Origin of the sequence: Terrimonas alba (assembly GCF_042434975.1) — a bacterium.
Classification (GTDB): Bacteria; Bacteroidota; Bacteroidia; order Chitinophagales; family Chitinophagaceae; genus Terrimonas_B; species Terrimonas_B alba.
This window is the reverse complement of the sequence record NZ_JBHMQM010000005.1, coordinates 230,686-288,356: the sequence shown is the minus strand read 5'-3', so window position 1 is coordinate 288,356 and position 57,671 is coordinate 230,686. Positions and strand designations below refer to the sequence as shown.

Here is a 57,671-nt window from a genome sequence, read left to right as displayed (position 1 = left end):
ACGGCCTCTGAAAAAATGCGTTAAGAAAATTTGCCGGGCTATATTCTTAGTTTGTAAGTTGTACCGATAATGGGCTTTGTACTGCAGCCGGAGCTTATTTCATTTTAGCCTGACAGGTAAATTTTTAGCATTTTTTCCGGAGCCTTGACTTTTTTTGATTTTTGTGTCAAGACAAAAAGTAAAAAGAGTATTCGGGATTAGGGAGACTTTGCGGTCTAAGCTTATTACCTATAAAAGAATTTAAAAATCTCACCTCCAACGCTTTGGCCGAAACCAGACATTTATCGGCCGAAACCAGACATTTATCGTCTGGCCCAACCCTTCTCCGGGGGAGGGGCTCGAACCTTCAACCAAATAAGTAAAGTACTGGACAAATTTTATTAGACAACCCTGGTAAAAAAATAAAAGAGAAGAAGCTCCATTCCGTTTCATTTCTTTTCTTTGCGCATGAGCTCCTTTCAAAATAAAATCATCATCATTACAGCCCCATCAGGCGCCGGTAAAACGTCAATCACAAGACATTTGCTGAAAGTATTTCCTCAATTAGCCTTTTCGATTTCGGCCGCCACCCGGGAATCCCGTAGTTATGAAACCAACGGTGTGGATTATTATTTTATCCCCCTGCAGGAGTTCAAACAAAAAATACAGCACAATGAATTTGTAGAATGGGAGATGGTATATGAAGGAAAATACTATGGTACCCTTAAAAGTGAGCTGGAGCGACTCTGGAATAACAATCGTTGCCCTTTATTGGACATTGATGTAAAAGGAGCTATTCATGTGCAACAACAATACCCTGACACTTCACTCACCATTTTTATAGAACCTCCCTCTGTAGATGAACTCAAAAGACGATTGGAAGGAAGGGGAACCGAAACTGCTGAGTCATTACAGGCAAGGGTAAATAAGGCTTCTTATGAGATCTCATTTAAAGAGCATTTTAATAAATCCATCGTAAATGATGATCTGGAAAGAGCCTGCACCAAAGCAGAGGAGATTGTGAAAGAGTTTCTGGGTCTATAAGCAAGATTTGCCACCTACTGGTCACCAAAGGCATCCGTTTATTATCTTTACCCTATGGTGGAATGGAAAACGATAACCTGGTTTGTAATGACCCTGCTGCTGATGGGATTTTTTGCAGGTATTGAAATGGCTTATTATAGCGCCAACCGGTTAACTATTGAGCTGAAGCGTAAGCAAGGTGGCACTTCTGCCCACTTATTAAGTAAGTTTATCGATGAGCCGGCCAACTTTATTGGGGCAACTTTAATCGGCTTCAATATTTTTCTTGTTTTTTTCAGTTTACAGATCAGTACAGTGATGCAGCCCGTATGGAGATATTTTGTAGTAGGGGCAGATATCGTTCATATTTTAATTGAAATTGCTATTGCAACATTCCTTGTTTTGATTTTTGCCGAATTTATACCCCGTGCCATTTTCAGGGCCCGCAGCAACATCTTGCTGGCCAACCTATCGTTGATTACCGATTTTTTCTTTCAAATGTTTTCACCCATTGCAAAGGGCTTTATCAATCTATCAGAATGGATGCTGAAATATGTCTTTAATGTACGGGTTGATAAACATAAGGAGCCTCTGTCACATAGTGAGCTAAAAAATCTTTTTGAACAAAATATTGATGAAGACCGGCAGGACCGAAACGCCCAATTATTGGAAAACGCACAGGAGTTTCCAAAAGTAAAGATTCGCCAATGCCTGGTGCCAAGAAAAGAGATTGTGGGAGTAACGCTCTCTACCCCGATCGAAGAAGTCAAGAAAAAATTTGTGGAAACAAAATTGAGTAAACTGGTAGTATATGAAGATGATATAGATCATTTGTCTGGCTACATACACCAGCTTGACCTTTTTAAATTACCCGACAATATTAATTCGATTCTTTTACCCATTCCGGCTGTTCCAGAGAGTATGAGTGCGGCCGATCTTATTGGAAAATTTAGCCGGGAAAGAAAAAGTATTGCCTGGGTGGTGGATGAGTTTGGCGGAACAGCGGGTATCATTACTATGGAAGATGTGCTGGAGGAACTGTTTGGTGAAATCCAGGATGAATACGACCGGGAAAAATTCGTAGAGAAACAGATAGCGGAAAATGAGTTTATTTTTTCCGGGAGGCTGGAGCTGGACTACCTGGAGGAAAAATACAATTTTGAATTCCCTGAAAATGAATCGGAAACATTATCGGGTTATATTATAAATTTTCACGAAACTATTCCCCAACAAAAAGAACGCATTATCATTGATGATTACGAATTTGATGTCATCAGTGTAAGCGATACCCGGATTGAAATGGTGAAGATGAAGAAACTGAAATGAAGTACGAGGTAAGAGGTCGGAGGTACGATAGTACCCTGTTGTTGCTATTTTACTCCTTCTTTGCCCATTCCCTATTGCTTATTGCCAATTGCAAACTATAAACTGTCGGCCGCCAACTGCATACTGCTCCCTATCTTTGCCCCACTTTTTTAAAATACACTATGGCCTTACTGGATTTTTTTAACCGCAGAAAGAAGAATGCCACGGATGAAATGTCATTTATTGACCATTTGGAGGAACTGCGCTGGCATTTGATTCGTGCAGTGGTGGCTATCCTGGTTTGTGCCATTGTTGTTTTTATTTATTCTGAATTTATTGTCGACACCATTCTTTTCGGACCAACAAAACCCGATTTTATATCTGCGAGATGGCTGTGTCGGTTAGGGAATAGTATTGGAATTGGCGATGCACTTTGTTTTCAACCTGTGAAAACATCATTTTTGGAAACAACCATGACTGGCCAATTTATCGCTTCGTTTACGGTAGCATTTATCGGTGGTTTCATTATTGCATTTCCGTATGTTTTTTGGGAATTTTGGCGTTTTGTAAGACCTGCTCTATCTGACAAGGAAAGAAAAAACACCAGGGGTGTTATTTTCTGGGTATCGCTTTTATTTTTTTCGGGTGTTGCCTTCGGGTATTTTATCCTCACTCCTTTTATGGTTAATTTTTATTTTAACTATAAGTTGAGTTCGCAGATTACAATTATGCCGAGCTTTTCCGACTACCTGGAAAACCTGATCTATACCACTGTTGGAATTGGTGTATTATTCCAGATGCCTTTGCTGATAATGGTATTAGCGAAGGTTGGTTTTGTTACCGGCAAGTTTTTGAGAAAATATCGCCGCCATGCATTTGTGATTATCATTATCGCAGCAGCTATTATCACACCATCGACCGATCCATTCAGTCTTACCATAGTTACAGTACCCCTTTATTTATTATTTGAAGCAAGCATTATCCTTGCTTCCCGTGTCAACAAAAAACAGGATCAACAGCTGGAAGAGTGGAGCTAGGCAGGGTAAAAGATTAGCAGCCAGGATCCAGAGCCCGTCAACTGTTAAGTTTTATAAAATGAATGCAGTAGCTTTGTGTTTATTGAAGTCTCGTACTTCTTATTTCTGACTTCTAATTTTTTTGTTATGACATCTCCATTTGACCTTCGCAAACCAATTGCAATTGGCAGTGACCATGCCGGGTATGATTACAAAGAAGACCTGATTTCATTCCTTGAAGGCAAAGGACTTTCGTATAAAGACTTTGGCACTTATTCAAAAGACTCCGCTGATTATCCCGATTTTGCGCACCCGGTAGCCTCAGCCGTCGAAAACGGCGAAGCGGCATTTGGCATTCTATTATGTGGTACGGCCAATGGGGTTGCCATTACCGCCAACAAACATCAAAATATCAGGGCCGCACTATGCTGGGGCGATGAAATTGCAAGCCTCGTAAGACAACATAATAATGCCAACATTATTTGCATACCGGCCCGTTTTGTACGGGAAGGGGATGCTGAAAAAATGGTCAGTACATTTATCACTACAGCTTTTGAAGGAGGCCGCCACGCAAGCCGGGTGGAGAAAATAGCCTGTGCAGTAACTAGTTAACCACTCATCATATCGTTGCTAACCTCAAACTTTTTATACATAAGTTTGAGGTTATTTTTTTATTTAAACAATCATCAATGAGAAGATTTCTGCTGCCGGCGCTATTGTTCAGCTGCTTTATTGCAACAGCGCAAAAAAAGAATACACCTGCATATTTTGCTGCCACCATTTCGGCCGAGGATATGAAAAAACACCTGTACATTATAGCTGGTCCTGAAATGGAAGGCCGGGACACCCCATCACCTGGTCTTGAAAAAGCAGCTAATTACATTGAATCGCATTTTAAGTCTCTTGGGTTGTTGCCAGGTAATAAAGACAGCTACCGGCAATTATATCCCCTTTATAAAGACTCAGTAACCAGTACCACCTTAAAAGTAAACGATGAGGCTTTTGAGCTAAACAAGGATTTTCAACCGAATACTATGATCAACCATACTGCTGAAATGCCTTTTTCAGAAGTGGCATTTGCAGGATATGGAATCGTAGATGGCGATATTGACAGTTATAAGGACCTGGATGTAAAAGGAAAACTGGTGATGATATTGGATGGTTCTCCCGCAGGTTACAAACCTTCTGTGTCTGGTTTTATGTCACCGGCCAATGTTTTTACGAAAATTGGAAAAGCACAATCAATGGGAGCATCTGCCGTATTGATAGTATATGGTAACTATCCCCGTAAAACCTTCAACGGTTTATCCTCATATAGTCTACATGGCTATAAGGAAGGCTTTTTACCATTGACATTCACCATATCTGAAAGCATTGCAGAAAAGATCCTGGGAAGTGAAGGTAAAGGCATTCTTGAGAAAATGAAGACCACTCCGCTGGCTTCAAAAATAGTCAAAGCCAATGTAGATCTTGGGTATTTTAAAACCACGTCCACGGTGTATGCATCGAATGTTTTGGGACTGATAGAAGGGACCGATAAAAAAGATGAGTATGTTTTGATCACATCGCACTATGACCACGTAGGTAAAAGAAGTGACGGTACTATTTATTATGGCGCTGACGACGACGGGAGCGGAACAACCGGTATTCTTGAGTTGGCTGAAGCTTTTGCAAAAGCCAAAGCTGCCGGTAAAGGCCCGAAGAGAAGTGTTTTATTTATGACAGTAAGTGGTGAAGAAAAAGGATTATGGGGCAGTGAGTATTATGCTAACCATCCTGTTTATCCGCTAGAAAAAACAACTGTTGACCTGAATATTGATATGATCGGTCGTATTGGCGAAGAATATTTAAAAGATAAGGACTCGGTAAACTATGTGTATATCATTGGTGATGATAAATTAAGCACTGACCTAACCCCGATCACCGAGGCGGTGAACAGCAAATATTCCAAAATGAAACTCGATAGAAAATACAATGATCCGAATGATAAAAATCGGTTTTACTATCGCAGCGATCATTACAATTTCGCTGAAAAAGGGGTACCGGTTATCTTCTATTTTAACGGGGTTCATGCTGACTATCACCGGCCTACAGATACACCTGACAAGATCAATTACAGGCTGATGGCAAAGAGAGGACAGCTGGTATTTTATACAGCCTGGGAAATGGCTAACAGAAACGAAATGTTGAAGAGGGATCTTAAGCTCGAAAAGCCTAAAGGGTTCTGATTTTCATCGAAATTTGATAAAAAAGGTGGTCAAAAAAGCCACCTTTTTTTATACCGATTAAACCCGCTACCCAACAGCCGGTCTATTTATTGTACCACCACTGAACCCCTTAAAAAACATAAACATGAAACCGGGCATGATAAATTTTCTCAGATAGGAGAATGATCATTTGCGAGGTTCCATGTGGCAAAAAAACAATAAAAATTAACACATGAAAACAAGCCCCCTTTTTAAACCTTTATTAATCGCTTGTACTTTGATACTGGCTATTTTGATGACTCAATCAGCTTCTGGCCAGCGTCGTGACAGAATTGAAGACCGCCTTGATAAGCGGGAAGATGTACGGGATCGAAGAGAAAACAGGAGAGACAGGAAAGAAGACAGGCGTGATCGTCGTGAAGACGTTCGTGATCAAAGAGAAGATGTTCGTGATGCCCGCCATGATGGTGGTGTAAGAGATAAAGTAGAAGATATTCGTGACAGGCGTGAAGACGTAAGAGATAGCCGTGAGGATGTAAGAGACAGAAGAGAGGATGTTCGTGATAGAAAAGAAAACAGGAGAGATCGTCGTGAGGACCGCAGAGATAGAAGACACTGATCCCGGTTTTGATCCATACCTTCCATACGATAAAACCCCGATCTCTATTTCGGGGTTTTATTATGCCTTTTTGAAATTGAACAACCATTTGCCTTCGCCTTTAATTTGGATAAATGATTTCGTTTATATAGTTTGTCAGTTAAACCATTACTGATGAAACGATTTTCTTTGTTTGCCCTCACAGTTCTTTTTTCTACGTCCCTGATAAATGCTCAGAAAGTTAAATTGCCTTCGGGAATAGAAGGCCATTGGCTTAATCCGAAAAATAACGAATGGCAGATCAGCTTTGCCCCTAAGTTTGCGGCTTATGAAAGTAATTTCTGGAACTATAAATCTGTTGTTGTTACCAACGGGTTCTATGTAATTCACCTGGAAAATAAAAAACTAAAAAAGAAACTGCTGGTACAGTTGATTGACAGCACAACCCTGAAGATAGGTACGGGCCTGCAACACATGGCAATTCTTAGCCGGCAATACAATGAAAATCCTCAGTACAATCACTACGAAACAAAAGGTTTTACTGCACCTCTCCTGCAGAGAGATTCCTTTTTTCTGAAAGGATGGCTGACTGGCTATGATGCAAAAAAATCAGGATATAAGTTTGTCACTGTCATTATCAATCATCTTCTGGAAGATGAACAAAAAAAATGGATTACGGAAGTTGATAGCCTTGGCCGCTTCTCTATTCGCTTTCCATTACTTAACCCGCAAGATGTTATGCTAACCTTCGGTGATCAGTTGGTAGGGTTCTATGCAATACCCGGTAAAGATGTTATGATGGGGATTGAAACCGACAAATTCAATCTCCCCGGAAACTCGAAAAAGGAAAGACTTGATTTTTTCAAACGCCGTAGCCCTTTGTTGTTTATGGGAAAAATAGCTTTAGTGAATGTAGAGTTTAATGGGTATAAAAATCAATTGCAACAAACACTTAACTTCTTCATGAACAGGGACAGCATAGAGCATTTGAAACCGGATGCGTATAAACAGTTTCGCCTTGGCAAAATGAATGAGCAACTTGAGCAATTGAAAAATCATATTATACAGCATAGTAACAGCAAAATGTTTACGCAAATTATGGAGAATGTAATCCGTTACAATGCAGCGGATGATTTGCTTCGTTACCGCTGGCTGCATGACAGAAAAGAGCAAGTAAAGCTGTCTGATAGTTATTTAAGTTTTATGAACCAGATACCATTGAATGAGCCGCTGGCTAGTCTTAGTTCTGAATTAGACTCATACTTACACGAAGTATTAAACCTGTATATGGAGTATCATAATCCTTATACTGAACAAGGGCTGTATGATTTTCCACCCGGACAATTGTTTGAAAAAATGAAAGCAGATGGAGTATTATTCACTACTGATGAAAGTGAAAAAATCCGGTTGTTAGTTAAAGCAGAGGAAGAAGAAGATTCAATAAAGCTTGACGAGTTGTTAAAAGACACTGTTTTCTCAACAAGCTTTGACAAAAAATACAAGGATAAAATGAACAGTGCCACTCAAGACCTTATAAATGAAAGAGTCCAAAAGATTAAGCTGAAAAATTTGGATAATATGCTTAAGGATTTTGGAACATGTCTGTCCACCGATATTCTTCTTTATCGTATGACAGAAAAAACATTTAGTGAGTCAACATTACCCGAAAAATATTTAATGCAATATTACCGTGAGCATATCAGTAATATGCTTATTAAAGAAGAATTGGATAACCGGTACGCTACTTTAGAGAAAAAACTAAAGGGCTCACTTCCAGTAGAAAGCCGTTTGCTGAATGGTGCCAGCGCATTAGGCAAAGATGTATGGGAAAAATTAATTGCGCCATATAAAGGCAAAGCAGTGTATGTAGATTTTTGGGCGCCATGGTGCGGCCCCTGTATGAGTGAAATGGCAAATACACCTGCCATAAAAAAAGCCACGGAAGGAAAGGATGTAGTGTTTTTGTATCTCGGGGTAAGTTGCACTGAAGAGAGCTGGAAAAACACCATCAAGACAAAAGAAATAAAAGGTGAGCATTATTTATTGAGCCAAGATGAATATACTTTATTAGGCGATCGTTTCCAGATCAGCGGTATTCCCCGTTATTTATTAGTTGATAAAAAAGGAAATGTAGTTAATGAAAATGCACCACGACCGGGTGAGCAGAATGTTTTACTAGATGCCATTAATAAGATACTGGCCAAGACCAATTGATATAAAAGATAAAACCAGTAAGTCTTTTCAACTTACCGGTTTTTATTGGCTCAGTAGAATGACTGAAATACAAGAGAGCCCTTCGACAAGCTCAGGGTAAACTGCAAAAGAAGCTCAATAGTTATTCTATAGCCTGCAACAAAACAATCTAATAACTGAAGACTCTTCGGAACGCCCCTTTGGGGAATGGGGGTTTCACCAACCCAACACCCACGCAAAGATCAACGGCGCAACAATCGTCGCATCACTTTCTACAATAAACTTGGGTGTTTTGATATCGAGCTTACCCCAGGTAATTTTTTCGTTTGGTACCGCTCCGGAATAGGAGCCAAAGGAAGTGGTAGAATCACTGATCTGGCAGAAATAACTCCAGAATGGAACATCATGCCACTCCAAATCCTGGTACATCATTGGCACCACGCAAATAGGAAAGTCACCGGCAATACCACCGCCTATCTGGAAAAAGCCAACTCCTTTCCCGGAAGAATTATTTTTGTACCAATCCGCCAGGTATACCATGTATTCGATTCCATTTTTTACGGTACCGGCTTTCAGCTCGCCTTTGATCACATAGCTGGCGAAAATATTACCCGTAGTACTGTCTTCCCATCCGGGAACCACGATCGGAATATTTTTTTCCGCCGCCGCTACTATCCAGCTATCCTTAGGATCTATTTCGTAATACTGTTTTAGCTCACCACTTAAAATGGTCTTATACAAAAATTCATGGGGAAAATAACGTTCGCCTGTTGCTTCAGCCTCCTTCCATTGTTTCACTAAATGCTTTTGTAATCGGCGAAAAGCTTCTTCTTCCGGAATACAGGTATCCGTAACACGGTTGTAATGATTTTCCAGTAATTCCCACTCCTGCTCAGGTGTCAGATCCCTGTAGTTCGGAATGCGTTTGTATTTAGAATGGGCAACAAGGTTCATCACATCCTCCTCGAGGTTAGCACCGGTACAACTGATGATGTCCACTTTCCCCTGGCGAATCATTTCTGCCAGCGAAATACCCAGTTCACCGGTGCTCATGGCGCCGGCCAGAGTGATCATCATCTTGCCGCCTTCATTCAAATGTGTTTCATAACCTTTAGCGGCATCTACCAATGCAGCTGCATTGAAATGGCGATAATGGTGCTGGACAAATTGCGAAATAGGACCTTTATTCATTTTATATTTTTTTATTAAACCGCCTTCAGACCCGCCGCGGCGGGGACAATGCGAATAGCTTCGCCTTTAGATTTTGGCAGAAACAGAGCCGCAAAAATACAGTTTTGAATAAACAAAAATGCCCCGTGATTACAGGGCATTTTAAATTGTTGTTACGTTTTATTTTTTTATTCTTGTTTTTTCGATCAGGCTGCCAAGAGCATCGAATTTAACATTGTACAATTTATGTTTGTACTCGATTTCCATAGAATAGCGAATACCTTCTTCATTGTAGATCTCGGACACCTGCAGTACTACAGGATCATTGAATATCCGGTTTGCAGACCGTATAACAGACAATGGCAATTCTTTAAAGAAAATACCGCGGATACTACCTACAAACTTTGCATTGGCATCAAAAAAAGCAATGGCTCTGTGATCACCCCAGGTAAAAGCCACTTGTAAATAGCCATCCTGTTCGTTTGTCCATTTTACATTGGTGGCGCCTGTAAACATTTTGTTGAAGGCCAAAACGGCTTTAGGTTCCTCAACTTTAGTTGGGTTGGCAAATGAAGCCATGCTAATTACTATCAAAGACAATGATAGTATTAAAAGATTCTTTTTCATAAAAATTAAAGGTTTAAGCCTGCCTGTCGGCAGACAAGGTTAATGATATACGATTATAGAAATTACGTTGTTGAATTTTCAGGGAAGCACGGAATAGAACAATCAACACGGTTATGCTTAAAAGAAATCCCCGCTTCCCGAAGAAAGCCGGGGATTGTTTTACCACACACCAAAACTAACTGCCTATGAGAAAGAGATGCAAGAGATCAGATCTTTGTTGCTTTTTTGAACACATCCCATTTGCCATTGCCATTTGATTTCAATACAACTTTAGAGTCGGCTTTGTCAAGTGTAATGTAATAGCTGGTTCCTTCATTGTTGGATATTTCAAAGAGGTCAGATATCCAGTAACTGTTGTAATTCTTTTTAAGACTGGTTTGTAGGTTAATGGGAAGTTCGAGTGAGCTGATATTTCTGCTCGTAGCTATTAACTCGCCATCCAGTTGATAAAAAGCTGATACAACCTGATCGTTAAAAACGAAAGAAGCTTTGTAATAGTTGCTGGTCGTTGTCCACTGCACATCTTTTGCGCCTGCGAATTCTTTGTTAAATGAACTTAACACAGTTGAGTTTACATTTTCGTCGCTGGCAAAAGCAGTAAAGCTGCTTATCGTTACGGCCAGCATGATGATGATCTTTTTCATGATTTCTGATTATTTTAATGATTAAGGTTTACTTTAAAATTGTCATTTGGTTAGTATGACGGTGTAAAAGTAGATTAGGTTACACCCCTTGACAAGCGAATTAGGATTAATGGAAATGGCTGTTAAACAGTGTTAACACAGGTTTCATTTTATTAACCGCACATCCTTATTTTTCTACCCTTCGTAAGCCGGTGTTCCGCAATTGATACAGTTTTTTATTTTCTTAAACCAAAAATTATTTAGATATTTGTCTAAATACCTAATGAACGAATTGTACAATGAACACAATTTTTAAAGCCCTCAATGATCCTACCCGCAGGGAAATTTTGCAATTATTGCAGGAGAGAGATATGACAGCCGGGGAAATTGTGGAGCGTTTCAAGATATCCGGTCCCAGCATTTCACATCATCTCGATTTGCTAAAGCAGGCAAAGCTGGTAATTGCAGAAAAGGATGGCCAATATATTTATTATTCATTAAATACCACAGTAGTGGATGAAATCATGAAATGGCTCATGCAGTTCAAAACAAAAAAGCGATAATACGAACTAAAATAATCTACCAATGACTAAATACTTTAAACTTCTTATCTGGCCGGTCGCTATAGCCCCTATAATTTATCTCGCTGTTATCTGGCAACAATTGCCGGAGCAGGTTCCCCTGCATTTTGATCTGAAGGGTAATCCTGACAGGTATGGTAACAAAACAGAATTGCTAATCATGATCCTGGTATTGGCAGCTATGTCTGCAGGCATTTTCTTTTTGTTATCTAATATTTATAAAATAGACCCCAAAAAATATGCAGCTGACAATAAAGACAGGCTGAAAAGCATTGGATTTTGTGTAGGAGTTTTCTTATCCGCATTGTCATGCTTTATTCTTTATAGCTCCGTGAAAGGAAGTTTTGAACTCGGTATCCATTACATATTTGCCGCAGTGGGAATACTTTTTTCTTTTCTGGGTAACTACATGCACACTATAAAGCCAAACTATTTTGCCGGTCTGCGTGTGCCATGGACCCTGAACAATGAAGAAAATTGGCGGAAGACTCATTTGCTGGCAGGCAAACTTTGGTTCGCAGGTGGTTTAGTATTGGCAGCACTGTGTCTTATTCTACCAGACACAATAGCTATGATCTTATTTTTTGTTGCCGTCATGATCCTCGTTATTGTACCGGTTATTTATTCGTATCGCTTATACAAAAAGCAAAATGAACTATCCGGAAATAATTGAGCAAGTAATGTTTTGTGTCACCAATCAGGCTGGATAAAATAAAAAAGCAGACCAAACGTTAGCTTACCTGGTAAAGCCAGTTGACGTATCTTGTTAGCTGAACCTGTTTTATGAATTACCTGGCGCATGCTTATCTCTCCTTTAATGATCCTGAAGTGCTGGTAGGTAATATGATCAGTGACTTTGTGAAAGGGAAAAAAAAGTTCGACTACCCCTTTCGCATCCAGGCGGGCATCATGCTGCATCGCCTCATTGACAGCTTTACGGATGATCACCCCGCTACGAAAGAGGCCAAGGAATTCTTCCGTCCTGATTATCGCTTGTATAGCGGCGCATTTATCGATGTAGTTTATGATCATTTTCTTGCTACCGACGAAACGGAGTTTACCGAGACGTCTCTTTTCAATTTTTCGCAAACAGTTTACGGCATTTTAGAAAATTACCGGGACTGGCTGCCGGAACGTTTTGCCAGCATGTTTCCCTATATGAGAACCCAGAACTGGCTTTTTAATTACCGTTCCCACCGGGGCATCGAGCAAAGTTTCGGCGGCCTGGTGCGTCGTTCTTTGCACCTCCAGGAAAGTGAAACAGCTGCTTATTTGTTTGAAAAACACTATCAACCCTTGCAGGCGTGTTTTCGTCGTTTCTGGAAAGATGCTAAACCTTTCATTCACCGGCAGTATGAATCACTAAATGACTGACTAAAATCGACGAAAGGCGGTTGCCAATATTGGAATCACTTATTTTTGCAAATACATTTTTTGTCACTGGGGACTATATTTTTGAGCCGCAAACACACGATTTGCGGAGATATATCGTCTCAACTTGTAGATAAACGAATGAGCATATTACACCCGGCCAGGTGGCAGGTGATCAAAAAACATAAAAATTACATGAAAAAGAACTTACTTTTTTACATCGGATTATTTTTTACGATGATTGCCTTTGGTCAATCCGAGCTTCCTGCCATAGATAAATCACCACTGGATATTTGTTATTACCCGGTGAAGTATCCAAGTTTAAAAACACAGGATAAAATAACCGAGTCGCCTACGGCAAGGGTTATTTACAGTCGTCCTAAAATAGAGGGCCGTTCCATATTTGGTGGTCTTGTTGAATATGGAAAGCTGTGGCGGCTTGGGGCCAACGAAGCTACCGAGATCGAGTTTTATAAACCTGTTGTTATTAACAATAAAAAAATTCCAAAAGGTCGTTATACACTTTATGCCATTGTCGAAGAAAAAACCTGGACGTTTATTATCAACAAAGAGACGGATGTTTGGGGTTCTTTCAAATATAACCAGGCAAAAGATGTAGTACGGGTTACCGCCCCTGTGCAAGCATTGGCCGGGCCGGTTGAATCACTGGCTATGACCTTTGAAAAAAATAATTCCACTATGAACCTGGTTGTTGCGTGGGAGAATGTAAAATGTTCATTGCCCATGTCTTTATAAGTTAAGCTATATGAAAGTGATCAAACAAAGTGCGCCTGTATTCCTTCTTTTAAGTTTTATTATTGCTTGCAACCAGGAAGAAAAAAACGAGCCGGTAGAAAAAACAATAAAACCCAGGGATTCTGTAATTAACACTGTTCCTGAAAACAACACGGTTAATACTTATGCCAGTGTCGATATTTCTCCCATGGACATGAGTTATTTTCCGGTGGATTATCCAAAAATTAAAATGGCTAATGGTGGCAAAATTCCCCCGCCGGTAGCAAGAGTCATTTATAGCCGGCCACATTTGCAAAGGCGGGCATTATTCAATGGTATTTTAAAATATGATGAACTCTGGCGGCTTGGGGCCAATGAGGCCACAGAAATTGATTTTTACCGAAACGTTACCATCCAGGGAAAAAAAATAAAAGCCGGGCGGTATATTTTGTATGGTATTCCTCACGTAGATAAATGGACGATCGTATTAAATAGCAATATTGATACCTGGGGCCTTAAACAGGATACCACCAGGGATGTAGCCCGTTTTGAAATTCCGGTAAGCACAAATGGATCTTCGCTTGAATACTTCACGATGGTTTTTGAAAAAGCAGATAAAGGTGCTAACCTGGTCATCGCCTGGGCCGATGTTCTCGCTAAGCTTCCTATCGAATTCTGATTGAATGCAAGGTGATGTTTGCCTCGTATTACCCGGTATCTAACCGCCGCTCACAATTATTTTCGATATTTACAATATGTGTGGCATTGCCGGAATTATTAATCACCAACCAGGCGAAGAAAATCGCTCCTCGCTGAAGCAACGGCTTTGCTCCATGACACAATCCCTTGAACACAGGGGGCCGGATGGAGAACGAATATGGACCAACAGCAATGGCTCCGCCGGCCTGGGGCACCGACGTCTAGCCATCATTGATCTTAGCGAACAAGCATCACAACCGATGCACTATGATCCAGCTGACCGTTATACGATTGTTCACAACGGCGAAATCTATAATTATCCTGAATTACGAAAGGAACTGGAGCAATATGGATTTACATTTCGTACACAGTCGGATACCGAGGTGATATTGGCAGCCTATGCCCATTGGGAAGATGAATGTGTTGAACATTTTGACGGCATGTTTTCTTTTGCGATTTGGGACGAAGAAGAGAAAGAACTTTTTGCTGCCCGTGACCGGTTTGGTGAAAAACCTTTTTTCTATCATTTTGCGAACAACGAATTCTGCTTTTCATCTGAAATGAAGGCGTTGTGGGCCGCGGGTGTGCAACGATCAGTAAACCTGAAAATGTTGTTCAACTTCATCACCATCGGTTACGTAGACAACCCGGAGCGACCCGAAGAGACTTTTTATGAAAAAATTTTTAAACTTCCTCCTGCCTCACGGCTCTATTATAGCCAGGTATCCGGCGAACTAAGTATTGAAAAATATTGGGATATTGATACTGAAGTTGAAAACAGCTCTATTACAGATACGCAGGCGATAGAACAATTCACTTACCTCTTTATAAAGTCTATAAAAAAACGTTTAAGAAGTGACGTAGCCGTTGGCTGCTCTTTGAGCGGGGGCCTTGACAGCTCTTCAATAGTTGCCGCAATTTCTCAACTCAACACGCAAGCCGGTCCGCTCAATTCGTTTACAGCAATATTTCCGGGGTTCGAAAAAGACGAACAAGTATTCGCCAGCCAGGTGGCCAGCCAATTTCAATTGCAACAGCATCAACTGGAAATTACGGCTGACGACCTCATTCTGAATTGGGATAGTTTTATGCATCACCAGGAGGAACCCGTATCATCCGCCAGTGCCTTTATTCAATACAAGGTTTTTGAGCTGGCAAAAAAACAAAATATAAAAGTGCTTCTCGATGGCCAGGGTGCTGATGAGGTGCTGGCAGGCTATCATAAGTATTACAAATGGTATTGGCAGGAACTTTTTCAGAGGCGGAGACTGATTAGAAGTAAAGAAATTCCTGCTGCCAGGAAAATCGGTGTTGCCGAAGAATTTGGTTTTAAAAATATAATGGCTTCTCTGCTGCCTGACCTTGCGGCTGTCATATTGGAAAAACAATATCTTTTTAACGCTCTTAATCATGAACACCTGCATGAAGATTTTATTCAACTTCAAAGTAAGGAAGCTTATTATACAACGCCTGACCTTGGAACACTGAACGGCATCTTATATTTCAACACCTGCATCCATGGGCTGCAGGAGCTGTTACGCTATGCCGACAGAAATTCCATGGCACATGGCCGGGAAATACGGCTACCCTTCTTAAGCCATGAATTGGTAACTTTTATTTTCAGTCTGCCACCGAATTTTAAAATCCGGGATGGATGGACAAAATGGTTATTGCGCCAGGCGATGCAACAAAAACTACCACATGATATTGTTTGGCGAAAAGATAAGGTTGGATTTGAACCGCCTCAAAAGAAATGGATGCAACACAAAAAAATACAGGATATGATATTCGACAGCAGAAAAATACTGGTCAAAGAAAAAATACTGTCAGCAACTGCCCTGGCCAGGCCAGTACGGCCATCTGCTGCCTATGAAGTTAATACAGACGACTGGCGTTATTTAACAGCAGGCTGGCTTATGCAATGAAAAATGCCCTGCTAAAAGCAGGACATTTACACTTTAGGGTTCTGCTAAAACACCAAAAATTATTTGTCGGCTCTCTTGAATTTTTCGCTTTCCTGCAGGTTGCCGTACACATCAGTCTTAACGATATACCAGTGCTTTTCATCTTTAAGATTGATAGTAAAGCTTACTTCATCTTCCGAAGATGATTCGGTAACACCTGTTATTTCCTTGCCAGCATATTTCTTTTTCAGTTTGGCAACAATATTTGGCAACAATTCATTTTCTGAATAATAGCGGATAGTTCTTATCAGCTTTCCATCTTCAGAATACTGGGCTCTTATCTGGATAAGATTTACTTTAAAATTTGCCTGTGCATAATCGTCATACTCGTGCCAGCTTACATCTTGTGCCGAGGCAAACGTTTCGTTGAAGGCTTTTAATATTTTGTCATTTACTTTAGAAGGAACCGGGGCGGCTATTGCGACAAATCCTGTCAGCAAGAAGGCCAGGACGAGTACTTGTTTCATAATTTATTCGGTTTTGAATGATTAATTGATTACTGACATAAAACTAAAAGCCAGCAGAAGCAAAGGCAAGCGATTATCCATTACTGGTATTCAACCCTGTTGCACGTGAAGTATGTATAAAATCACAAAATGTACCCAAGCCATTTAATGAGGATTTGAAAAACTAATTTGCCGGCATGAAACATGATTTCTTATTTTCAAAAAACAACCCTAAGCAATTGTTAAAGGGATAGAGTGGAGGATGAATGGCAAACCGGCTATCGGCAAAACTCTTTATTTATTATTTCCCATCTTTGTAGCTATCCTAAATACTTTTTTAATCAATCATTGATATGAAGCTAGCGACTAAGTTTATTCATGCGGGCGCAGTACCTGATCCTTCTACCGGAGCAATCATGACGCCTATTTATCAAACCTCCACTTATGTACAGGAAGCGCCGGGCAAGAATAAGGGCTTTGAATATGCCCGCAGCCAAAACCCCACCCGGAAGGCATTAGAGGAAGCACTGGCGGCCATTGAGAATGGTAAGTTTGGCTTAGCTTTTAGCAGCGGTGTTGCTGCCACAGATGCCGTCATTAAATTATTGGAACCAGGCGACGAAGTAATTGCAGCCAGCGATATGTATGGAGGCACTTACCGGCTTTTTACAAAAGTGTTCGAAAAATTCGGGATCAAATTTCTTTATACCGATACAACCAATACGGGGAACATAAAAAAACTGGTAACATCAAAAACGAAACTGATCTGGTTGGAAACACCAACCAATCCATTGATGAATATAACCGACATCAAAGCAGCAGCCGATATTGCAAAAGATGCGAAGGCCCTGCTTTGTGTTGACAATACATTTGCATCACCTTATTTACAGAATCCTTTGGATCTTGGCGCCGATATAGTGATGCATTCATCCACGAAATACCTGGGCGGCCATAGCGATGTAATTCAGGGAGCACTGGTCATGAATGATGTCGAGCTAAGGGAAAAATTATATTTTATTCAAAAGAGCTGCGGTGCTGTTCCCGGCCCTATGGATTGCTTCCTGGTATTGAGAGGTATTAAGACATTGCATGTAAGAATGCAACAGCATTGCTTAAATGGGGAAAAAATTGCCCATTGGCTGCGCAATAATCCGGCAGTCGCAAAAGTATATTGGCCCGGCTTTCAAGACCAGCCTGGCTATGCAATTGCCAATAAACAAATGCGTGGATTTGGCGGAATGATCAGCTTTACATTAAAAGATGATAGCGTAGAAAATGCCATGAGAGTTTTGTCATCAACGCACCTGTTTTCTTTGGCGGAAAGCCTTGGGGGTGTAGAATCACTCATCAATCACCCTGCATCCATGACACATGCTTCCATTCCAAGAGAAGAACGATTAAAAAACGGACTGACCGATTCATTGATCAGGTTAAGTGTGGGTATCGAAGATGCTGACGATCTGATAGCCGACCTTGACCGGGCAATCGGGTAGGACATTTCACATCCGGGTTTGGCATTGTATCTGCAAAGTATTAATAGAAATAAATTGCTTTTGCTCATTCTTAAATTTATTTACTATGCTTTACATTATTGCTGTAATCCTGATAATTGGTTGGCTCCTGGGCTATTTCGTTTTTTCCGCAGGCGGACTTATTCATATTCTTCTGGTTATTGCGATTATCGCAATAATACTTCGCCTGATCAGGGGCGACCGGGTGCTTTGACAAACATAAAGTGGTTTAACTTTATGCATGGATATTAAAAACCTGAAAGATTTTTTCGATAAGAAGGTTGATGAATACAATCAACCTTTTTTTATTAAGGATGATCCCGTTTCTATCCCTCACCTGTTTACCAAAAATGCAGACATTGAAATAGCGGGATTTTTTGCAGCGATTTTCGCCTGGGGCAACAGAACTACCATTATTCAAAAATCCCTGGAATTGCTAAAGAGAATGGACATGCAGCCATACGAATTTTGTCTGAATCATGATTTGGGAGGATTAAAAAGATTATCTGGATTTAAGCACCGAACGTTTAATGATACTGATCTTCTCTACTTCGTTGACTTCTTTAAATATCATTATAGTAAACAGGATAGCCTTGAATCAGCTTTTACTATGCATGGTGACACCATTGAAAAAATGCTAACTGGCTTCCATCATTATTTCTTCTCGCTCGAACATATTCCCAATAGAACGAGGAAACATATTGCCAGTCCTGAAAAAGGTTCAACGTGTAAACGGCTGAATATGTTTTTACGCTGGATGGTTCGCAAAGACAATAAAGGTGTTGACTTTGGCATTTGGAAAGACATTTCACCTTCGCAGTTGATCTGCCCGATCGACCTGCATGTTGCAAGAGTGGCGAAACGCTTTAACCTACTGCAAAGAAAACAAGTTGACTGGCAGGCAGCTGTTGAATTAACCGGTTATCTGCGTAAATTGGATAAAGATGATCCCGTGAAGTATGATTTTGCACTTTTCGGTTTAGGGGTAATTGATAAATTTTAACCCGATGTTCGCTGCAGACAAAAATATTATTGCGGCCATCAATTCAACATTTGGCGTGGCATTGCCTGAGAGTATCTCTTTAAATAACTTGAGAGAAGAACTGGCCGCATATATTAATACGCTTGTTCAAAGTGATTTTAATAAATTGGTTCAACTACTTTACAGGATCGATGTCAATGAAGCAAAATTGAAATCTATGCTAAAGCAAAATTCCGGCGCCGATGCAGGGCTGATCATTGCCAACCTTATCATCGAAAGACAAATACAAAAACTACAGTCCAGGAAATCTTTTACGAAAAAGGACGATGAAATTAACGAAGACGAGAAATGGTAACTTAATAAAAAGGAGGACTTGCCTCCTTTTACTAATTTTTTCTTTTTTCAAACATGAGGTCCTTCACTTTTTCTTTATCCTCTTTTTCTTTTTTAAGATCGAACATGGTCCCAAATACGTGGTCCCAAATAGTGGAACTCACGCCAAAACCATTATGCTCGTTTTTATAGTGATGCAGGTGATGATTGCGCCAAAGCCCTTTCATCCATTTGAACGGCGGGTTCCATGCATGAATAGCATAATGCATGGTACCATACATGAGATAGCCTAAAATAAAGCCGGGAAAAAACATGAATGTGTTTTCACGAATCAACAAATACATTAGACCAAAAATAGCTGAAGCGATGATAATGCTTGGAACCGGCGGCATAAACAAGCGTTGCTTATCTCTTGGATAATGATGGTGATTGCCATGCAAAGTGTAAGAAATCTTTTGCGCTACCGGATTTTCACTCACCCAATGGAAAATAAACCGGTGTGCGATGTATTCGAAAAAAGACCAGAAAAACATACCACCCAAAAAAGTAAGGATGACTCTTGACAGGGAATAATCCAATTTTGTATTGCTATAATAAAGCATATAAGCGATAACGGGCAAATACATTCCCCAAATTACCAGCGGATGCGTTTTGGTCAGCATTTCCAGGTAATCATTTTTAAAGAGGCGTGCCTGACCTTTATTATTAATTTTCTCGAAGTGCATGCCGCAAAGATAGGAAAAACCAAATGTGGCGTACGGCTTTACAACGCTGCCATACATGATTTTAATCAAGCTTTAAGAGTTGATCAACCGTCTGGAACTGATATCCTTTTGCTTTAAGATATTTTATTAACCCAGGCAATCGCTTATAAAATTTATCGGTACGCCCTGGTTCAGTGCCAACATGCATCAGCAGGATAAAACCGTTTAGGCCTGCCGGTTTTGTTTGTTCATAGTTGATGATGGAAGTATAAATCTCTTCACTGCTCCGGTAATTCTTCATACCAGGCGTCGTATAATCGGCGTGACTTAACGTGCCTGAGGTAAAGTTGATCAGTTGCAATCCCATTCGCTTTGTCCAGGCCGCTATTGAATCATTATACCATTCATAAGGCGGAAGAAAAAACTTGGCCATTCCTTTTGTAACTCCTGCTTTGTTCATCTCCGCATAGTTCTGCAACAAGTCTTTTGTAAACTGTTCGTTGGAAACAAGTAAACTATCCCGTTTATTCCAGTCACAATACAATAAATGCTTATCGGAATGAGCACCCAAATAATGTCCTTCATTTTTTAACTGCTGAACCAACTTCTTAAATAAATTGTTACGATAAAAATCTCCTGTAAAGAAAAAAGATGCCCTAACCTTTTCTTTTTTTAATGACTGAATAATTTCATCGGCTCCATCGGCAAACTCATGACCGGTAAAAACAACAGCCAGTTTCCTTTTCGTTGTATCGCCACGAATGATTGCGCCATGAGACCTACGCCAATCCCTTCCGAAGTGGGTTTTGCCAGGCTCTTTATTACTTAATGATTCTTGGAAAGTCTCCCCGTTGGGGGGAGATTTAGAAGGGGCCGTCTCTGCCTCCTTCGCAGCCAGCAAATAAATCAATGAAGCGGTACCATCCATGGTAGGCTCATTGGTACTGTAATCCCCATAATCATCATGATAAACCACGAGGTCGCTTTGAAACTCAGCATATTCATCTGGATCGTTTAGCGTAATTCCGATCAGGTTCTTATAAATATTTCCATACACGGGTCCATCAACAAGGCCCCCATCAATGGGATAATTTTTTAAATGTGTAAATGCAGAGTGCGGATCAACAGGCGTATCACCCCATGATGGCAGGCCGTACACCATGCTTGTGCCCCAGGGGTTGCAACCAAAGAGCCAGTCAAAGTTTGCTTGCTCCAGTTCTGAAAAAGTTTTATCACCAGTCAACTCTCTGTACCAATAACATTGAATAGCGAAAGAGGTGGTCAGATTATTGCTGCACCAGATAAAAGGAACACCGCGATAGAAAGCGTTTGTTTTTGCTTTGTTCCAAACTCGTTTAATGCCTTCTTTGTAATAGCCGACAATAGTATCTCTTTCTTTGCCTTTTAGTTGTTTCGCCAATTCATAATGTCCAATATTAATAAACGGATACCATTGGTAATGCTTTGCAGTGTCCATTCCCAGCCAGGGAGTAAGGGGTTCTTGAATGGCATAATTAAAACTATTATCCAAATAAGATTCAATTCTGTCAATACGGTTCAGCAGCGTTCGATTATAAGCAGCAAAAGCTAACTCGATATCATCTGTCCAATTATCTTCAGCATAGATATAAGGCGATTTGACAGATGCTGTTTGAGTGTTACCTAATTTTTTTTTGCCAAAATGTAAGGCAGTAACTGCTTTATTGGAAAGCCTTTTTGAATACTGTTTGTCAATTCTTTCAAACATTTGGCTGCCTAATGAAAACGAGGCGGAAAATTTTCCTCCGGCAGAAGAAGTCCCTTTGGTACTATTCATAAACTTCCCTCTCTGCTGTGGCTCACCGCTTACAAAATAAACCGGTCGTTGATTGCCTCTGCCATATTGCGTATCTTCTTTGGGAATACGCATACCGATATGATCCCGGTCATCAGCTATCTGGTTAAACATCCAGTCATCTCTCGGGTGCATTTTTAATAACCAATCCAATCCCCATTTGGCTTCATCCAATACATCAGCCAGTCCATTTCTACCATCCAGGCCATTGGCCAGTTTTTCATCAGTGAATACTTGCGGAAAATCCCGGTACGACATCAATAAATGATACGTAGCATTTGCAGACGTGGTGGAATATTGCAAGTAATCAGATGCATCATGCCAGCCACCGACAACATCAATCCGTGTGCTGTCTTTGATGCCAGCCTTTTCGCCATACAAAACATAGCCATCCTGTGTATGACAACTATCTTTCAGAAAAGGATTAAACCCTGATCGTTGCTGGCGCATATAACGCAAACAAAAATCGGCGGCGCCTTTGTAAACATTGTCACCAATTTCAAATTCAGGAGATTTAGCACCACCTGCCTGCAGATAATATCGTCCGGGCTTTTTGAAAAAAGAAAAGTTTAGACGGTAAGTTTGTTTAAATGGTCCATATTCGCCAAATGCTTTTCCAACCTTACCGGAAGTAGCAATTTTTTTTGTGATCGCATCAACCAATTGCCAATTGCTAACACTTCGGCTATCGCTCAGTGTCGATTGTTCTTTACTTCCCCATACAGCCACCTTTATTCCATTTGGAGTATAGCCTAATTGATTAATTCTGATCCAGGCTTTTGGAACTTCCTTTTCCTTTTTCCCGGTTGTAGTAAATGATAACAGTAAAACAATAAACAGCAATCGATACATAACGATACTTTCAATTGAAAATGGAAAAGTTACACAACTTTGATCATTCCGTACCATGCGTTTATTTGCGTGTAGCATTTAATAATAACTAAAAACTTTTCCTTTCTTTGCTGGCAAATTGAATGCTGTTATGAAGCTAGTTACCTACCTTAAAGACAATCACGAGCAACTGGGCGTTTTGATCAATGGGTTTGTGTATGACATGGAAGTGTTGCATCCCGATCTTCCCAACAGTATGAATATGTTTTTAACGTATTGGGAAGACTCTTACCCCGTGGCCCAGGCTGGTGCATTGATGCTGCAGGAAGGAACAAGAACAAGCAATAAACGACAATCCATAAACGAAGTTCAACTGTTAGCCCCTGTACCTTTTCCCACTTCCTGTCGCGATGGGTATGCGTTTCGCCAGCATGTGGCGGCCGCCCGTCGCAATCGTAAGGCAGAAATGATCCCGGAGTTTGATCAATACCCGATTTTTTATTTCACCAATCATCACAGCATACAGGGGCCCGGCGAGGTCAGGTGCATGCCGGATCATTTTGAAAAATTGGATTTTGAGCTGGAAGCAGCCATTGTTATCTGTAAACATGGGCGAAACATAAGGGCCCACGAGGCCGATGAATATATTGGTGGTTTGATGATCATGAATGATTTGAGTGCCCGGCGACTACAAATGGAAGAAATGTTACTTAATCTTGGTCCTGCAAAAGGAAAAGATTTTTCAACAGCAATCGGACCATGGCTAGTTACGTTGGACGAATTGCATGAGTTTGAAATCTCTTCAAAAGAAAATCATGTTGGAAAAAGCTGGAACCTTGAAATGAAATGTTGGGTAAATGGTCAAAAAATAAGCGAAGGCAATTTGGGCGATATGGATTGGACCTTTGCAGAAATTATTGAAAGAGCTTCTTATGGCGTAGACCTGTATCCCGGCGATGTAATTGGTAGCGGCACGGTAGGAACCGGTTGTTTCCTGGAATTAAATGGCACAGGCAAATTGAATGATCCTAATTATATTGAGCAATGGCTGCAACCAAATGATATTGTTGAAATGGAAATTGATGCATTAGGAAAATTGAGCAATACGATTGTTGCGGAAGACACAGACTGGAGCATACTGAAGCAAAAAAAAGCGTAGAATGGTTTTTGATTTAAAAGATTTAAAACCTGCTGAAAAGCAATATTACCTGCAGCATGTGATTGCTCCCAGGCCTATTTGTTTTGCTTCCACCATCGATAAAGCAGGGAATGTAAACCTCAGCCCCTTCAGCTTCTTCAATCTATTTTCTACTAATCCGCCTGTTGTAATCTTTTCACCTTCCAGGCGAGTGAGAGATAATACTACCAAGCATACATTACAAAATATACTGGAAGTACCGGAAGTGGTGATCAATATCGTTACTTACGATATGGTGCAACAAACATCTTTAGCCAGTTGTGAATTTCCAAAAGGAGTAAATGAATTTGTAAAGGCTTGCTTTACCCCCGTACCTGCCACAATGGTAAAGCCGCCGATGGTAAAGGAAAGTAAGATAAATCTTGAATGCAGAGTGCTTGAAGTAAAACCACTAGGCACCGAAGGCGGCGCCGGCAACCTGGTGATCTGCGAAGTAATGAGAATGCATATTGATGATTCGCTACTCGATGCCGATAAAAAAATAGATCAGCGAAAGATCAATCATGTGGCAAGGCTGGGCGGCGACTGGTATTGCGTAGTGAATGAAAACAATCTGTTTCAGGTAGAGAAGCCGAATACACAAGTAGGTATTGGAATTGATGCATTGCCTGAAAGCATACGGAACAGCAAAATACTTTCAGGCAATGACCTGGGACAGCTAGCCAATGTGCAGGAGCTACCGGTTATCAATCCTTCCTTTGATGATGATCATTTAAAGCAGATCATTCAATACTATAATCTCAATCCCGATGAGATGGAAAGAGAACTTCACCTGCATGCAAAAAAGCTATTAAGCAAAGGAAAAGTGCAGGATGCATGGCAGGTACTACTGGCTAGTGCCCAGTGATCCGGTTAGGATAGAAGAGGTGTGAGCTATAAAACGGTTTATATTGTTAGTTACAATTGGCATCATTCAGGAATGACAAATGATTTTAAATAAAAAAACAGCAGTTGGTTTTTTGCAACCATACCTGCTGTTTCAATTCAATTGAACTTATGATTAATTTCCTCCAAACACTTTCTTCAAAATATCACTTGTCCTGGCCAATGGGTTAGCCCTGATATTCGCTTCTTCTTTGGCTACCTGGTCAAACAAAGCATCGACCGCCTTGCCTACCACAAAAGAGGTAAGATCCGGATCTACTTTTTTAAATGTCGTAGGAAATTTATTGTAGGTCGTTACTATATCATCGTAATATTTGGTGGCTTCTACCTTGTCCAATGAAGTTTGGACAGAGGGGGTAAATGCTGCAATCAATTTTTGAGAAGTCTTTTGCTTGAAATATTGCGTTGCGGCATCTTTATTTCCTTTTACAATATTCAAAGCATCCGTCAGTGTCATTTCTTTAATCGCATCCACAAAAATGGGTTTTGCAAAAGCCACTGCATCTTCAGCACCCCTATTAATGGCAAGAATGGCTTTATCTACCTGCGCACCCATACCAGCACTTCTCAACGTAGTCTCTATTTTTTTCGCATCGGGTGGCAGCAGCATTTTATAGATTTCGCTGCCAAAAAAGCCATCGGTCTTATTCAGGTTCAACACGGCATTGGTTACCCCCTGGGTCAGGGCTTCCTTTATACCCTGGCCCGCCTCTGCCTCAGAAACGCCTGAACCTGTCACTTTTGAGAGAATTTTTGGGACCTTAAACTGGGAGTGAGCAGTAGCTGGTAAAAGGCCTGCCGACAATGCAATTGCAACAATAAAGGTTTTCATTATAAGTTATTAGGTTTAAAAAGAAGATCAAATTACCCGTTGGACATTGGATTTCCAACGATCTTACTCTTCTTTGACGATACTTTAAGGCTTTTAGTACGCAGCCAGGGAAATTTCTTTCTAAATCATGCGGATTATTACCCATTCAATCAGAAAAGTCAATCTTTGCTCTTCAACCCCCAACCAGTACCTTTGCCGCAATTTTGAAAACAGCGTAATGAGTACACAACAATTGTCCGAACAGGAACAACTCCGCCGCGAAAAACTGGCTGAACTGATCATGATGGGAATTGAGCCTTACCCGGCGCCTTTATATCCCGTAAACTCCAATTCAGTTTATATAAAACAAAACTATTCGGAAGAAAGAAAAGAGGAATTTGCAGATGTATGCGTCGCCGGCCGCATCATGAGTGTGAGAGATATGGGGAAAGCCAATTTTGCCGTGATACAGGATGCGTATGGAAAAATTCAATTGTATATCCGCCGCGATGATATTTGCCCCGGAGAAGACAAAAGCCTGTATGATATTGTTTGGAAAAAATTGCTGGATATCAGCGATATCATCGGTGTCAGAGGATACGCATTTATTACCAAAACAGGCGAAACATCTATCCACGTGAAGGAACTTACGCTGCTGAGCAAATCGTTACGGCCACTGCCCATTGTAAAGGAAGCGGAAGGACAGACCTTTGATGCCGTTACGGACCCCGAGTTTCGCTATCGCCAGCGCTATGCCGACCTGATCATTAATCCATCGATCAAAGAAACCTTTATCAAAAGAACAAAACTGATTAACTCTATCCGGGAGTTCTTAAATGCTAAAGGCGCCCTGGAAGTGGACACACCGGTATTGCAAAACATCCCGGGTGGTGCTGCTGCAAGACCTTTCATTACTCATCATAATGCCCTGGATGTTCCTTTCTATTTGCGTGTGGCCAATGAGTTGTACCTGAAAAGACTGATCGTGGGTGGTTTTGACTGGGTATACGAGTTCAGCCGCAACTTCCGCAATGAAGGCATGGATCGCACCCACAACCCGGAATTTACGATTCTTGAATTTTATACGGCATACAAAGATTATTTGTGGATGATGGAAACAACAGAGCAACTGCTTGAAAAAGCGGCACTGGATGTTTGCCATTCAACCGATGTACAGGTGGGCGACAAAACCATTTCTTTTAAAGCGCCTTTTAAACGAATCAGCATTTACGATGCGATAAAGGAACATACCGGTTTTGATGTAAGCCGCATGAATGAAGAGCAATTGCGTTCAGTTTGTAATCAATTGCAAATTCATGTTGATAATACGATGGGAAAAGGCAAACTCATTGACGAAATCTTTGGTGAAAAATGTGAGCATCATTATATACAACCCACGTTTATCATTGATTATCCCGTTGAAATGAGCCCCCTGACCAAAAAGCACCGGGACAAACAAGGCCTGGTGGAGCGTTTTGAACTTATGATCAACGGTAAAGAGATAGCGAATGCTTACACCGAATTGAATGATCCTATCGATCAGCGGGAGCGATTTGAAGAACAGGTGAGGTTGATGGAAAGAGGAGATGATGAAGCTATGTTTATTGATTACGATTTCTTAAGGGCGTTAGAATACGGTATGCCTCCAACATCCGGAATTGGTTTTGGGATAGACAGGTTGTGTATGTTACTGACCAATCAACCCTCCATCCAGGATGTGCTTTTCTTTCCGCAGATGCGACCCGAAAAAATACAGGAGCAGGTTACTGAATAGTCCTAAAAAATCCATCTGCCGCGGCAGATGGGTTTTTTACTTATGTGGATGATCAGGAATTCGGAGTTTCTTCTACCACTTCAAGCTTATTATCTGCTGAAAACTTATCCCGGTAAGCCTGGAATTTTTCGCTTAGATCGTTCACGGATTCAATTCCCCTGTCAATACTTTCGTGAACATCGGGTAAAGACTGATCAAGCAGTTGAACACCCAGGTTTATATTTTCCGCTTCGATCTGCGACACTTTTTTAAGCACGGAGGTCTGGCTATTCTTCAGATCATCCAGTTCCCGCAATATTTTGTCCATCATTTCGAGCTTTTGCCTTTTTTCCATAATTGAAAGTTTTAGTATGGAAAACAAAGACTATGCAAAAAAAGTCGGCCGGGAATAATAAATTTTTAATTCACTGATTATCCGTCGTTAGAATTACAACGATATTTCCCGGACTGCTCAATCAACAAATAAATCTCTGTATAATTTTGCCCCTTCTACAACTGAATACTTACTTAGATCAGTAATGCCTTCGTTTGCAAATACTTCCTCGTCAATAAAGCAATTGCCAGTACACTGAGCAGAAGGTTTGCGGAAAATATAATAAGCTGCATCGGCTAATATTTCCGGGGTACGGCTCATTTTGGCCAATGCTTCGCCACCCAACAAGTTTCTTACCGCTGCTGTGTCGATAGTTGTTTTTGGCCAGAGTGCATTGGAAGCGATATTGTAGTCTTTCAACTCGGCAGCCCAACCCATCGCCATCATACTCATATTATATTTAGTAATCGTATATGCGATATGGCCCTTCAGCCATTTTGGATCCAGGTTAACCGGCGGTGATAAAGTAAGGATATGGGCATTGGAAGATTTTTTTAAATGTGGAATGCAAGCTTTTGTTACAAAAAAAGTTCCCCGAACATTGATGTCATGCATTAAGTCAAAGCGTTTGGGGTCAGTTTGTTCGGTGGCTGTCAGTGATATAGCCGAAGCATTATTTACCAAAATATCAATGCCTCCAAACCTTTCAACCCCCCTGTCCACCACGTTTTGTATTTGATCTTCAAAGCGTATATCACATTGTATGGCCAGGGCCTGTCCGCCGATCTTCTCCATTTCTTCGGCCGCAGAAAAAATGGTACCGCCCAATTTTGCATTTTCTTCCACAGATTTTGCCGCAATGATAATATTGGCTCCTTCCTTTGCAAGACGAAGTGCTATAGCTTTGCCAATACCGCGGCTGGCTCCGGTAATTAATACAGTTTTGTTTTTCAAAGACATAGCAATTGATTTTGAAACTGGAAGATACAAAAACAGGTGATGCTCGCAGGTGTTTTCATCGTAGATATCCCTTGTTAGCAGTAAATTCAATAGTTAAAGAATCTGTAAAAATTGCTCTGGCACTAAATGAAAACGTAGATTAGTTTTGGGACTGTAGTTGATCGATACCAATTACAGTCCGTTTTAAGCGTCCCGTTTTTGATCCAAATATCCAACAACTGAAAAAGCCTTTAAGGCTCGTCCTAATGAAATTCAATCCCGCTCTCTTTAGGAGCGGGATTTGATATTTTAATACCTTTACTAGTCTCAGATGAAACTTCTTTTACCAGGTTTATTCAGGAAAACCGCTGTCGGCAATTTTTACCACGCCTAAAGGCGATTTAAACTTCACCATTTTCAGGTCCTGCGTTGCCTCCATTCCTTTGCCACCTGTAATGTCATTGCCGGGCGACCGGTAAGTCGCCACACTGTCTGTATAAAAAATTGCTTTATTTTGATCCCACCAAAGATCATGGCATCGCAACGTATCCCCTTTTACAGTTATGACTACCACGCTATCACGCAGGTAAACTTTGTTATGGTTCTCAAAGTATTTTCCATACTTAGCATCGAGCCTTGTTTCAATTTTTGTACTGTCATCATAAAAATCAACATGGAGCTTTTTGGGAAACTCGACATATTGCGTATCTGCCATAACCCGCAACATTAATGGAGCTACCAGCCTGGCCTTCATCACACCTCCCTGGCTCATATAGCTTTCCACGTTGATAGCTTCTTCCTGCATCACTTTATTCCTGGTCCATTTATCAATTTCCTCCTGGCTATTTTCACAACTAACAAAACAGCAGCTCAATAATAGGGCTGCTGCAGTAAAATACTTCAATATGGAGGGGACCCCGTTAGTCATATTTTCTTTTTGTAAACCAAAGATCGCTTAGCGAAAAGCCGGCCGATAACCTGAAGAGATTTTCTTTTAACACATTGTCATTGCCCCCACGTTTGATAAACTCAAACGCCAGGTTGATCAGGGTATACTGTTCATTCTGCCGGTTATAATTACGTAGCGGCAATCCCATGCCAAATGACGCTCCAAATACAGGTATTTTATTATCGTTAAAACGGATATACTCAGGACCAAAAAAAGCACCGGCCCTATAGGCTACGTTGCTGAAATAATTTGCTTTAGGGATGGGTCTCAACTGTGTTCCTATTCTTAATTCCCATTTATCCCGCACCGATGGATCGGCCTGTCCATAAGTCCGGTAATCGGTCCATTTAGTATTTGCATAATCAATCCCGATTAACCAACCGGCTTTTTTGGCAGATACAAATCTCTCCAAAACAAAACCAGCGGTATAAGAGCTTGGGTAAACAATAGGCCCTTTTAAATTCTTTTGATCCAATACACTGTCGATCCTGATATTACCGGTTGATTCGTCAAAAAAATAAGTTTCGCGGATAATATCTTTTGAAGCGTCGAGGTCCTGTTTCCAGTTACCATTTAAACCAAAGGTCAGGTAGAGATCTGGCTTCAACTTGGTTTCATACTGAAGACCTGCATTGAAATACAGGCTGCCGTAGGTTGTCTTGGTTTGAAAGTTTCCACTGGTATATTGTATCGAATCATTGAAGATTGACCGGCGAACACTATAATCTTGCTTTCCAAAAAGATAGCCACCATTGATGCCCAAACTAAGAGCTTGTGTCTTGCTAAAATTGATTTTGAAACCTGTTCCGGCTGACGCAAGATAGGAACCGCCATCGCCCTGGTTGACAGTGACCGCCGTATCAATATAGCTGCCTGAACCGGGATCTGTTAGCCGTTCAATCTTGTTGATATTATAACTGATCCTTGTTATGGGTCGCAAGCCAAAGCTAATTCCCCAATTGGGCCGGATCGGCAGGCCAACCTGTACATGGGAAAACAAGGCATTACTGGCAGAGAACTTTTCGGTAACATTTGGCTCCCGTAAGGTTCGGTTTTCAAAATTTAGCCCAATATCGAGAATTGCCCGCCCCTTGGCTATTTTTTTAGCAGTTTGTTCCTTTAAGGTTTGAAACGAACCATAAGAAGCCGGGTTATTAAAATTGATAGAGAGAACGTCAGCGTAGCCCGACGAAATGCTGCCCATTCCGCGGCTGTTTATATTAGTTGAAGGAACAATATCACCTAGCCCATAACGGCTGTAAGGTGAGTTATCCTGGGAAAAAACGTGAACAGAACTCAACGAAAAGCAGGCAATTAGCAGGAGGTTTATCTTAATCCGGGAAACTTTTAACACATTGATTTTCTTAGAGGTTATTAACTTCGCTGATGGCATAAAGACCCTTAAATATTAAATCGGGGTCTGCAAATATCTTGTTTTTAAGGTGCGAAGCCAAATGCACTATATCTCCCCCGGTTAACACCACGTTAAAGTTGTCGAATTTTTTAGCGTATTCGTCGATAAAACCATCGATTTCGTAGGCAATTCCGAGCACAGCTCCGCTTAACATGTTGCTTTTGGTATCATAGCCTATCAACGGCACGTTACTATCTGCCTCTACCAAAGGAAGTTTGGCAGTAAAATAATTCATTGCTTTTAAACGCATTTCCATTCCCGGCGATATACCGCCACCAATCAATTCGTGATACTTATTGATAAAATTATAGGTGATGCAGGTACCCAGGCCGATAACAAGATTATTGCGGCGGGGATAAAAATGGACAGCGGCTGCAGTCAGGGCCAACCTGTCCGCTCCGATTGTTTCAGGCTTACCGACAGGAGTCGTGAAAGCAAGCTTGGTTAAATGATTAACCCGATGAAATTTTGAATGTTTTGCCAACAGTTCTTCCATAGCCGGATTATGATCGATCACCGACGACAGGATCGATTTGCGGGGACTAAAATCATTAATCAGGGCTTGAATTGTTTGATCCGAATCGTCTTTTAGTACGATTATTTTTTCTAATCCGGCGTTTTTGAAAACAGCGCATTTGCGCCGGGTATTTCCAAAATCAAAACAGAGAGTGACTGACACGAAAATAAAAAGTTTGAATAAAAATATGATTTTTAATGGCATAAACAGATAACTCGCCTATACGCCTGATTTAAATTTATACGTATATTTATAAAAATCGTTTACGATGACAGTAAAATTAAATCTTACCATTAATGAAAAGGTAGCCGCAAAAAGCAAAAAATATGCGGCTAAGAAAGGAGTTTCGGTCAGCAAGCTGGTGGAAGAATACCTGGATAAATTGACTAAAAAGGAAGAAGAGAAAAAGGAAAAAAATTTTGTAAAGAGAAACGCGGGTACATTGCGTATAAAAATAAAATCTGTTGAAAAAGCGAGAAGTGAATATTTAAAAAACAAATATGAACTATAAGGTTTTCCTGGATGTAAATATTCTTATAGACTTTTTTGACGGAAGCAGGCAACATCATGAATCTGCAAAACATTTAATGGAGCTGATCGAAGGTGAGACGATAACTGGTTATTTTTCCGAGTCGGTCGTCAACACAACGGTGTACCTGATACAAAAGGGATATACGCCGAAAGAATTACGAAAAACAATAAAAGAGCTTCTTGAAATAATGACACTGGCTCCTTGTTCTAACAAAACAATCCAGGCGGCTTGTCAATTACCAACAAATGACCTGGAAGATGCGGTGCTTTACCAGATTGCCCTTGAAAATCAACTTGATTATTTTATAACCCATGATAAGGCTGCCTATAAAAAATTGAGCAGTTCGGCGCTGCCAGTCGTAACCGCAGGAGAATTCTTCAAAATACTGGCAGAACAATGAAGCCTTATTTGTCAAGGTTAAATCCCGGTAAGTCTTTGAAGTGGCCGTTGAGTTTTATTTTCTCTTTGAGTTTTTCCATTCCGGCTACCGTTGGAATTACTTTGGCTAGATATCTTTTTAAATATTCCTGGCGCTGACGCTCATCCAATAAACCAAGCATTTCATACTCCTGTTCTATAGATAAGCCCACATGATGAGCAATATCAAAACAGCGGATCTGATCGTCTGGCTTTTTAAAATCTTTTTTCACTTTCAACAATGCATGCAGGTCACGAATACTCGCCATCACTTTACGCATCAGTTCGGGTTTGCCATGCTCATGTGTAGCCGGATAATTTACAATAGCTCCGCTATATAATTTATCAGGAATTTCTTTTATTAATTCCAGAATACGAAATACCTGCACTCCCTGCGTTTTGATATCCATTTCGCCATTATCGTAGACCTTGGTCAGTTCCGTGATTTGAACCAATGTACCGTTTTCCTGCACTTTGTTATTAATTACTGAAGGAATGCCAAACGGCTTTTTTTGTTCATGACATTCCCTGATCAGTTGTTTATATCTCGGCTCAAAAATGTGCAGGTTCAAATCTTCCCCCGGGTATACCACGATGCCTAATGGAAATATCGGAATGAAATTGGTCATTTCTTAACTATAAAATGAAATGATGAAGTTCCGCAATAACACTGATTAGAGTGTTACTTATTTTTTAACAGCTTCATCGATAACAAAAAATATTTAACTGTAAATCCATGCCAACATTCAATCTTCTTTCTATGAAGGGGAATGGAGTAGTATAAGCTTCCTTGATATGATATCGAAATCCCGCCTTATATATAATTTCGAGAATCAGATGAAGATTCTGCTCCCTATTCTCCATGCTGTGATATTCTATGAATAAATTTTTTACAAATCTCAGCTCGTCAGCACAGTCGGCAATTACTTTATGCTCGGCTCCTTCTATATCAATCTTTAAAAAATCTATTTCTTCAACCAGGTAGTTTTTAAGACGGGTTGTTTTTACATCTATGTAGTTGAATTGCCCCGATCTTTCCTGTAACCTTCCTCCTGCTCCGCCTTCAGCCAGGAAGGACAGTGTCTCGTTATCCCCATCCCATACAGCCCGGTTAAGAACCGTTACATCTTTTAGGCTGTAGGACCGGATGTTCTTTTCAAGAAATGAAAAAATATAAGGGTCCGCTTCAAAGCCAATAATTTTTGCATCGGGATAAAGTGATTTAAAATATAAAATACTCATGCCCATATTGGAACCGCAGTCTATAATAAAAGGATTCGCCCTGGGTGAGTTAAACTTATACACTTCCTCCCGGAACAACTCTTTTCTTCCAAGCCTAAACGAAGCATGATCATGAACATGCAGGGTGCCTCCTCTGAAAGTAGTTGTATAAGGTCTGAACCTCTTTCTTTTAAATAATTTCATCCGTAGATATTTATTTCCAGGGTTGGCGCATCTTTTTATAAAGGCGGGTAAAGGTATAAAGTTGGTATCATATTCAATAAAGATTCATTTCTTTATATCTAATTTCAACCAATTGACAAATGACTTATAAAAGTCTTACTGAAAAGCCGGCTTCAGCTACCTTTCTATTTTCCATCTGCACTCTTGTCACGAACAAAGAGGAATACAATATCATGAAACAAAGCTTTGAAGACTGTGGCTTCACTGACCGGTGTGAATACATGATTGCTGATAATTCCAACGGCAATAAATTCGATGCCTACCAGGCTATAAGGCGTTTTATTGCAGAAGCACAGGGAAAATACCTGGTCATCGTTCACCAGGATGTAAGGTGTATTGACAAAATAGATCAATTGGAAAACTGCCTGGACCAATTGTCCGCACAGGATGAAAAATGGGCGGTGGCCGGCAATGCCGGTGGTATTGGCTATCATCAGTTTGCTCATTATATCAACAATGCAGGAAGAATAATAAAAACAACAAAACTCCCGGCGCGGGTAAGTTCCCTCGATGAAAACTTCCTGGTCATAAAAAAAGAGGCGTCGCTAACAGTTTCTGCTGACATAAAAACTTTTCATCTCTATGGCACGGATATCTGCATCATTGCTGACTTCCTGGGCCATACATCTTATGTCATCCCATTTATGGTAAAACATTTAAGTCTCGGCAACCTGAAAGATCTTAAAAAACACGTAGGGGAGTTCGTCACTTCATATGGTAAAAAAATAAGGAGCCGTTATATGGAAACTACCTGCACCAAATTTTATTTGAGTAACTCCAGTTTTAAAAATAAAGTATATAACTCATCGGTTATTTTCTTCCTGGTAAAATTTTGGCAAAAGATCAAATTGGGCTTTAAGAGATTATCAGCACCCAATCCACTTAAAAGAACGATAACAAACGAATAATCTTTTCAGAATCGTATTATTTCCCTTCCCGCTATTGATTGCAATATGCTACCTACAACTTCGTCCACTGACAGGAGTTTTTTATTAAAAGCTTTTTGATCTAATTCCTTTCTGCAAGCCTGGACACTGCTATAATTTTTAAAAAAAAGTGTCATAGATTTTATATAAGTCCATTTGAAAGTAATAAGATGTACAAGGGCTTCTAAAAACAATTGTACAAACCACACTACTCTTTTCCCCTTTTTTAAATGGATAGCATGCAGGTACATTTTGTTGCGGTTATAAATTATTTTAATATGCTTCTTTTTATTTGAGCTGTTTATAGTAGCCGATGTCCTATGTCTGCAAACAGCATTGTAGTCAAAGTAGCATTTAAATCCAAGCCTCCAGGCCCGTAGGGATAATTCAAAGTCCTCTACATAAAAAGGAGAAAACAGTTCATTGAATCCCCCAATGTCTAAAAAGATTTTTCTATTAAGGAAAGCATTGGCGCCTGATAAATACATTGAGTAGAGTCCGCTGGTCATGGCTGCTTCATCCTTCAGCAAATAGTTGCCAGATGTTTTGATCTTAACACCGTGGAAGAAAGGAAATTTTGCAGCATCCTGGATTTTTTCATCACCCCATCCGATGATGCGCCCCATAACACCAAATACATCAGAACGTGTGGTATACTTAAAAAGATGCCTGAAATAATCAGGCTCCAGTTTGACATCACTATTCAATAACAGGACCCAATCATATTTTGCGGAGTAAATACCTTTGTTAGCGGTGACAGAAAAACCACTATTGACCTCATTACTCAATATTTTGACGGCAGGAAAATTATTCCGCACTAACGCAACCGACTCGTCTGTCGAACAATCGTCGGCCAAAATGATTTCCGACGCAATACCGCTTTGATGCAACGCCGCTAATACGGTAGGTAGCACCTGTGGCAAAAGAGATAAGCCATTATAGTTTGGAATTACAACTGATATACCCGTTATTGCCGGCATGGCCGCAAATATACTACCTGCAATCAGCCATTTTAAATTAATCATTAAGCCGGTTGCTGCTTAACTTTGAACGAAGCAGTCATCATCATCATGTGGCAAGAATACCTAACCGAAATCAAGAATGGCAATCCCAAAACACTGGCCCGTTGTATTTCATTAATCGAAAACGAATACCCGGGTTATGAAGAATTGCTTCAGTCGTTACCGCCTTCTGCTACCAAAATCATTGGTATTACCGGTCCGCCCGGTGCAGGGAAGAGCACCCTGGTAGATGTACTTATTGCTTTGCTTGTCGGGAAAGGAAAAACTGTCGGGGTTCTGTGCGTTGATCCCTCGTCACCTTTCAATTTGGGAGCCCTGCTGGGCGACAGAATCAGGATGAGTGAATGGTATACTCATCCCAACGTATTTATTCGTTCATTAGCAACAAGGGGTTCAATGGGCGGTCTGCACCCTAAAATCATTGAGCTTACCGACTTGATGAAATCTTTTCCGTTTGATCATATTATTGTTGAAACAGTGGGAGTTGGTCAAAGCGAAATAGAAATCGCAGGACTTGCTGATTCCACGATTGTTGTTGTCGTGCCTGAAGCCGGTGATGAAGTGCAAACGATGAAGGCGGGTCTCATGGAAATTGCTGATGTTTTTGTCGTTAATAAAGCTGACCGGCCCGATGCAGATCTTTTCGTAAAAAATTTGCGGCAAATGTTGGCCCCCGCTTTTCGAACACACTATCATGAAGTGCCGGTTGTTAAAACAATAGCCTCGCAAAAAAAGGGCGTTGATGAGTTATTAGATATCATTTTTCATCAATTAAAAAAATCACACCTTACCGATCGAAAATTCTGGCTTCTTGCAGAAAAAGCCTTTTTCCTCATCGAACAAAAGCGAATGAAAGGAATTGATAAGTTAAAGCTGAAAAAAGAAATTGAAGCCCTTTTCCCAAAAGGTAATTTTAACCTATACCGTTTTATCGCGGATAAATAAAAAACGAAAGCGGCATTACTGCCGCTCCTGAACTTAACTGCTATGAGAATCCACCCTGATACTATGATTTATTGCTTATTCGCATAAAAAGACCCCTCTTCTCCACCATTGTTTTCCCAGCTTCCTGATAATTTTTTACTGCCTTTGTCAATAAGGGCTACTACTTCTACCACAGTACCATTTTGGTAATTATAGGTGGCGGAGAAATTATCGCCAGCCAATTGCCAGGTACCAGACGCGGTGATAGTACCATTGCTATTTACCCGTTCTATGGTACCACCCGATTTAATGTTTAAGGCATACTGACCAGAGGGTGTAGCATTTCCGGTTCCAATTTTTCCTTCCCATTTTCCTTCGATTGTAAATGGTGGAGGTGTGTTGTCTTTTTTGCAGGCAACAAAAGAAGTTGTTAGTAATAAAGCCACTGCAAGGCTTTTGATGATTTTCATTTTTTCTAAGGTTTAAAAAGGTTAATGTTGTTGATCGTACCAAAAAATAGTTTCGTAGAAAATCCGGACTTAAGAAATACTAAGTGTACCGTTGATAATAGTAAGTAGCTGACCGATATAAAAGAATAGTAAAAGTGATTCTACTTTGCCAGTCAAAAACTAGTCGGCTTTCTGCATTTGCCATGTTCCTCCATTTGTCGCACTATTACCATATCCCCAGTCGCCGAGAAGCTTTCCTGTTTCTTTGTAAAAAGCAGCGATGATGGAGTATTCACTTCCGCTGGTCCATTTGTAATGAGCAGTAAGGATATTATTTTCCATTTCCCATGTACCCTGGCCAAGCTTTTGCCCCGAAGCATTTAGTTCTTCAATAACGCCACCGGCTTTAATGTTCAGGCTGTAGTAGAAGCTATTGCCGGAAGCCTGGTTAACATAAGTGCCTTCCCAGCGGCCTTCAATTGTTTCTGATTGCTTACTTGTCTTGTCCTTGTCTTTACTGCAGGAGATAAGCCCAGTCAATGCAATAGCACTGACAAGAATAATTCTTGAAATTTTCATGTTGGAATGTTTAATGGTTAATGATTAATGAAAGCGTAAAGCTATTGTCAAAGTGGGATCGGAAACTAGTGGATCTGTGTAGTTGGTGACTTTATTGAGCCGTTTGCAAGACCTCACCTCCAACCCCCTCTCCATCCTTCGACAAGCTCAGGAGAGATGGGGCTTAGAACCCTTAACCAGAAAGAGTTTTAAAGGATTCTGGAAAATTTAACCTGACAACAATGATTTTTATACATAAAAAAAGCGGCCCGCTACCGAACCGCCAACTCAACACCGTCCCTATTAGTATTTTGCAAAGCAACGCAGTTGTTGCTATTGAATTGTTATAAAAAAATTGTATTGTAAAATTAAAAAAGCTTTCCCCAAAATAAAACATGCGTTGAGTAGAATGCCAAATTACTTATGTGGTTGACAACAAAAACAAACAGGGGACACTAAAACTTTGAAAACTGGTCCATAAATTCCTGTCTTTTACTCCTGGAAATACTAATGTTGGCGCCATCGTCCATAATGAGATAACCTCCTTCACCCCGAACATATTTCCTGATATGATTCAGGTTGATAAGATATGAGTTATGAATGCGGAAAAAGTCAGGACCGCTCAACGCTTCATCAATATCTTTCAACACTTTTGACACCAGAATTTTCTTACCTCCCACCAATACCACGCTGGTATAGTTGCTTTCTGCCTGGCAATAGAGAATTTCGTTAGTGGGAACAAAGATCATTCCGTCGCCTGTTGTCAGTGCAATACGCTGTACAGAGGGCTTGGCGGTTTGCCTGATATTTTGAAAAAGCAATTCGATCTGTTCCTTGGAAGGCGACGACTTCCTTTCTTCAATGCGGCGTATTGTTTCTTTCAGGTCATCAGGATCAACCGGCTTCAAAAGATAATTCAGAGCACTATATTTAAACGCCTTAATCGCAAACTGATCGTAAGCAGTACAAAAAACAACATCGAAAAACAATTTATCAAATTGCTCCAGCATGTCGAATCCATTCATATGTGGCATTTCAATATCCAGAAAAACGAGGTCAGGCCTGTACTTGTTGATCGCCTCTATTCCTTTGCTGGCCGCATTACACATGGCATCGATCTGTACCTGGGGGCAATAGGTTTTAAGCAACCATTCCATCATTTCGAGGCTATTACTTTCATCGTCAATTAATATGCACCGTATCATAACTATTGTTTTAGAGTTTATTTTTAATCCGTGCTGTATCATCGACCTGCTGTCATTACACTGGAATTTTTAAAATGACCTTTGTTCCTGTCGCCCCGCTTTTCCCGTTTTCCAAATCGATTATTTCTACACTTGCATTTAACTGTGCATGTTTGTTAAGAAGGTTCAACCGGTTTTCCGTTAATTGCATTCCCAGTGATTTCCTGGAAGTAGCTGTTTTACTCCTTAATTCCTTTGCTTTTTCCCTGCCTACGCCATTATCTTCAATGGTACATTGCAGCATGGACTCGCCGGCCATGCCTACCCTGATGCTGAGGTGACCATTGTTTTCCTTGTGCAACAGCCCATGCCATATTGCATTCTCCACGTAGGGTTGAATAATTAGCGGCGGTAATTCGATCGTATCTGTTCCAAGATTAGGTTCCACCTTTATTTCATAAGTAAACTTTTTATCAAACCGTAGTGCTTCCATTTCTATGTACAGCTTCAATGCTTCCAGCTCATTGGCGAGTACCACATTTTTACAGTTAGAGTTGTCAAGAATCAGCCGGATTAGCTTGGCAAACTTGGTAAGATATAAAGAAGCAGTCGTCTGATCACTCTTGACAATATACCTGTTTATAGAATTCAGGCAGTTGAAAATAAAATGAGGATTCATTTGTGCTCTTAATGCCTGCATTTCTACTTCTGTCATTTTTTGTTGAGTGCTCATTAATTTTCGTTGTGCCTCTTTTTTTTCTTCTTCAGCCCTGGCTCTGACAATCTTATTGGCACACAAGGACGCAATAGTAGTAAGAATCGACAAATGCTTTTTAGTGAAAAACCTTTTTTTTGAGTGCTCGCAATCGATCACGCCTAAAACCTTTCCATTATAAATGATAGGGACACTGATTTCAGAAAACCGTTGCACATCATCCACGATATACCGGCTGTCCCTGGATGTATCGTTCACGATCTCTGCTCTTCCACTTTGCGCCACACTACCAACAATTCCCTCTCCCGGTTTTAATTCAATTGGACTGGTGATTTCAAACTGGAGCGGACTTTTGGGTCCATGGGCAGCCGTTTGTACAAGAATGTTCCTTTCTTCATCCAGTAAATAAATGACACAGTCTTCGAAGTGAAGCCGACCAATACAGTTTCTCGCTACATCCCAAAGAATATTTTCTTCTGTTTGTTGTTCAGAAAGGCTGGAAGCAAAGTAATTGATCGCCTGCTCAGTTTCTATTTCTTCCCGTTGCTCGTCAATTTTTTTATTACGGTTGAAAATGACCCAATAAATAGTGCCGATCAACAAAGAAATAAAAGCACCAATAAACCACCAGCGCTGCCATATGGGTGGAATAATGGCCAGGTTTATTTTATTGGCAGCGCTAACCCAGGTTTTGCCATCAAGGCTAGCTTTGACGTTGAAAATATAATTGCCTGCCGGTAATGATGAATAACGTGCCTGCCGGGTATCAATACCGGTTTGCCACTCCTTATCATAGCCTTCCAGCTTATATTGGTATTGGATATTGCGGGAGCCTTTCAGGTTAATGGCGGAAAAACGGAAAATAATATTGTTGTTTTCATATTTGAGTGAGAGGTCGCTATGATTGTAAAGGTTAATGACGGAATCCTGCATTTCGGCCTGGTAAATGGTCAGTTTTAGATCGGCCGGTCTTGTAATCATCTGATCAGGGAAAAAGTAATTGACACCGGCTCTTCCTCCCCAGAATAATTCACCTGCTTTGGTTTTCAAAACACTGCCCATTCTAAATCCCTCCGTTGAAAGCCCGGAATTCTCATCAAAATATTTCATCGTTCCCTTTTCAGGATCAAAGCGGATAATACATTTGGTATTAGCAATCCAGATTTTACCCTGGTTGTCCTGGGTAATCCCCTCACAGTAATCATATTTTAAACCATTCGTTTTGTTGTAGGTAGTTATTTTATCACTGTCGATGATGCTGAAGCCCTTGAGTGTGCCCACATACAATCTTTCCTTATCATCCTGGAAAAGAGTAAAACACTGATTGGATGCGAGGCCCTGCTTTTCAGTAATGCTATCCAGCCGGTTCTCCTTTTGATTATAATGATATATTCCTTTAAAGGTGGCAATCCACATATTTCCTCTTTTATCTTCGAGGAATGAGTTTATTCTAAGCCCATACATCTTTTTTAAAAGAGGATGATCCGTATAGGCTTTTATTTTTAAACTGGATGGGTCTATGGTGTAAAATCCGGCGTTAGTGCCTGCCCAAATGTTGCCATCTGACGCTGCGTAAAGACTGAAGATATAGTCACTTTTGACAGCATTTCCTAAGGAGGTATCTCTTGCAATCTTTTTAAACTGTCCGGACGTTTCATCTAATACGGCGATACCATCGCCTAAAGCGCTTACCCAAACACGTCCAAACTTATCGATACATAAAGACCGGATTTCTACATTCTGTGAGCCGGTCCAGATGGGAGCAGCATAGTAGTAAAAAAATTGAGTTAAATTTTGTTTTCGATCCCAGCGGATAAGTCTTTCCAGTGCGCCTATCCACAAAACATCCTCTTTACCTTCTTTGATCTCAGATATATAACTATCATAAAAATTTCCCTGCTGGTCGTTAAATATGCGGACATAGCTTGCCTGCTTGTTAAAAATATTCGCCACACTAACTCCGGCTGTATTGGTGCCCACAACAATGTCACCGTTATTTGCACCCAAAACCCGCCAGATGAGGTTGGCGCCAACTGAATTGGATTGAATAGGGTTGTGTTTATAATGGGAAAAATTTCCGTTTCTATCAATGATCACCAATCCTGCATAATCGGTTGAAACAAGAAGATTACCATTTACCGCTGGTCTAACCTCCGTAATAGTCGAGTTGACCTTTTTCTTGTTGAGCTCACTTGTAAGCTGGTATTCTTTTACAATCTTATTTTTTTGAATATCTACAATTTGAACTTTGCCATGCTGTAATCCTACCGCCAACTCATGATCACTATAACGGCATAAACTAAAGACGGCTTTAAAGGGCTGCTGGTACGTAATTTTTTTATTGGCATAATCTACCAGAAGTATCAGGCTGTCTGTCGCATAAATGATCCGGTTATCATCGAATGGCTCTGCATCATGAAACCGTTCATACCTGAGTTGTGGCGGTATCCAATCAATCTTTTCCCATTTGTTGGTTGATGAACTAAAAAAGAACTGGCCGAGGCTGGTATAAAGAACCGGCCCCAACGCCTTTGTATCCATAATGGTTCGGCAACCAAATTTTGTAGCGGTATCGTTCAAAACTACCCGATGAAATTTCCTGTTTTCATCCAGGTAAGTAATACCGTCATAAGTGCCCAGCCACACCCTGTTTCGGCTATCGCAGGTTAGATGAATGATATTATTAGAAGCCAACTGGGGGTAACTTTCTTTTTTGAAAGTACTGACGGTGTAGCCATCGTACACATTTAAGCCATCGATCGTACCAATCCACAAAAAGCCCTTTTTGTCAATAACAACTGATCGGACATTGTTTTCGGACAGCCCATCCGAAGTATTTATGTTGTTGAATGAAAGCGACTGGGCTCCTGTTTTGCCGGGCATTAGTAAACAAAAGCAAATGAGGAGGCGGAATTTTCTATGGTGAAAAAGATTCAAAAAACGGGGCTTTTATGCCTTCCATAAAATTAACCTATTTGGTAACCGCCTGCAAAAACATTGAGCCAGCGGCAGAATCCTTGAGTCGATGACCGGGAATATATAGATCATGCATCACGGTTACTCTTCCACCAGCGGTAACCGATATAACCAATAATAAGAAAAGGAGTAAATGCAAGGTAGAGTATAGCTCCGTTCAGGCCTTTGGCTGGACCTTCGCCCAATTGCTGAGCCGTCTTCGTACAGATGGAACATTGCGCAGTAGACGGTGCTGCCGTAAAAAAAAGCAAACAACAAATAAGAAAAACGACCAACAACCTCCTTTTCATGACAGCTTTATTTTAACCACAAAATTACTGCGCAGACCAGTATCTCAGGGATTCTGGAAAATATTATTATGAGTAAAATCAAAATATTTAAGAGAACTATATAAAGAAAAAAATAATTTGTATTTTTCTTTATATGAAATCCGGTATAAATCCACTACACCAGTCTGCTGCAAAACTAAAGCTATCCGGATTTTCACTCCTTTTCTTGTTATTTTCATCAAATTCAAAATTGTATTCCCAAAACGCTTCCATTAGTGGCGTGGTAAACAGCTATTACAGTGTTACTGAAATCATACCTTCCAAAGCTTGTGTTCGTGTTACCAATCCTTCGGGTTTAAACTATAATGATAAAGTGATGTTGATCCAGATGAAAGGCGCATCAATTAATACCAACGCCAATTCAAGTTCATTTGGTGACACCACAAGTCTTAACAATGCTGGTAATTATGAAATCGGAAAAGTTTGTACCGTAATTGGCGATTCTGTTTTTCTCATTTACATGTTATTAAACCAATATACCGTATCGGGCAAAGTACAGTTGGTTAAAATACCTCAATATGTTTCTGCAACTGTAGTGGATACATTGAAAGCGGCACCCTGGGATAATGCAACTGGCACCGGAGGGGTTTTAGCCGTGAGTGTAGCGGAAGATCTTGTATTAAATCAACCAATATCGGCAGACTCTGCCGGATTCAAAGGAGGTGGATTTTTGTTAAGTAGTGGCGTTTGTTCTGATTTTGCCCCTGCTAATGATTATGCTTATAACGCCAACAATTCAGATCCGCAGGAAGGTGCATTTAAGGGCGAAGGGGCAGCAATAGTTGGAGCTTCCGTTAGTGGTGGCCGGGGCGCTCCGGCAAATGGCGGTGGCGGTGGTAATAATCACAATAATAGCGGCGGCGGTGGCGCCAATCTTTCGGCTGGTGGACTTGGGGGTGGTAATTCCAGTTCTGCCGGATGCGAAATATCAATACCAGGGAGAGGTGGAAAAGAATTAAACAGTCACAGCGGTAAAAAGATATTTCCAGGGGGCGGGGGCGGCGCAGGTCATACTAATAACGGCTTCAGTGATTCGCGGGGTGGAGGCCATGGTGGAGGCGTTATTTTTATTGAAGCAACCAATCTTGTGGGAAACAGTAAAAAAATCAGTGCCAACGGCCAAACAGGCGGACCTTCAAAAGGCGATGGGGCCGGTGGTGGTGGTGCGGCAGGCACCCTGATCATGGACGTTACCAACTATGTTGGTTCCGTGACTATTGAAGCAAATGGAGGTAATGGCGGTGCTTCTGATGACGGGGTAATCAGCGGACGATGCTATGGTGGAGGCGGCGGCGGAAGTGGCGGAGCTATTTATTTTTCAGGAGCAAGTCCGGCATCCGGAATTACCACAACAGCTGGAAGTGGCGGGCTTGAAACGAGGCGCTCAGCTACTTGTGTTACAGCTGTTCCAGGAGCGGCGGGGACTGTGGGACAAGTTTTCACGAACTATACTTACTCAAGTTCAACTGTACTTATCAGTAATTATTGTACATTATTACTGCCCGTTGAAATAGTTTTTTTCAAAACCCGCTATATAATAAATAATCAAGTCCAATTAACCTGGCAGGTAGCTCAACCCGAAATTGTCAGTCGCTTTACTATTGAAAGATCAACGGATGGCTACAATTGGATATCCATTAATCAGCAGCAGGGAATAGAAACGGTATCCTCTTATAAGGCGATTGATCCTTCTCCTGAAGCTGGAATAAATTATTACCGGCTAAAAATAACAGAACACAGCGCAACGATAACCTATTCTATCATTCAAAAAATTTATACGGATTTTTCAGGAAGCAGAAGCAAGGTTAATGTTTATCCCAATCCCGCCCGGGACAAGGTTTATATAACAGGCGATGTTTCAACTGTTAAACATATTTCGCTGCTTGATAGGTCGGGAAAATTGATTTGGCAAAAAAATATTACTCCATCTCCATACAGCCTTGAGTTTGACTTGCCAGTTTTGCCAACAGGTATTTATGTGTTGAAGATTGGTGACGTGCTAAAAAAATTATCTATTTTCCAGGGTGACTAGCAGCAAAAGAGCCGGTTCCTTTTCGAACCGGCTCTCGTATTTTCATTTAATCATTTTATACTGCTTCAGCACTCATCTTTTTACTTTGTTTCAATCTTTCGTTTTCATCCAGTATCACTTTACGCATACGAATGAAATTAGGTGTCACTTCTATGCACTCATCCTGTTGAATATATTCCATACATTCCTCCAGCGTCATCAACGTTTTTGGAGCAATACGGGTAGCATCATCACTGCCGCTTGCACGGTGGTTGGTCAATTTTTTTCCTTCCGTTGCATTTACCACCAGGTCTCCGGGCTTTATGTTTTCTGCAATGATTTGCCCGGCATATACTTCCTCACCCGGATCTACAAAAAAGGTACCCCTGTCCTGTAATTTATCGATCGAATAACCAGTTGTTTTCTCTGTATTTTTTGAAAGCAATACCCCGTTATTTCTTCCGGGAATCGGTCCCTTCCAGGGTTTATATTCACTAAAGCGATGGGCCATTACCGCTTCACCGGTCGTGGCAGTCAGCATTTGCGTACGAAGACCGATCAAACCCCTTGAAGGAATGTCAAACTCCAGGTGTTGCATTTCACCCTTGGTTTCCATCACCAGCATTTCACCTTTTTTGCGGCTTACCAGGTCAATTACTTTGCTGGCAAATTCCTGCGGCACATCCACCACCAGCGTTTCATAGGGCTCACATTTTTTGCCGTCAATTTCTTTTACGATTACCTGAGGTTGACCTACAGTCAACTCATAACCCTCACGGCGCATGGTTTCGATTAATACTCCTAAGTGAAGAATACCCCGGCCATATACAACCAGGCTATCTCCCTCTTCGCTATCCATTACTTTCAGGGCAAGGTTTTTTTCGGTTTCTTTCATCAACCTGTCACGCAAGTGGCGGCTGGTTACAAATTTTCCATCCTTACCAAAAAAAGGAGAATTGTTTACAGAAAACAACATGTTCATTGTCGGCTCATCTACACTAATAACCGGTAATGCTTCAGGATTCTCTGCATCGGCAATGGTGTCACCAATATTAAAATCTTCAATTCCAACCACTGCGCAAAGATCACCCGCCAATACTTCAGTCACTTTCTTTTTGCCCATTCCTTCAAACACATACAGTTCTCTCACTCTCATTTTTTTGACTGATCCATCTGCCTGGAGCAAAGCAATCGGCTGATTCTCCTTTATCGAACCGCGACTCACTTTTCCTACCGCAATACGACCGAGGAAAGAGGAGTAGTCCAATGAAGTGATCTGCATTTGCAAAGGCCCTTCATTCACTTTCGGGGCTGGCACATGCTTTAATATACCATCCAATAGGGGATTAATGTTATCAATTTGCGTCAGTGAATCATTGAACCAGCCATTTTTTCCCGAACCATAATAAGTAGGAAAATCAAGCTGTTCTTCCGAGGCATCGAGGTTAAAGAATAACTCGAACACAGCATCATGCACTTCATCGGGACGACAGTTTGGCTTGTCTACTTTATTGATAACCACAATTGGTTTCAGGTTAAGTTGCAATGCCTTCTGTAAAACAAACCTTGTTTGCGGCATAGGACCTTCAAAAGCATCTACTAACAGGATAACACCATCGGCCATTTTCAACACCCTTTCTACTTCTCCACCGAAGTCGGCGTGACCCGGCGTATCGATCACGTTAATTTTTACGTCTTTATAGGTAACTGAAGCGTTTTTACTAAAAATGGTGATACCACGTTCACGTTCCAGATCATTGCTATCCATGATCAACTCACCGGTCTCCTGGTTGTCACGAAAAACCTTGGTCGCATGTAATATCTTATCAACCAATGTAGTTTTACCGTGGTCAACGTGTGCAATGATGGCGATGTTTCTTATTTCCATGTTTGAAGTTTTGAGCCCTGCTGTAAAACGCTCATGCGAAACCCGCATAAATGATCACAAAAGCCCTTTTTTTTGAGGCTGCAAAGCTACATCAATAAAACGGGGGGAGCAAACGAAACGAATAATTAATCAGGGCTTAACCTGTTAAAAACGGGGTTTTAATGTAGTTTTATAAAAATAGCTCCGATGAAATTTGTTAAATGGCTAGGGATCATTCTATTACTATTGATCATCGCCTATTTTCTTGGCCCAAGGCCGCCGCTTCCAAAATATGATAATCATCTTCCGGGGATTCCTGCTGACCCTTTGGCAATCGAAAAACATATTGCTTTCAGGGAATCAAAACTTAAATTAAAACCCGATAACGAGGCCAGGATAGTTTGGTTTAATGATTCAGCAAAAACCAAATCAGATTATGCCGTCGTCTATCTCCACGGATTTTCAGCCAGCCAGGAAGAAGGTGATCCGGTGCATCAGCAATTTGCCAAAACATTTGGTTGCAACCTTTATTTATCCCGGCTTGCTGAACACGGGATTGATACGCCGGAAGCAATGGTCAGCCTGACGGCTGAAAAGCTTTGGAACTCTGCCAAGGAGGCTTATGCAATTGGAAAGCAAATCGGGAAAAAGGTGATTGTCATTGGCACATCTACAGGAGGAACCCTGGCGCTGAAACTTGCTACCGAATTTCCCGAAATAGCTGGCCTTATCCTTCTTTCGCCCAATATTGCCATCAATGACCCTAATGCCTGGGTGTTAAATAATCATTGGGGATTACAGGTTGCAAGATTGATCAAAGGCAAATACAATACAAGCAGTGATACAACAGCCATGTATAAAAAATATTGGTACAACAGGTACCGGATGGAATCAACCGTTGAACTGGAAGAATTGCTGGAAACTACTATGAAAGCCTCCATTTTTGAAAAAGTGAAACAACCCACCCTCCTGCTTTATTACTATAAAGATGAAGAACACCAGGACAAAGTGGTAAAAGTGTCCGCTATGAAAAGAATGTTTCGGCAACTAGGCACTCCCGATAGTTTAAAACGGGAAGTTGCGACCATCAATACTGGCGATCATGTAATAGGATCCTACATAAAATCGAAGGACGTACAAACCGTCATCAATGAGTGTGAAAAATTTGGAAAAGAAATATTGCACCTGCCGCCCGTCAACCCCTGATCAAACCCTGACATAGATTTTCTTTTTGTCCATTATATACCCAATCAGCCAGCACAGTAGCATAAAACTAACGGCAAAAAGAAAAGAACCGAAATACATGCCGGTATGACTGAAAATGTTTTCAAAGATCCATTGATACAAGGGCTGGTAATTTTTGCCAACACCAAAAAACCATAAGAGTATTGCCAGCAACTCCGAAACGAGGTAAATAAACAAAGGGTTTCTTCCAAATACTTCAAAGAAATAAGCCCATTTTCTTTTTTGCATAAAATCTGTGATATAGATCAGGGCGGCGAGAATAACACAGTCAATCCCTACGGTAAGCAATACAAAACTGCCCGTCCACAGTTTTTTATTGATTGGGAAAAATGGATTCCACAACAGGGCCAATGCTATCGCCACAACTCCGGCCAGCAATAACTTGGTTAAACCTTCATATTCCTTTCCCTTCAACTGTAGCCATCGGCCGGCAAACCAGCCAAATGTTACGTTTGCAATAGCAGGGAGAGTACTTAAAATTCCTTCGGGATCGAAAGCCACACCCCCGCCATGGTAGAGATGATCAGAACCCAACAACCATAGATCGAGTTTTGTTCCGGCGTTGGTCAACTTATCATAGGGATCACCAGCTTCACCAAACAATAACAAAATGAACCAATAAACTAATAAGAAAGCAATTGATAATCCAAATACCTGTCTTGGTTTTAGGTAATAAACCATCAAAGAAGCAAAGCAATAACCGAGTGCAATACGCTGCAGCACACCCATCACTCTTGTATGATTAAAAGGATTACCAACCAGTTGGTGCTGCTCGTTGTAATGAACAAAGGGAAACCAATACATCAGGAAGCCCAGCAGGAAAATGATCAATGTTCTTTTAAATATTTTTACCAGCACCTGTTTTTGTGAAAGCTTTTCCCATTTTATCATTGCGAACGCCATGGCATTACCCACCGCAAACATAAAAGAAGGAAACACAAGATCTGTCGGCGTAAACCCATGCCACTGAGCATGCTGGAGGGGAGCATAGGTAGTATCACCATTTCCAGCCGTATTAACGATAATCATAAAACAAACCGTCATGCCACGGAATATGTCAAGAGCCAGGAAACGTTGGGAAGGCTGATTCATAAGCAGAAGTTACTTCCCAATATAATTAATAATTTGATGCAGGACCTGTATTAAAATTCTCCTCATTTTTTGGTACGATGATGGTTAGCTAAATAACTTTGTTGGCACTTGTCAGTAAACCTTTACACTATGGATTCATCCCGCTGGTCCAGGCGAAACATATTAAAGCGATTTGGCATTAGCATCGGTACTAGTTTTTTCCCATTTTCTCTTTGGGCAAAAAATGAAACGGGTGAGCCCCTTATTCTTCCCGATAATCCGCTTTATAAGCAATTAGCAAAACCGGTAACGGCTATTGTATTAGGCGCAGGCGCCAGGGGAAATGTGTATGGTGACTACGCCATTGAATATCCTGAGCAATTAAACATCATTGGCGTAGCAGATCCTAATCACCTGCGAAATGAAAGTTTTGCTGTAAAACATACTATTTCCCGGACCAATTGTTTCAACAACTGGAAAGAGGTTTTTTCAAAGCCAAAATTTGCGGATGCCGTTATTATTAGCACCCCGGATCAATTGCATTATGAACCTTGTATGGAAGCTTTGCGGCAAGGCTATGATGTATTGCTGGAAAAACCTATTTCACCCAGTGAAAAGGAATGTCGTGATATTTTAGAACTGACTAAAAAAACCGGCCGTATTGTGGCCGTGTGCCATGTACTGCGTTATGCCCCCTATTTTATCAAACTAAGAGAATTGATTCAATCCGGAACTATAGGCGATATTATCAGCCTGCAGCATTTGGAACCGATCGATCATGTGCACATGAGTCATTCTTATGTCCGCGGCAACTGGCACAATAGCAAGGAAACAACACCCATCATTCTTGCCAAATCATGCCATGATCTTGATGTTTTAAAATGGATGCTGGGAAAAGATTCAAAAAAAATACAGGCCTTTGGCAACCTGAAATGGTTTAAAAAAGAAAATGCACCACAAGGCAGCAAGGAAAGATGTACGGATGGTTGTGGTATCGAAAACAAATGTCCTTATTCTGCATTGAAAATTTATTACCGCGAAAGACAAAGAACATACGTCTTTGATCTGCCAAAAGAAAAGAAAAAGCAGGACGCGGCTATTTTGAACTACCTAAAAACTACCAACTACGGCCGGTGTGTGTATCGAATGGAAAATGATCAATGCGATCATTATACCACGAATATCTTGTTTGATGATGGTATCACAGCCACATTCAATATGGAGGCCTTTACACCATGGGGTGGTCGTCGCACCCGGGTAATGGGAAGCATGGGCTACCTGGAAGGCGATATGAACCAATTTAAGATATATGACTTTCGCACCAATAAATCCAGGATCTATCATACCAAAACAAACGAAGTCAACAACTATAAAAATGAAGGACATGGTGGTGGAGACTGGCGTATGGTATCGGATTGGATACAGGCTGTAGCACAGCATAACCCCAACTTGTTAACCTCCACTATTGATGCTTCCATTGAGAGCCATATCATGTGTTTTATGGCGGAGGAAAGCCGCATTCATCATAAAGTGATGGATATAAGAATGTAAAAGAATTTACCTGTATTTAAAAAACTGATTAAATAAATAAAGACCGGGGATGCCGGCCTTTATCAAATGATCTTACTCAACAGAGCTCAATTTTTTGTCTTCACAGGTATGGATTGATAATAAGATATTGGAAAATCAATTGGTTTTTTCAGTGGAAGGATGGATACGTGATCAACAATACAAAGGTGGTTCATGATTTTTCTTTATTCAAATGATTGGCGCAAAAAATTTACTTTTTACCAGTAAAATGGTAATTCTCCGAAAGCACCTTATCGCCATTTTACGAATTACAGGAGTTAATACAACGATTACCGGTTTACACCAAGCTTTTGCCAGGATGATCGTTCCTTAGAATGGATAGCCAATTCCTAAGTTGAAGATGATATTTTCCTTTCGCCATGCAGAACTCCTAAAATCAAATTGATTAAACACCCAGCGCTTTCCTTGCGGCAGCCAGGGTTTGCGGAAAGGAATGGCCACGTCCAGCCTGACAACAAGGAAGGATATATCAAACCGTAAGCCGACACCACCTCCCACTGCCATTTCCTTCAAAAACTTGCCCGTGAATTTAGCGCCGGGCTTTAATGGCTCATCATTATAAAGCCAGATATTACCGGCATCGATAAACAATGCGCCGTGTAAAAAGCCACTTAACTTTTTTCTCAACTCCGTATTCAGTTCAAGCTTTATATCGCCTGACTGATCGGGCAGGAAAGTGGTAATAGCGGTGTCTTTATAAGTGCCCGGACCGATAAAGCGGCTGCGAAATGCACGGATGCTATTGGTTCCACCCACAAAAAATTGTTTGATATAAGGCAGCTGAAGTGAGTTGCCATAAGGCAGGCCAAAGCCCAGGATAAGTCGGTTGGCCCACACCGCGGTCTTTGACAATTTGCTGTAATAGCGGTTATCTGCTTCCAACCTTATGTATTGAGAAAATGGCGCCTTGAATATCTCCTTTACCTTTCCACTCTTAGCGTCGGCGCCGGACAATAGGCCAGCTACATTTCCTGACAGATCAACATTACCATTGAAATATAAACCACCACTCATGGCAGGCTTCCCCTGCAATTGGTTATAATTGTAGTTATAGTTGGTGCCCAAAATAAACTGCCTTTCTACCGCCTTCAACAATGTTGGGTTATTATCTGCACTGTCTTTATATATATCAGTTATCAAAAGTGGTTGCACATAGTTAATGCTGATGAAATTGAACTGGTGTTCTTTTTGAAGTGTTTGTTGCCAGTTATATCCCAGCCCGGCCCGAAACGATTGCATCGTGTAGAGCTTTTGCTTGGTCAAAAGATCATAGCCTAACAGAAACTTTGTTTTGGGTACGAAGCTGCCCTTTGGATTCAACTTAAGAAAGATAAACCGGGGAACAACGAAGTTTGCTTCAATGCCATAGCGGAAAGTATTAAACCCACGAAACTGGCCACCTGCCTGTACTTCAAACCCGCCGGTCGCATCAACCGTAAAGAGTTCACCACTGCGCAATGTATTCCGGTTGCGCCAACCAATCGTAATTGACGAACCGGTAAGGTTATTTGATTTGGTATTAGCATTAATCTCACCTTTTATCGATTTTTTGGGGAACGGCGTGAGATAATAATAGGCATTGAGTTTTGCCGAATCGATTCCGGGTACGGGTTCAAACCTGTTTTTTACAAACTTGAAAAGATCGAGATTTACCAGCCGGCTGATAGTTTGACCGTGGTCGGTACGGTTATAAACATCACCGGGGTCAAACTGCATGGTTCGTTCAAATAACTTTGGCTTATACAATTTTTGCGAGTCAACAAGATAATAGCCAGCGTAAAACACCGCATAAGCTTTAGATGTGTCACCTGCTGTTGGCCGCAACCGGTAGCGGGGATAAATAAAAACATCATTAATGGTATAAACCTCTCTTGCCTGAACAGGTGTTTCGGGTTTTATTTTTACATACAGGTCCACCTTATGACCTCCAACAGTGCTGTCTGCTTGTATAATCAGAAAGTCAGGATCAAAATAATAAAAGCCTCTTTCTTTCAGATAGGCATCTATTCTTTCTCTCTCTCCTTTGATCACTGCCAGATCAAAAGGATCACCGGCTTTCAAAAAAGTTTTTGCTGACGACTCATTGATCGTTTTTTGCAACACAGCACTTGTATCCTGTATATATTCGACCTTGTTGATAAAATATCTTTCGCCCGCCTGTACTGTGTAAATAGCCCGTCCCCTTTTTCTTTTTACCGTTGTATCTCCCTGCACCTGTGCATGAAAATAGCCGCGATTTTCTAAATTGCTCCGCAACACCTTTACATTATGGTCGATATTTACTGAGCTTAGTAAGACGGGAGGTTCACCCATCTTTTTTCTTAACAGCTTATTGTTGTTGAATAAGAGTTTAAAGGGTATTCCCAATACTCGCTGATTAGGTTTTGGACGGGTAAGTGAAATGAGTTCGCTTCGCAACTCTTTTTTTAAACCTGGTCTTGAGCCCGGCGCTTCCAGGTCAACCGTGGCGCCCATATAAAGTGCATCGCCTGGCGGCACCTTTTTAGTAGCACTGCAAGATGCCAGGATTGAAACAATGATGATACTTATGAAATAATTCCTGCCCCGCATTCTATTGATTATTTGTTGACGTAGTGCTGTCAGCAGCTGCGGCAGCCTTTTGTTGCATTTCCAATTCTCTTTGTTTCCTTCTCTGCTCCCGCCGTTTTTGTCTTTCTCTTACTGAAATAAATATTTCTCTAAAACGGTTATAATCCACGGTAATGATAAATGCCACCCCGGTTTCAATAATATACCCATCGATCACCCCCTGGTATTCGTTCTTCCGATAGGCTCTTAACAAATACCGGTTGTCACGACTTACCCGATAATCAAGGGCGACATTACTGGCGATATTACTGGATTGCTGCCTGGAATTTTGCGGCCCTTCCAGTTCAAAATTGCTTCCTACTGAAACTGTAAGACGATCGTTCAACAATTGCTTGGAAATACCAACATTCAGATCGGTTCTGTCTCTTCGCTGCCCTGTTGTATAATCTTCTGATGACAATACATCAAAATTCAAGTCAACACCAGATATCAGGTCATCTGCCAGGCGATTCAATTGTTCAGTTAAAAGTTTACTTACACTTTGTCTTGCAAATACGGAAGGATTAAGAACTTCGCCACTGCCCTGGAAAGGATTGTCGGCCATAAACCTGTTTAATAAAAGGAGTGAGAAAACCTGTTTATTCATTTCACCAGGATCCTGCCGCAGCTGGTCAAGCCTTGTTCTTACATTCGTAATAATTTCACCGCCTACTACATAACTTTTATTCTCCGGTAAAATGATATCAAAGCTTATCTGCGGCTTCAACAACTCTCCCTCCATTTTCAAATGGACATCGAAAGGAAGTTTCTGCAGGTAGGTATTTCTTTCAAAAGCAGAAGCAGAATCCAATTGATTTTTTACCAAATCAAGCGGGGCCGTGTTGGCGACATATATCGCTTCAATATCAACGGAAGCTTCTGTGGGAGCGCCTTCCCAGATAATTTTGCTTCCTTTTTGAATATTGAACTTGCGGCGAATAAAATTGAAACTAAGATTGTAGGTTCCCTCCTCCAATTCATATGAGCCCGTTAATGTAACCTTACCACTGGGATCAATGCCGCCTACTAATAAGGCTTCTCCTTTTACATTTAAAAAATCACCATTGCCTTCATCAATAATGATATTGAATGCTGCTTCTTTTTCTATTTCGATATTGGTAGTAATATCCATTCCTGTGAAAGAACTTGTGTTTAGCGAATCATACGCCAATAAGAACAAAGAATCATTTACCGGCTGATCCATGTCTACAAACTCTACAATACCTTCACGATCTACTACGCCTGGTTCCTGCTGGGGTATTACTACAGTCATGTTGGTTTTATCGTTCACCACCAGCCGGCCATCGATAGCAGGAGCTTCTTCTGTACCCTTTATCGTCATATTAGTATTAACATACAGTTGTCCATAAAAAAGCTTGTTATCTTTTTTGGTACTGTTTAAAATGCGGAAATCATTTGCCCTTATCCGCATATCAAAATTGTAGTTGATAAAATTATCCGTACCGGCTATACCATCGATCATCAACGAATTGCCGGCGGAATCTTTGACGGCAAACCGGTCAAAGCGAAAACCACCTTCCGTTACATTAATTTTTTCCTGGTCAATGCTGAAGCGGTTATTGAACTGGCTGTAATTAAATTCAGCTTTATTAAAATGAAGGTCACCATTGATGAGCGGCCTTGCCATCGTTCCTTTTACCATAAACTTACCGTTAACAGAGCCTGAGGCTTCTTTGATCATTCCATCGGAAAAAGCCTGGGCAGTTGTCATTGGCAGCTCTTTAATATCCAGTAAAAAATCAAAATTGCTCTCAACCGGTTTTACAAAATAGTCTCCTGTTAGCTTCACGTTATTGCCACGGCCACTAAGCGTAATATCAGCACTATATACATCTGGCTTTTGATTATTGACAAGCAATTTTACATTTCCTACCGTATCCGTTTTTATACTCAGGTCTGTTACGGTTAAATCCCCGATGAATACCGGTTCTTTCGAAAGATCATTAAAGGTGATCTTACCGTTTATTGTTCCGTCAGCAAACGTGGAATCTGTATTGACAAAACCTGTGAGTGTTGCCAGCTTGAATTGATCGAATACCACATCCATCGGTGCATTGGCGCTGGCGGAAACACTGTTGATGGTCAGTTTCTGACCATTTTTACTCAAAATAAAGTTGCTGGCATTTACTCCATCTTTTCCATAAATGATTTTGTTGTTTCCTGCAACAGACCATGTATCATAATTCAATAATAAGCTATCCGGTTTTATGGCAAACTGGTAAATACCGTTGGAGGGTTGTTGAAACAGGCCTTTTATATTGTACTTATCTTTTGCCTGGCTGTCTTTTATATTAAGACTAAAGTCAATGTTATTATTCGCAATCAGTGCATGAACGGTTGTGTTGTCCAATACCATGCTTTTTCCGCTGGAAAAACTTTTTGCAGTCGCTGAAAGCTGGATAGCATTATTGCCCGTACCGGCATTGAGTACAAAATTTCTCAATTTATTAGGGCCGATATCCAATGCAGGAGCTTCTACTTTTGCCGACCATCCTGATTGACTTGAGAAATGGCTTTGTACCGAAACGGAATCGATTCGCTGCAGGGAAGGAACGATCGCCTTTAACGCGGGATTATCCAACACATAAGCGTTTAAGGTGAAATCGTATGGCTGGCTTACTTTGGTAGTATTTACAGGGCCGATTGCAAAATAAGGTTGAATGGCTTGTTGAAAAATAGTTCCTACTTCGGTCAATCGATATTGTCCCTCCAGCTTTGCAGACATAACATCACTTTGTAGCTGCAGGGAATGTCCCTTGTCACTGTGATTAGCCAAGACTTGTATAGTGTCCAATTGTAATCGTTGATTATTTTGAACGATCACTGATTCTGTGACCAGCAACTTACCCTGCAGATCATTGGGATCAGACACCGGGAAGTCGGCATCCACCTTTCCCCTAAAAATAATCGGGGCAGTAGCGAAATGAAGCGGCTGCAATTTTAAACTATCGACCATACCATTCACTTGCAAGGCAGGGAATTCTGTACTAAGATCTGCTGTAGCATTCAACGCAAAATGAATATTAGGATCGGTAATGGCTGCATTTATATTGGCTTTTTGATTAGCAATATCTCCATTGAAGCGGACATCTTTGTAAGTGTATTGATTAATGTATGCTGAATGAATAATTCCATCAAAAGCGGCGTCCACCGTTTTTGGATCAAACCCCATTCCCTTTGCTGTAACGGAAGCTGACACAGGTCCGAACATTTCTTTGTCCTGGATTATTGTTCCTAATTGTAGTGATCTCGTCTCAATTTTCGCATTATAACCTATATGCTTCGGATCGTCTAACTGGCTAAATCTTCCTTTAATTGTTGCATTGCCCAAATCTGTATTGACAGCAAGATCAGTGTTCATTTGTGTGTTATTCCCTTTGATTGCACCATTGGCATTAAACCTGGGCGGAAGTGTAATTGTAGCAGGCAGTATATTTTTGGGAATAAAAAGATCTATGTCTCTTTTTGAACTGCTGATATTGCGGATATTGAGATCAGCCACCATATTTTTCATTGCCGGCAGGCCGCTAATCTTTCCAGCTATATCCACCTTCGTATCTCTCAATCCCTGCAATTGCAGTTCGTCAATATTCAGTTCGTTAATGCGGCCATTGATGCGGCTGTTTACGTACCATACCGCACCAGGATAAGCGAAGGCGGGTTGCTGGCTCAATTCAGGAACGAAGGTCAATACATCTTTTACCAACACTTTGCTATCCTGCAAATCGAAATCAACATACATATTACCAATGTCGTTTTTTAACGATTCCAGTGATGCATAGCGAATGGTGACGGACCTTTTTAACGCCGTGCCGGGTGTTTCCAGGTAAAGATCATGCAGGTGTATCTCTTTATCGGTATAGATAAATTCGGTTTGCAAATCATTCAGGACAAAACCACTTTTCTCCCTAAAACCAGCTTTACTGATTGTAGCGGCCATTGAGTCTACATCGAGCAAAATGTTACTTGCCTTTACTGTTAAAGCATCGGCTTTCAGGTGAGCATAGTCCATTCCCTTCGCCACTTTAGGATTGTTATCATTGTCAAATTGGAAATTGTTATCAGTAATATCCAATGATTTTACCTGTATGCGCCAGCCTGCTTCTACCTGGCTTTTGGCTTCCTGTTTTACTTCTTTGATGACGACCTTGGCTTCTTGCTTTTTACCCAGCCTGATAGAAGTGGTGGATTTATTCAACACAATATTCTCCAGGTTGATGATGCGGTTGTCCAGGTCGATATTGTTTGA

51 protein-coding genes (1 of these 51 running past the window's edge) are annotated in these 57,671 nt (G+C 40.9%); 27 read left to right on the top strand and 24 right to left on the bottom strand.

What is annotated here, in order from left to right:
• The first annotated feature begins 447 nt into the window (after positions 1-447).
• The 7 genes from gmk to ACFEL9_RS16140 all read left to right on the top strand — a co-directional run bounded on the left by gmk (position 448) and on the right by ACFEL9_RS16140 (position 8,342).
• Complete coding sequence (gene gmk, locus ACFEL9_RS16170; protein WP_385892144.1) at positions 448-1,023, top strand: guanylate kinase; 576 nt, start codon at positions 448-450, stop codon at positions 1,021-1,023.
• A 54-nt stretch (positions 1,024-1,077) separates the two neighbouring features.
• On the top strand, positions 1,078-2,328 hold the full coding sequence (locus ACFEL9_RS16165) for a hemolysin family protein (protein WP_385892142.1): 1,251 nt from the start codon (positions 1,078-1,080) through the stop codon (positions 2,326-2,328).
• A 161-nt stretch (positions 2,329-2,489) separates the two neighbouring features.
• Positions 2,490-3,344 carry a twin-arginine translocase subunit TatC gene (gene tatC / locus ACFEL9_RS16160; protein ID WP_385892141.1) on the top strand — a complete coding sequence of 285 codons (855 nt, stop codon included), beginning with the start codon at positions 2,490-2,492 and terminating at the stop codon, positions 3,342-3,344.
• A 126-nt stretch (positions 3,345-3,470) separates the two neighbouring features.
• Positions 3,471-3,935 carry a ribose 5-phosphate isomerase B gene (gene rpiB / locus ACFEL9_RS16155; protein WP_385892139.1) on the top strand — a complete coding sequence of 155 codons (465 nt, stop codon included), beginning with the start codon at positions 3,471-3,473 and terminating at the stop codon, positions 3,933-3,935.
• A 77-nt stretch (positions 3,936-4,012) separates the two neighbouring features.
• Positions 4,013-5,551: a M28 family peptidase gene (locus ACFEL9_RS16150; protein WP_385892136.1), complete on the top strand. Its 1,539-nt coding sequence runs from the start codon at positions 4,013-4,015 to the stop codon at positions 5,549-5,551.
• A 211-nt stretch (positions 5,552-5,762) separates the two neighbouring features.
• A complete protein-coding gene (locus ACFEL9_RS16145; protein ID WP_385892134.1) occupies positions 5,763-6,149 on the top strand; it encodes a hypothetical protein in 387 nt (128 codons plus the stop codon).
• A gap of 153 nt (positions 6,150-6,302) precedes the next feature.
• Positions 6,303-8,342 carry a TlpA family protein disulfide reductase gene (locus ACFEL9_RS16140; RefSeq protein ID WP_385892132.1) on the top strand — a complete coding sequence of 680 codons (2,040 nt, stop codon included), beginning with the start codon at positions 6,303-6,305 and terminating at the stop codon, positions 8,340-8,342.
• Between the two features lie 195 nt (positions 8,343-8,537).
• Here the strand turns inward: ACFEL9_RS16140 and ACFEL9_RS16135 are convergent, their stop codons facing one another.
• From ACFEL9_RS16135 to ACFEL9_RS16125, 3 genes are all read right to left on the bottom strand, one after another.
• A complete protein-coding gene (locus tag ACFEL9_RS16135) occupies positions 8,538-9,512 on the bottom strand; it encodes a deoxyhypusine synthase family protein (protein ID WP_385892130.1) in 975 nt (324 codons plus the stop codon).
• A gap of 159 nt (positions 9,513-9,671) precedes the next feature.
• A complete protein-coding gene (locus ACFEL9_RS16130; protein ID WP_385892127.1) occupies positions 9,672-10,118 on the bottom strand; it encodes a hypothetical protein in 447 nt (148 codons plus the stop codon).
• 206 nt (positions 10,119-10,324) lie between these two features.
• The gene (locus ACFEL9_RS16125; RefSeq protein WP_385892124.1) at positions 10,325-10,762 is read right to left on the bottom strand and encodes a hypothetical protein; all 438 of its coding nucleotides are present in this window, start codon (positions 10,760-10,762) and stop codon (positions 10,325-10,327) included.
• Between the two features lie 278 nt (positions 10,763-11,040).
• Between ACFEL9_RS16125 and ACFEL9_RS16120 the strand changes: the two genes are divergently transcribed.
• The 6 genes from ACFEL9_RS16120 (at position 11,041) to asnB (ending at position 16,052) form a co-directional block, all read left to right on the top strand.
• Positions 11,041-11,304: an autorepressor SdpR family transcription factor gene (locus ACFEL9_RS16120; protein WP_385892121.1), complete on the top strand. Its 264-nt coding sequence runs from the start codon at positions 11,041-11,043 to the stop codon at positions 11,302-11,304.
• Between the two features lie 22 nt (positions 11,305-11,326).
• Positions 11,327-11,995, top strand: a complete 669-nt coding sequence (locus ACFEL9_RS16115; RefSeq protein WP_385892118.1) for an SdpI family protein — start codon at positions 11,327-11,329, stop codon at positions 11,993-11,995.
• A 110-nt stretch (positions 11,996-12,105) separates the two neighbouring features.
• Complete coding sequence (locus tag ACFEL9_RS16110; RefSeq protein WP_385892115.1) at positions 12,106-12,696, top strand: acyl carrier protein phosphodiesterase; 591 nt, start codon at positions 12,106-12,108, stop codon at positions 12,694-12,696.
• 192 nt (positions 12,697-12,888) lie between these two features.
• Positions 12,889-13,449, top strand: a complete 561-nt coding sequence (locus ACFEL9_RS16105; protein WP_385892112.1) for a DUF2911 domain-containing protein — start codon at positions 12,889-12,891, stop codon at positions 13,447-13,449.
• Between the two features lie 10 nt (positions 13,450-13,459).
• Positions 13,460-14,107: a DUF2911 domain-containing protein gene (locus ACFEL9_RS16100; RefSeq protein WP_385892109.1), complete on the top strand. Its 648-nt coding sequence runs from the start codon at positions 13,460-13,462 to the stop codon at positions 14,105-14,107.
• Between the two features lie 76 nt (positions 14,108-14,183).
• Positions 14,184-16,052, top strand: coding sequence for an asparagine synthase (glutamine-hydrolyzing) (gene asnB / locus ACFEL9_RS16095; RefSeq protein ID WP_385892106.1), 1,869 nt, complete (start codon positions 14,184-14,186; stop codon positions 16,050-16,052).
• A 59-nt stretch (positions 16,053-16,111) separates the two neighbouring features.
• Here the strand turns inward: asnB and ACFEL9_RS16090 are convergent, their stop codons facing one another.
• Positions 16,112-16,558: a hypothetical protein gene (locus ACFEL9_RS16090; RefSeq protein ID WP_385892103.1), complete on the bottom strand. Its 447-nt coding sequence runs from the start codon at positions 16,556-16,558 to the stop codon at positions 16,112-16,114.
• Positions 16,559-16,890: 332 nt separating this feature from the next.
• Here ACFEL9_RS16090 and ACFEL9_RS16085 point away from each other — a divergent pair, with 332 nt between their 5' ends.
• From ACFEL9_RS16085 to ACFEL9_RS16070, 4 genes are all read left to right on the top strand, one after another.
• Positions 16,891-18,030 carry a cystathionine gamma-synthase gene (locus ACFEL9_RS16085; protein ID WP_385892100.1) on the top strand — a complete coding sequence of 380 codons (1,140 nt, stop codon included), beginning with the start codon at positions 16,891-16,893 and terminating at the stop codon, positions 18,028-18,030.
• Between the two features lie 85 nt (positions 18,031-18,115).
• Positions 18,116-18,262 carry a lmo0937 family membrane protein gene (locus ACFEL9_RS16080; RefSeq protein WP_385892097.1) on the top strand — a complete coding sequence of 49 codons (147 nt, stop codon included), beginning with the start codon at positions 18,116-18,118 and terminating at the stop codon, positions 18,260-18,262.
• A gap of 27 nt (positions 18,263-18,289) precedes the next feature.
• The gene (locus tag ACFEL9_RS16075; RefSeq protein WP_385892095.1) at positions 18,290-19,051 is read left to right on the top strand and encodes a TIGR02757 family protein; all 762 of its coding nucleotides are present in this window, start codon (positions 18,290-18,292) and stop codon (positions 19,049-19,051) included.
• A gap of 4 nt (positions 19,052-19,055) precedes the next feature.
• The gene (locus ACFEL9_RS16070; protein ID WP_385892092.1) at positions 19,056-19,385 is read left to right on the top strand and encodes a hypothetical protein; all 330 of its coding nucleotides are present in this window, start codon (positions 19,056-19,058) and stop codon (positions 19,383-19,385) included.
• Positions 19,386-19,416: 31 nt separating this feature from the next.
• Here ACFEL9_RS16070 and ACFEL9_RS16065 read toward each other — a convergent pair whose 3' ends face one another.
• Entirely contained in the window at positions 19,417-20,145 is a 729-nt protein-coding gene (locus ACFEL9_RS16065; RefSeq protein WP_385892089.1) for a sterol desaturase family protein, read from the bottom strand.
• 4 nt (positions 20,146-20,149) lie between these two features.
• Entirely contained in the window at positions 20,150-22,753 is a 2,604-nt protein-coding gene (locus ACFEL9_RS16060; protein WP_385892086.1) for a bifunctional glycoside hydrolase family 9 protein/polysaccharide deacetylase, read from the bottom strand.
• Positions 22,754-22,883: 130 nt separating this feature from the next.
• On the opposite strand from ACFEL9_RS16060, the gene ACFEL9_RS16055 reads away from it, so the two are divergent.
• A complete protein-coding gene (locus tag ACFEL9_RS16055; protein WP_385892083.1) occupies positions 22,884-23,891 on the top strand; it encodes a fumarylacetoacetate hydrolase family protein in 1,008 nt (335 codons plus the stop codon).
• Between the two features lies 1 nt (position 23,892).
• On the top strand, positions 23,893-24,777 hold the full coding sequence (locus ACFEL9_RS16050) for a flavin reductase family protein (RefSeq protein ID WP_385892081.1): 885 nt from the start codon (positions 23,893-23,895) through the stop codon (positions 24,775-24,777).
• A gap of 153 nt (positions 24,778-24,930) precedes the next feature.
• On the opposite strand, the gene ACFEL9_RS16045 is transcribed toward ACFEL9_RS16050, so the two are convergent.
• On the bottom strand, positions 24,931-25,647 hold the full coding sequence (locus ACFEL9_RS16045) for a DUF4197 domain-containing protein (RefSeq protein ID WP_385892079.1): 717 nt from the start codon (positions 25,645-25,647) through the stop codon (positions 24,931-24,933).
• 217 nt (positions 25,648-25,864) lie between these two features.
• Between ACFEL9_RS16045 and lysS the strand changes: the two genes are divergently transcribed.
• Entirely contained in the window at positions 25,865-27,400 is a 1,536-nt protein-coding gene (gene lysS, locus ACFEL9_RS16040; RefSeq protein ID WP_385892078.1) for a lysine--tRNA ligase, read from the top strand.
• Between the two features lie 52 nt (positions 27,401-27,452).
• Here lysS and ACFEL9_RS16035 read toward each other — a convergent pair whose 3' ends face one another.
• The 5 genes from ACFEL9_RS16035 to ACFEL9_RS16015 all read right to left on the bottom strand — a co-directional run bounded on the left by ACFEL9_RS16035 (position 27,453) and on the right by ACFEL9_RS16015 (position 31,694).
• Positions 27,453-27,734: a hypothetical protein gene (locus ACFEL9_RS16035; protein WP_385892075.1), complete on the bottom strand. Its 282-nt coding sequence runs from the start codon at positions 27,732-27,734 to the stop codon at positions 27,453-27,455.
• 117 nt (positions 27,735-27,851) lie between these two features.
• Positions 27,852-28,673: an SDR family oxidoreductase gene (locus tag ACFEL9_RS16030; RefSeq protein WP_385892072.1), complete on the bottom strand. Its 822-nt coding sequence runs from the start codon at positions 28,671-28,673 to the stop codon at positions 27,852-27,854.
• Positions 28,674-29,004: 331 nt separating this feature from the next.
• Positions 29,005-29,580, bottom strand: coding sequence for an LPS export ABC transporter periplasmic protein LptC (gene lptC, locus ACFEL9_RS16025; RefSeq protein WP_385892069.1), 576 nt, complete (start codon positions 29,578-29,580; stop codon positions 29,005-29,007).
• The gene (gene bamG, locus ACFEL9_RS16020; RefSeq protein ID WP_385892067.1) at positions 29,573-30,994 is read right to left on the bottom strand and encodes a BamG family beta-barrel-assembly machinery protein; all 1,422 of its coding nucleotides are present in this window, start codon (positions 30,992-30,994) and stop codon (positions 29,573-29,575) included. Before bamG ends, lptC begins: the two co-directional genes overlap by 8 nt.
• A complete protein-coding gene (locus tag ACFEL9_RS16015; protein ID WP_385892064.1) occupies positions 30,966-31,694 on the bottom strand; it encodes a type III pantothenate kinase in 729 nt (242 codons plus the stop codon). The genes bamG and ACFEL9_RS16015 overlap by 29 nt, the downstream gene beginning before the upstream one ends.
• Positions 31,695-31,800: 106 nt before the next feature.
• On the opposite strand from ACFEL9_RS16015, the gene ACFEL9_RS16010 reads away from it, so the two are divergent.
• Positions 31,801-32,043, top strand: a complete 243-nt coding sequence (locus tag ACFEL9_RS16010; RefSeq protein ID WP_385892061.1) for a DUF6364 family protein — start codon at positions 31,801-31,803, stop codon at positions 32,041-32,043.
• Entirely contained in the window at positions 32,033-32,464 is a 432-nt protein-coding gene (locus ACFEL9_RS16005; RefSeq protein ID WP_385892059.1) for a type II toxin-antitoxin system VapC family toxin, read from the top strand. The genes ACFEL9_RS16010 and ACFEL9_RS16005 overlap by 11 nt, the downstream gene beginning before the upstream one ends.
• A 4-nt stretch (positions 32,465-32,468) precedes the next feature.
• Here ACFEL9_RS16005 and ACFEL9_RS16000 read toward each other — a convergent pair whose 3' ends face one another.
• Together ACFEL9_RS16000 and ACFEL9_RS15995 are read right to left on the bottom strand one after the other, a co-directional pair.
• The gene (locus ACFEL9_RS16000) at positions 32,469-33,110 is read right to left on the bottom strand and encodes an LON peptidase substrate-binding domain-containing protein (RefSeq protein WP_385892056.1); all 642 of its coding nucleotides are present in this window, start codon (positions 33,108-33,110) and stop codon (positions 32,469-32,471) included.
• Between the two features lie 73 nt (positions 33,111-33,183).
• Positions 33,184-33,906, bottom strand: a complete 723-nt coding sequence (locus tag ACFEL9_RS15995) for an FkbM family methyltransferase (protein WP_385892054.1) — start codon at positions 33,904-33,906, stop codon at positions 33,184-33,186.
• A gap of 119 nt (positions 33,907-34,025) precedes the next feature.
• Between ACFEL9_RS15995 and ACFEL9_RS15990 the strand changes: the two genes are divergently transcribed.
• Positions 34,026-34,853 carry a hypothetical protein gene (locus tag ACFEL9_RS15990; RefSeq protein WP_385892051.1) on the top strand — a complete coding sequence of 276 codons (828 nt, stop codon included), beginning with the start codon at positions 34,026-34,028 and terminating at the stop codon, positions 34,851-34,853.
• Between the two features lie 5 nt (positions 34,854-34,858).
• Here ACFEL9_RS15990 and ACFEL9_RS15985 read toward each other — a convergent pair whose 3' ends face one another.
• The gene (locus ACFEL9_RS15985) at positions 34,859-35,896 is read right to left on the bottom strand and encodes a glycosyltransferase family 2 protein (RefSeq protein ID WP_385892048.1); all 1,038 of its coding nucleotides are present in this window, start codon (positions 35,894-35,896) and stop codon (positions 34,859-34,861) included.
• A gap of 21 nt (positions 35,897-35,917) precedes the next feature.
• Here ACFEL9_RS15985 and meaB point away from each other — a divergent pair, with 21 nt between their 5' ends.
• On the top strand, positions 35,918-36,838 hold the full coding sequence (gene meaB, locus ACFEL9_RS15980) for a methylmalonyl Co-A mutase-associated GTPase MeaB (protein ID WP_385892046.1): 921 nt from the start codon (positions 35,918-35,920) through the stop codon (positions 36,836-36,838).
• Between the two features lie 68 nt (positions 36,839-36,906).
• Here the strand turns inward: meaB and ACFEL9_RS15975 are convergent, their stop codons facing one another.
• The 5 genes from ACFEL9_RS15975 to ACFEL9_RS15955 all read right to left on the bottom strand — a co-directional run bounded on the left by ACFEL9_RS15975 (position 36,907) and on the right by ACFEL9_RS15955 (position 42,989).
• Positions 36,907-37,287 (bottom strand): hypothetical protein, encoded by a 381-nt coding sequence (locus tag ACFEL9_RS15975; RefSeq protein WP_385892043.1) that lies wholly within the window; start codon positions 37,285-37,287, stop codon positions 36,907-36,909.
• A 159-nt stretch (positions 37,288-37,446) separates the two neighbouring features.
• The gene (locus tag ACFEL9_RS15970) at positions 37,447-37,845 is read right to left on the bottom strand and encodes a hypothetical protein (RefSeq protein ID WP_385892041.1); all 399 of its coding nucleotides are present in this window, start codon (positions 37,843-37,845) and stop codon (positions 37,447-37,449) included.
• Between the two features lie 434 nt (positions 37,846-38,279).
• The gene (locus ACFEL9_RS15965) at positions 38,280-39,029 is read right to left on the bottom strand and encodes a LytR/AlgR family response regulator transcription factor (RefSeq protein WP_385892038.1); all 750 of its coding nucleotides are present in this window, start codon (positions 39,027-39,029) and stop codon (positions 38,280-38,282) included.
• A gap of 55 nt (positions 39,030-39,084) precedes the next feature.
• The gene (locus tag ACFEL9_RS15960; RefSeq protein WP_385892035.1) at positions 39,085-42,606 is read right to left on the bottom strand and encodes a sensor histidine kinase; all 3,522 of its coding nucleotides are present in this window, start codon (positions 42,604-42,606) and stop codon (positions 39,085-39,087) included.
• 161 nt (positions 42,607-42,767) lie between these two features.
• Positions 42,768-42,989 (bottom strand): CAMCR motif-containing small membrane protein, encoded by a 222-nt coding sequence (locus ACFEL9_RS15955; protein ID WP_385892032.1) that lies wholly within the window; start codon positions 42,987-42,989, stop codon positions 42,768-42,770.
• 133 nt (positions 42,990-43,122) lie between these two features.
• Between ACFEL9_RS15955 and ACFEL9_RS15950 the strand changes: the two genes are divergently transcribed.
• Positions 43,123-45,060, top strand: a complete 1,938-nt coding sequence (locus ACFEL9_RS15950) for a T9SS type A sorting domain-containing protein (protein WP_385892029.1) — start codon at positions 43,123-43,125, stop codon at positions 45,058-45,060.
• A 55-nt stretch (positions 45,061-45,115) separates the two neighbouring features.
• Here ACFEL9_RS15950 and typA read toward each other — a convergent pair whose 3' ends face one another.
• A complete protein-coding gene (gene typA / locus ACFEL9_RS15945; RefSeq protein WP_385892026.1) occupies positions 45,116-46,927 on the bottom strand; it encodes a translational GTPase TypA in 1,812 nt (603 codons plus the stop codon).
• A 186-nt stretch (positions 46,928-47,113) separates the two neighbouring features.
• Here typA and ACFEL9_RS15940 point away from each other — a divergent pair, with 186 nt between their 5' ends.
• Entirely contained in the window at positions 47,114-48,112 is a 999-nt protein-coding gene (locus ACFEL9_RS15940) for an alpha/beta hydrolase (protein WP_385892024.1), read from the top strand.
• Here ACFEL9_RS15940 and ACFEL9_RS15935 read toward each other — a convergent pair whose 3' ends face one another.
• Positions 48,113-49,243: an acyltransferase family protein gene (locus ACFEL9_RS15935; RefSeq protein ID WP_385892022.1), complete on the bottom strand. Its 1,131-nt coding sequence runs from the start codon at positions 49,241-49,243 to the stop codon at positions 48,113-48,115.
• A gap of 129 nt (positions 49,244-49,372) precedes the next feature.
• Between ACFEL9_RS15935 and ACFEL9_RS15930 the strand changes: the two genes are divergently transcribed.
• Entirely contained in the window at positions 49,373-50,773 is a 1,401-nt protein-coding gene (locus ACFEL9_RS15930; protein WP_385892020.1) for a Gfo/Idh/MocA family protein, read from the top strand.
• Between the two features lie 348 nt (positions 50,774-51,121).
• On the opposite strand, the gene tamL is transcribed toward ACFEL9_RS15930, so the two are convergent.
• Both tamL and ACFEL9_RS15920 read right to left on the bottom strand, forming a co-directional pair.
• Entirely contained in the window at positions 51,122-53,383 is a 2,262-nt protein-coding gene (tamL, locus tag ACFEL9_RS15925; RefSeq protein ID WP_385892018.1) for a translocation and assembly module lipoprotein TamL, read from the bottom strand.
• A 1-nt stretch (position 53,384) separates the two neighbouring features.
• A protein-coding gene (locus ACFEL9_RS15920; protein WP_385892015.1) for a translocation/assembly module TamB domain-containing protein crosses the window boundary here: on the bottom strand, positions 53,385-57,671 show its 3' portion. The gene runs 837 nt beyond the window's last position; the window shows 4,287 of its 5,124 coding nt (coding positions 838-5,124); the start codon falls outside the window, past its right edge — the gene reads right to left on this strand; it ends in the stop codon at positions 53,385-53,387.

Coding starts and splice junctions, on each gene's coding strand:
- ACFEL9_RS16145 (WP_385892134.1), top strand. CDS start 5,763: ATGAAAACAAGCCCCCTTTTTAAACCTTTATTAATCGCTTGTACTTTG.
- ACFEL9_RS15955 (WP_385892032.1), bottom strand. CDS start 42,989: ATGAAAAGGAGGTTGTTGGTCGTTTTTCTTATTTGTTGTTTGCTTTTT.
- ACFEL9_RS16000 (WP_385892056.1), bottom strand. CDS start 33,110: ATGACCAATTTCATTCCGATATTTCCATTAGGCATCGTGGTATACCCG.
- rpiB (WP_385892139.1), top strand. CDS start 3,471: ATGACATCTCCATTTGACCTTCGCAAACCAATTGCAATTGGCAGTGAC.
- ACFEL9_RS15985 (WP_385892048.1), bottom strand. CDS start 35,896: ATGATTAATTTAAAATGGCTGATTGCAGGTAGTATATTTGCGGCCATG.
- tatC (WP_385892141.1), top strand. CDS start 2,490: ATGGCCTTACTGGATTTTTTTAACCGCAGAAAGAAGAATGCCACGGAT.
- ACFEL9_RS16030 (WP_385892072.1), bottom strand. CDS start 28,673: ATGTCTTTGAAAAACAAAACTGTATTAATTACCGGAGCCAGCCGCGGT.
- ACFEL9_RS16105 (WP_385892112.1), top strand. CDS start 12,889: ATGAAAAAGAACTTACTTTTTTACATCGGATTATTTTTTACGATGATT.
- ACFEL9_RS15930 (WP_385892020.1), top strand. CDS start 49,373: ATGGATTCATCCCGCTGGTCCAGGCGAAACATATTAAAGCGATTTGGC.
- ACFEL9_RS16090 (WP_385892103.1), bottom strand. CDS start 16,558: ATGAAACAAGTACTCGTCCTGGCCTTCTTGCTGACAGGATTTGTCGCA.
- ACFEL9_RS16075 (WP_385892095.1), top strand. CDS start 18,290: ATGGATATTAAAAACCTGAAAGATTTTTTCGATAAGAAGGTTGATGAA.
- ACFEL9_RS15950 (WP_385892029.1), top strand. CDS start 43,123: ATGAAATCCGGTATAAATCCACTACACCAGTCTGCTGCAAAACTAAAG.
- ACFEL9_RS16045 (WP_385892079.1), bottom strand. CDS start 25,647: ATGAAAACCTTTATTGTTGCAATTGCATTGTCGGCAGGCCTTTTACCA.
- ACFEL9_RS15960 (WP_385892035.1), bottom strand. CDS start 42,606: ATGCCCGGCAAAACAGGAGCCCAGTCGCTTTCATTCAACAACATAAAT.
- ACFEL9_RS15995 (WP_385892054.1), bottom strand. CDS start 33,906: ATGAAATTATTTAAAAGAAAGAGGTTCAGACCTTATACAACTACTTTC.
- ACFEL9_RS16130 (WP_385892127.1), bottom strand. CDS start 10,118: ATGAAAAAGAATCTTTTAATACTATCATTGTCTTTGATAGTAATTAGC.
- ACFEL9_RS16080 (WP_385892097.1), top strand. CDS start 18,116: ATGCTTTACATTATTGCTGTAATCCTGATAATTGGTTGGCTCCTGGGC.
- ACFEL9_RS15990 (WP_385892051.1), top strand. CDS start 34,026: ATGACTTATAAAAGTCTTACTGAAAAGCCGGCTTCAGCTACCTTTCTA.
- typA (WP_385892026.1), bottom strand. CDS start 46,927: ATGGAAATAAGAAACATCGCCATCATTGCACACGTTGACCACGGTAAA.
- gmk (WP_385892144.1), top strand. CDS start 448: ATGAGCTCCTTTCAAAATAAAATCATCATCATTACAGCCCCATCAGGC.
- ACFEL9_RS16050 (WP_385892081.1), top strand. CDS start 23,893: ATGGTTTTTGATTTAAAAGATTTAAAACCTGCTGAAAAGCAATATTAC.
- ACFEL9_RS16110 (WP_385892115.1), top strand. CDS start 12,106: ATGAATTACCTGGCGCATGCTTATCTCTCCTTTAATGATCCTGAAGTG.
- ACFEL9_RS16135 (WP_385892130.1), bottom strand. CDS start 9,512: ATGAATAAAGGTCCTATTTCGCAATTTGTCCAGCACCATTATCGCCAT.
- bamG (WP_385892067.1), bottom strand. CDS start 30,994: ATGCCATCAGCGAAGTTAATAACCTCTAAGAAAATCAATGTGTTAAAA.
- lysS (WP_385892078.1), top strand. CDS start 25,865: ATGAGTACACAACAATTGTCCGAACAGGAACAACTCCGCCGCGAAAAA.
- ACFEL9_RS16120 (WP_385892121.1), top strand. CDS start 11,041: ATGAACACAATTTTTAAAGCCCTCAATGATCCTACCCGCAGGGAAATT.
- ACFEL9_RS16055 (WP_385892083.1), top strand. CDS start 22,884: ATGAAGCTAGTTACCTACCTTAAAGACAATCACGAGCAACTGGGCGTT.
- ACFEL9_RS16115 (WP_385892118.1), top strand. CDS start 11,327: ATGACTAAATACTTTAAACTTCTTATCTGGCCGGTCGCTATAGCCCCT.
- ACFEL9_RS16010 (WP_385892061.1), top strand. CDS start 31,801: ATGACAGTAAAATTAAATCTTACCATTAATGAAAAGGTAGCCGCAAAA.
- ACFEL9_RS15970 (WP_385892041.1), bottom strand. CDS start 37,845: ATGAAAATTTCAAGAATTATTCTTGTCAGTGCTATTGCATTGACTGGG.
- lptC (WP_385892069.1), bottom strand. CDS start 29,580: ATGACTAACGGGGTCCCCTCCATATTGAAGTATTTTACTGCAGCAGCC.
- ACFEL9_RS16005 (WP_385892059.1), top strand. CDS start 32,033: ATGAACTATAAGGTTTTCCTGGATGTAAATATTCTTATAGACTTTTTT.
- tamL (WP_385892018.1), bottom strand. CDS start 53,383: ATGCGGGGCAGGAATTATTTCATAAGTATCATCATTGTTTCAATCCTG.
- ACFEL9_RS16085 (WP_385892100.1), top strand. CDS start 16,891: ATGAAGCTAGCGACTAAGTTTATTCATGCGGGCGCAGTACCTGATCCT.
- ACFEL9_RS16070 (WP_385892092.1), top strand. CDS start 19,056: ATGTTCGCTGCAGACAAAAATATTATTGCGGCCATCAATTCAACATTT.
- ACFEL9_RS16035 (WP_385892075.1), bottom strand. CDS start 27,734: ATGGAAAAAAGGCAAAAGCTCGAAATGATGGACAAAATATTGCGGGAA.
- asnB (WP_385892106.1), top strand. CDS start 14,184: ATGTGTGGCATTGCCGGAATTATTAATCACCAACCAGGCGAAGAAAAT.
- ACFEL9_RS15935 (WP_385892022.1), bottom strand. CDS start 49,243: ATGAATCAGCCTTCCCAACGTTTCCTGGCTCTTGACATATTCCGTGGC.
- ACFEL9_RS16065 (WP_385892089.1), bottom strand. CDS start 20,145: ATGTATGGCAGCGTTGTAAAGCCGTACGCCACATTTGGTTTTTCCTAT.
- ACFEL9_RS16060 (WP_385892086.1), bottom strand. CDS start 22,753: ATGTATCGATTGCTGTTTATTGTTTTACTGTTATCATTTACTACAACC.
- ACFEL9_RS15940 (WP_385892024.1), top strand. CDS start 47,114: ATGAAATTTGTTAAATGGCTAGGGATCATTCTATTACTATTGATCATC.
- ACFEL9_RS15965 (WP_385892038.1), bottom strand. CDS start 39,029: ATGATACGGTGCATATTAATTGACGATGAAAGTAATAGCCTCGAAATG.
- ACFEL9_RS16150 (WP_385892136.1), top strand. CDS start 4,013: ATGAGAAGATTTCTGCTGCCGGCGCTATTGTTCAGCTGCTTTATTGCA.
- ACFEL9_RS16140 (WP_385892132.1), top strand. CDS start 6,303: ATGAAACGATTTTCTTTGTTTGCCCTCACAGTTCTTTTTTCTACGTCC.
- ACFEL9_RS16100 (WP_385892109.1), top strand. CDS start 13,460: ATGAAAGTGATCAAACAAAGTGCGCCTGTATTCCTTCTTTTAAGTTTT.
- ACFEL9_RS16165 (WP_385892142.1), top strand. CDS start 1,078: ATGGTGGAATGGAAAACGATAACCTGGTTTGTAATGACCCTGCTGCTG.
- ACFEL9_RS16125 (WP_385892124.1), bottom strand. CDS start 10,762: ATGAAAAAGATCATCATCATGCTGGCCGTAACGATAAGCAGCTTTACT.
- ACFEL9_RS15975 (WP_385892043.1), bottom strand. CDS start 37,287: ATGAAAATCATCAAAAGCCTTGCAGTGGCTTTATTACTAACAACTTCT.